Here is a 56704-nt window from a genome sequence, read left to right on the forward strand (position 1 = left end):
GCCGCCCATGATGTCGGTGTCGATGGGGCCCGGGGAGATGGCGTTGACGGTGATGTCGTACTCCCCCAGCTCGCGGGCAGTGGAGCGCGTCAGGCCGATCACGCCGGCCTTGGCCACCGAGTACGGCGTTTTGGAGAAGGTGCCGCCGCCGCGCTGCGCGGACACGGAGGAGATGTTGACGATGCGGCCAATCCGGTTCTTCACCATGGATTCGGCCACGCGGCGGGTGGCGTAGTGGACCCCGTTGAGGTTGATGTTCAGGACGCGGTCCCATTCGGCGGCGTCCAGTTCCAGGTACGGAACCGGCGAGCTGACGCCCGCCACGTTCGCCAGGGCCACGATCTGGGGCAGCTCGGCCTCGATCGAATCGATGGCGCTGCGGACCGACGCTTCGTCGCCGACGTTGGCGCCGACGCCGTGGGCCTGGACGCCGTACTGGGCGGCGAGTTCCTTGGCGGTCGCTTTGCACAGGGCGTCGTCGAGGTCGATGATGCCGATGTTCCAGCCCTGGGCGGCGAGGTAGTTGGCGGTGGCACGGCCAATGCCGCGCTCGGAGACGGCTCCGGTGACGATTGCCGTGCGGTCTGCGGGGAAAATGCTCATGGTTGCTCCTGGATGATGGCGAAGGAGGGTCCTCTGCCCGGCGGTGGCTGCCGGGCAGAGGAGTATTCGGGCGCTAAGGACTCACGGAAGGGGCGAATCCCGGAGGACTCGCGCAGGTAGAAGCGCCTAGTTGATGGGCCTGGTTAGGTTCGCGCCTAGTTGATGGGCGCGGGGCCGAGGTCTTCGATCAGCTTCTGCATGGCCACGTAGGCCTTGTTGCGGTAGGCGATGAGTTCGGGAGTGCGCTCTGCCGGGACGTTGAGGAAGCCTGCGCCGGTCTTGGTGCCCAGCTTCCCGGCGTCCACGAGGTCGCTGAGGATCTTCGGGGTGGCAAACCGTTCCGGGAAGTCGGTCTGGAGGGACTTGTAGCAGAAGTTGTACACGTCCAGCCCGGCCATGTCCGCGATTGCGAAAGGCCCGAAGAACGGCAGCCGGAAGCCGAACGTGGTGCGGACCAGGGTGTCCACGTCGTCCGCGGTCGCGATGCCCTGCTCCACCAGCTGCGCGGCCTCGTGGAACAGCGCGTACTGCAGCCGGTTGAGCACGAAACCGGTGACGTCCTTGACGACTGCGGTCTGCTTGCCGGCGGCGTGCACCAGGACGCGGACAGCGCCGACGGCGCCGGCCGAGGTGCCGGCGTGCGGGATGATCTCGACGCCGGGGATGAACGGCGACGGGTTGGAGAAGTGCACGCCCAGGAAGCGCTCCGGGTTGGTGACCGGCTCGGACAGGTCGGCAATGGAAATCGTGGACGTGTTGGAGCCGATTATGGCGTCCGGCCGGGCCGCTGCGCTGATGCGGGCCAGCGTCTGGTGCTTGATGGCGATGACCTCGGGTACGGCTTCCTCGATGAAGTCGGCGTCCGCGACGGCTTCCTCGATGTCCTTGGCGGCCCAGAGGTTCTGCTTCAGGATTTCGGTGGAACCTGCGGGGAACAGGCCGTCCGCCACGAACTGGTCGGATTCGGCCAGGAGCCGGTCGTAGTTGCTCTGCGCAACTTCGGCGGACACGTCGGCGAGTGCCACGCGGGCCCCGCCGAGGGCCAGGACCTGTGCGATCCCGCCGCCCATGTAGCCGGAGCCGACGACGGCGATCTTCCGGGCGCTGTTTGCCGCGCTGGCGGCCGCGCTGGTGGGGGTGCTTGCTGTTTCGGTCATGATCAGACTGCCTTCGTGTAGTCGGGCTCGTAGGAGCAGATGGCGTCCACCTTGGCGGCGGAGGATGAGGTCTTATCGAAACGGTAGTCGAGCCATTCGACCACCAGCTTCTTGGCCAGTTCCAGGCCGATGACGCGCTGGCCCATGGTGAGGACCTGTGCGTTGTTGCTCAGCACCGAGCGTTCCACGGAGTAGCCGTCGTGGGCGGTGACTGCGCGGATCCCCGGTACCTTGTTGGCCGCGATGGCCACGCCCAGCCCGGTGCCGCAGATCAGCAGCGCACGGTCCGCGTCGCCGTCGGCCACCTTGCGGGCCGCGTCGACGGCGACGTGCGGGTACGCGGTGGAGTCGTTCGCCCCGACGCCCACGTCCACCACGGACGCCACGCGGCTGTCCGCTTCGAGCAGCGCCTTCAGCGCTTCCTTGTACTCGACGCCGGCTTCATCGTTGCCGATGATAATCCGCCATCCTGCCGCAGCGCTCTGGTTTGCGCTCATGCTTGGGCTCCATTTCCGGCCGCGGAGGCCAGTTGTGCATCGTGTGAATCCGTCAGTTCAGAATCGAGGTAGTTCGAGATCCGGGCCGCGATCAGTCCGAAGGAGACAGCACCTGGATCGGGGTGGCCCAGGCTCTTTTCGGCGAGCGGCCGTGCCCTGCCCTTAAGCGGCCGGAGCGAAGCGGTGGCGTCCGCGGCCTCCTGAGCAGCAAACGCTGCGGCGGCGAGGGCGGGGGCCACGGGAGTGCCGCCGTCGAACGCGGCCAGGAAGGTGTCCTTGAACGGATGTAGCGCGTCGACCATGGTCTTGTCCCCGGGTTCGGCCTTGCCGAGGGCGGTGATTGCGTCCACGAAGGCGGCGACGACGGCCGCCGCATCCTCGCCGCGGTACGCGTCCTTGTTGCCGAGCGCGAGGCCGGCGGCGATCACCGCGGATCCCCACAGCGCCCCGGAGGTTCCGCCGGCCCGTTCGCTCCAGGCCTCCCCTGCCGCGGTGAGTACGCGTTCCACCGAGTCCCCGGCCGCCGAGGTTTCCTGCGCTGCCGCGGCTGCCGCGTCCACGCCGCGGCGCATGCCGATGCCGTGGTCGCCGTCGCCCGCGATCGCGTCCAGGTTGCCCAGTTCCTCTTCATGCTCGACGACGACCGCTTGCACCTGGGCGAGCACAGCGGCTGCCAGCCGGCCCAGGCCGGCTGCTGCCGGCGTCGTTTCTTCCGATGCGGAGGCCACTGCGTCTTCCGGTCCCGCCAGCTCGCGGCGTGCCCGCGGGGCGAGGTTGCCCTTGCGGAACGCGGGGGTGTCGGCCGGGGCTGCCCAGAGCTGCTCGAGTTCGTCGTCCAGCCAGAGCAGGGTCAGGGAGAGTCCGGACATGTCCAGGCTGGTGACCAGCTCGCCGCATTCCGGTTCCACCACGGTCAGGCCGGCCGCCGTCAGGAGCTTTTCGATCTTGCCGAACAGGAGGAACAGCTCGTCGTATTTGACCGTGCCCAGGCCGTTGACGATGGCCACCACGCGGTTCCCGGCGTCGTCGGGTTTGTCCCCAAGGAGCCGGGAGACGAGCAGTTCGGCGAGTTCGGAGGCGGTGGGCATGGGGTGTTCGGAGATCCCCGGTTCGCCGTGGATGCCCAGGCCCAGCGACATCTGGCCCGCCGGTACGTGGAACAGCGGTTCCGCGGCGCCCGGGAGGGTGCAGCCGTCGAAGGCCACGCCGAGGGAGCGGGTGCGGTGGTTGGTCCGGATGGCGAGCCGTTCGACGGCGTCGAGGTCAAGTCCCGCTTCGGCTGCTGCGCCGGCGATCTTGAAGACCGTCAGGTCTCCTGCGATACCGCGGCGCTTCTCGATCTGGTCCAGCGGGGCGCTGGCGATGTCGTCTGTGACGACAACAGTGCGGGTTTCGATGCCTTCCGCGTTGAGCCGCAGCTGTGCCTGGCCGAAGTGGAGGACGTCGCCGGCGTAGTTGCCGTAGCTGAGCAGCACGCCGCCGCCGGCGTTGGCGGCTTTGGCCACCCGGTAGACCTGGCCGGCTGCCGGGGACGCGAACATGTTGCCGCAGGCGGAGCCGGTGGCGAGGCCAGGTCCCACCAGGCCGGCGAAGGCCGGATAGTGGCCGGAGCCGCCGCCCACCACCAGTGCCACCTGGCCGGCAGGGACCTCGGTGGAGCGGACGACGCCGCCGTCCACCCGGGCTACGTAACCGCGGTTGGCCGCCACAAAGCCGTCCAGTGCCTCATCCGCGAAGTCAGCGGGGTTGTCGAAGATCTGGGTCATGGTTCCTCATTGAATCCGTGTTGGGAAAGCGGGGCTGGGTTTGGAGGCCGGCTTCAGTCAGACGCCGGATCCGCTTAGACGCCGGCGAGTTCGACGGCGGACGGCTGCTGCCGTCCCTGGGCCACGTGGCTCTGGCCGAGCGCGTAGCCGTCGGTCTTCGGGAGGACGTGGCGGCGCAGGTAGTCCTGGTTGCTGGCCGTCACGCTCAGGCCGTCTCCGCCGTAGTGCTCAGTGCAGAGGATGCCCTGGAAGCCTACGGAAAGCGCCAGTTTGAAGGCTTCGCGGTAGTTGATGAGGCCGCTTTCCATCGGTGCCGGCATGGTGACGTACATGTCGCGGGCTGCGTCCTCGTCGCGGATGTAGTTCTTCATGTGCCAGTAGTTTGAGTACGGCAGGGTCTTGGCCACCATCTCGCGCCAGTCCTCGATGGGCCGGTGGAGCCGGATCAGGTTGCCGAGGTCCGGGTTGAGGCCGACGTTTGAGAGGCCGATGTCCTGGACCAGCTGCACGGACGAATCCGCGGTGCCCAGGTAGGTGTCCTCGTACATTTCGAGCGAAAGCAGGACGCCAACCTCGGCGGCGTGCCGGCCGAGTTCGCGGAGACGCGTGACGGCGTTGCCCCAGGCTTCCTTGTTCCCCACTGGGTCCTTGTGGCCTTCGACCGTCCAGAACCAGAGCTGCTTCTGCTGCTCGGGCGTGATGGCCTGGTGGAGCCCGAAGGAGACAACTTCGCAGCCCAGCTCGGCGGCGGCGTCGATGGTGCGGTGGCTGTAGGCCAGGTTGGCTTCCCAGTTGCCTTCCTCGATGACGCTGCGGCGGATCGCGGAGATCACCGGGACGCCGATGCCGACGGCGTCAGCCGTCTGCCTGAACTCGGCCAGGCGCTCCTTGCTCAGGTCCCCGGGGCGCACCCAGCTGTCCGTGAGGTCCGCGTTAGCGAACCCGGCGTCTTTGACCTCGGTGAGGACGTCGGCCCAGGCGGAAGCGTCGGCGTCGTTGATGGGGGTTCCCTGGGCGTCGGTGCCCGGGAACTGCAGCAGGGCCGCGGTAATGGGCCAGTTCTCAGCTGTGTAAGCCATGATGTTCACTCCTTGTGCGAATCCTGTTTCCTATAGGATTTACTATCAACAAGGAGTTGTCAAGGTCACACTTCGGGTGGTGCCGGCCCAACTAGCTAGCAGTTAACGTCGTCATGAGGCCTCATGACGACGTTAACTGCCAGTCAGTTGGGTGGGGTGCTTCAGCTTTCCGGGGCGTCGGCGATGGCGCGGCCGCGGACCTTCCGGACGTGCTCGGCCATGGCAGCGGCTGCCTTCTCCGGGTCCCCCGTGGATAGCGCGTCCAGGACCGCCTGGTGCTCGGCGATGGCGTTTTCAGCATCAGTGATGCCGACGCCGCCGAACAGCCGGAACCGCTGAACCTGGCCGCCCAGCGCGGCATAGGCGGCCACCATGAACTGGTTTCCGGTCTGCTCGGCGATGAGCCGGTGGAAGCGTTCGTCGGCTTCGAGGTAGTCACGGTATTCAGCGAACGACGGCCCGCGCGGGGCGGTCTTCAGGTCCGTCACTGCCTGTTCCAACTGGGCAAGCCGTTCCGGGGTCAGCCGGGCACAGGCGAGCCGGGCGTTGACGGGCTCAATGGCGAGCCGGGCCTCCATAAGCTCGGCAAAGTCCTCGCGGGTGAAGACCGGCGCCACGCGGTAGCCCTTGAGGGCCACGCGGCGGACCATGCCTGTGTGCTCAAGCCGGGCCAGGGCTTCGCGGACCGGCGTGGGTGAAACATCGAGATCCCGCGCGGTTCCATCAATGCTGACGGTGGCGCCCGGTTCGAGCCGGCCATCCATCAGTGATTCCAGCAGCTCCTCGTAGACGTGGTCGGCCAGCACTTGGCGGCTCACAGGCCTGCCTTTACGGGTGCCGGGACTGTTGATCTGGGACGGACGCTGCATGTTCAGATCCTATAGGGCTGGTACGGAGCTGCTGGCACGAACCCCGGTGAGAACGACAAAGCGGGGTCGCATCCCGGCCAATGGCCTCACGGCATTGGACGCGATGCGACCCCGCTTTTGTTAGGCGGGCTGCCGACCTGCCGGCTAGTTTGAGGACTCCTCGTAGAAGGGGTAGTCGGTGTAGCCTGCCGCGCTGTCGCCATAGAACGTGGCCTGGTCCGGCTCGTTGACCGGCAGGTCCTCGCGCCAGCGGCGGACGAGGTCCGGGTTCGCGATCGCCGGCCGGCCCACGACCACTGCGTCGGCATGGCCATCGGCAACCAGCGAGATGGCTTCGTCGCGGGTTGTTACGACGCCGAAGCCGGTGTTGACGAGGAACGTGCCCTTGAAGCGGGCCTTCAGGTCCTGGACCAGTTCGCTGGCCGGGTCCTTGTGCAGGATGCTCAGGTAGGCCAGGTTGAGCGGCGCGATCGTGTCAACGAGCACCTCGTAGGTGGCGCGGACATCGGCGGGGTCATTCTCCTCGATTCCTTGGACGCCGTGTGCGGGTGAGATCCGGATCCCCACGCGGTTTCCGCCGAGCGCTTCGACTACGGCGTTGACGGTTTCAATGACGAACCGCGCCCGGTTCTCGGGAGACCCCCCATAGCCGTCAGTCCGCACGTTGGTGTCCGGGGCGAGGAATTCGTGCAGCAGGTAACCGTTGGCTGAGTGCAGCTCAACGCCGTCGAACCCTGCCTCGATGGCGTTCCGTGACGCCGTCACGATTTCCTGGATCACCACGGGCACTTCATCGGCAGTGAGCTCGTGCGGCACGGGGTGAGCCTGCTTGCCCTTGTAGGTACGGGTTTCAGCCTCGAGGGCGATGGCGCTCGGTGCGACGACCTGGTGGCCGCCGTTGATGTCCTCGTGGGAGACCCGGCCACCGTGCATGATCTGTGCGAAAATCCGGCCGCCCTCGGCATGGACAGCGTCCGTGACCTTCTTCCAGCCGCCAACCTGTTCGGCCGTGACGATGCCGGGCTGTCCCGGGTAGGAGCGGCCGGCGGGGCTGGGGTAGGTGCCTTCGCTGACGATCAGGCCAAGGGAAGCGCGCTGCCGGTAGTGCTCAACGACGAGCGCACCGGGCACGCCCTCCTCGCCGGAGCGGAGGCGGGTGAGCGGCGCCATTACGAGGCGGTTGGGCAGTTCGAGCTCGCCAAGAGTGATGGGGGAAAACAACATGCGCGGTTCCTTTCGAAGCGGATGGGGTCCACTAAGCTCAACTGGGGCGCGCGTGCAACTATTCCGGGTGAGAGCGGGATCACTAAGGGTGCACGATGATCTTCACTGCCGTGTCGTTGTGGTTGATGAGCGTGTCGAAGCCCTTGTCCACCAGATCCTCGAGGGCAATTCTTCCGGTGATGAAAGGTTTGAGGTCCACTTTCCCCTCCTGGACCAGCTTGATGGCAGCAGCATGGTCGCCGCGGTAGGCAATGGTGCCCCGCAGGTCGATTTCTTTGAGGACGATCTTCTGCATGTCGACGGAGGCCGGGCGGCCCCAAATGGACACATTGACCACCACTCCGGCGGGCTTCACGACGTCGAGCATGGTGTCCAGCACCGCGTTCACGCCGGCGCATTCAAACGCGGCGTCCGCACCGGCTCCCCCGGTCAGCTCCAGCACCCGAGCCTTGACGTCGTCTGCACTGGGGTCGATCACATGGTCCGCGACGCCGGACGACGTCGCCTTCTCCTTGCGGGCGGCGGACAGTTCGGTCACCACGGTGGTGACGCCGAGCCCTTTCAGGACAGCCGCCGTGAGCAGTCCGATGGGCCCTGCACCGCCGACGACGGCGACGTCCCCGGCTTTGAGGTCGCTTCGGCTCACGGCATGATGGGCGACTGCGAGGGGTTCGATGAGCGCGGCTTCGTCGAGCGGAATGTCGCCGACGGGGTGGACCCAGCGTGAGTCGACCACGATCTTTTCACTGAGTCCACCACCGCCGCCGGCCAGCCCGATGAAGCCCAAATTGGTGCACAGGTTGTAGTTGCCCTCCCGGCACGGGGCGCATTCGTCGCAGACGAAGTAGGGTTCCACCACCACGCTGTCTCCGATGTCGAGCCCGGCAACGCCCTCGCCCAGTTCCTCAATGGTGCCGGAGAACTCATGACCCAGGGTGACCGGGGCGGCTTCGTGTGACAGCCCGTGGGGGTGTCCGGGCGGCGGCGTGAAGATGGGCCCCTCCAGGAATTCATGGAGGTCCGTGCCGCAGATCCCGCACCAGGCAACGGCGATCTTCACGGCTCCGCGGCGCAGCTCCGGCTCCGGAACTTCTTCGATCCGGAGATCCTCGCGGGCGTGGAATCGTGCTGCTTTCATGATGTTTTCCTTCGCATTACGGGCCGTGGATGCACCCGTCAGGCGCATCCACGGCATGTCGTTGGTTGCCAGCAGGTGGCCCCACCCCCAGTGTGATTCCCGGGATGGTGATTGTCACCGTCGGTCAGGGTTAGCGAGCGTGGTGTGTGGGCTGGAGTTCGTAGACGGGCGTCGGCAGCCCCTCCATCCGGGCCTTCAGCTGAAGCGCCAGATAGTTGGAGTAGTGGCGGCTCTGGTGCAGGTTGCCGCCATGAATCCAGAGATTCTCAACATTCGTGGGTTTCCACATATTGCGCAGCTCCCCCTCCCACGGGCCCGGATCCTTGGGAGTGTCCGAGCCGTATCCCCAGCACTTGCCGACGGCGTTCGCCACCGCAGGCGAGACCAGGTCCGCCAGCCATCCGTTCATGGAACCGTAGCCAGTTGCATAGATGATGACGTCGGCTTCGAGCTCCGCTCCGCTGTCCATGACCACGGCATTGCCGGTGATCTTGCTGACCTGGCCGTTCGCAAGCTTGACGCGTCCGTCAATGATCAGCTGGGAGGCGCCGACGTCGATGTAATAGCCGGAGCCGCGCCTCAGGTATTTGAGGAACAGCCCGGAACCGTCGACTCCGAAGTCCAGGTCGAAACCGGCGGCCTCAAGCTGGGAGTAGAACCCGGCGTCGCGCTTGGCCATCTCCTGGTAGACGGGGATCTGGGCTTCGGGCAGGATCCGGTACGGCAGGGACGCGAACAGGAGGTCGGCCTTCTCGGTGGTGACGCCGTTGGCCAGCGCCTTCTCCGAGTACAGGTCGCCGAGCGCGAGGTCCATCAGTGACTCGCTCCGGGCGATGTGCGTGGAAGAGCGCTGGACCATGGTGACGTCCGCGCCGTGTTCCCACAGATCGGCGCAGATATCGTGGGCCGAGTTGTTGGACCCGATCACCACGGCTTTCTTGCCCGTCCAGTCTCCACCGCCAGGGTGCTTGGACGAGTGGTACTGCTGCCCCAGGAAGGACTCGGCGCCGTCGAAGGTCGGAACGTTCGGGTAACCGGAGACGCCCAGTGCGAAGACGAGCTGCTTGGGCCGCAGGGTGACTGGTTCGCCGTCGCGCATTACCTGGACGATCCATTCCTGGGCCGCTTCATCGAAATGGGCGTTGGTGCATTCGGTCCTGGACCAGTAATTGAGCTCCATGATCCGGGTGTAGTGCTCAAGCCAGTCGCCGATCTTGTCCTTGGCGGCGAAGACGGGCCAGTCGTCCGGGAACTTCATGTACGGCAGGTGGTCGTACCAGACGGGGTCGTGCAGGTGGAGCGACTTGTACCGGTTCCGCCACGAGTCGCCGGGTTTCTCGTTCTTCTCCACGATGATGGTGGGGACGCCGAGCCTGCGGAGCCGTGCACCAAGTCCGATTCCGCCCTGTCCGCCGCCGATGATCACGGTGTAGGGCTGATCCTCATAACCAAGCTTTGCTGCTTCCTCCTCCTTGAGTTCCAGCCAGGACCTGCGGCCCTTGCTGATCTGGTGCGCCACGCCCTTTTCCCGGTTGGGGCCCTTCTTTTCCTCGAATCCTTTGAGCTCCTGCATGGTGGTGAGCAGGGTCCAGCATTTGCCGTTGCGGAGCCGCAGGTGGGCATAGCCCCGCGCCTGGGCGGTTTCGAAGTTCACCCACGCCTCGGTGTTCGCGGCGTCCCCGGTGGCATCCTCGGCGAGTTCCCAGTTTCCGGGCTGAACATCGGCAAGAGTCGCGTCCAGCATGCGCTGGATTTCCGCCTTGCCCTCCAGTGTTTTGAGGTTCCAGGTGAAGGATACGAAGTCGCGCCAGTACGAATCGTCCTCGAAAAGTTGCAGTGCGGCGTCAGTGTTGGTGCTGCGCAGCGCCTCATCGAACTGCGTCAGCCAGGCCTCCACGATGCCGTTTGGTGTCTCAGGCATGATTCCTCTTTCCGTTGCTTTCGGTGAGCCACTCCCGGTCCGTCTCGTAATGACCGCCCCGTGACCCGCATCACAAGTAAAAGACGCCGAGGGTTACAATCGAGTGACATGGCCCTCTCCCCCTGTTCATTCGAGCTGACTGCCGTAGGAACTGCTGGAGAGCGGCCTCCGGATTATGGCCGGGATCGATTCGATGACGAGTTGGGAGATTGCGGATGCGGACGGGCACCGGCGCGACCAACTATCTTCCTGACCTGAGGTTTACCGCACCGGCGGAGTACGCACGAACGCTGCGCAAGGCCCACGAAGCCACGATTTCGGGCAATCCTGATCCGTTCATTTCGCCAGGCATCGTTAAGTCCTGGCAGCGATCGCTGGCACTCGGCATCGACCCTGACCAACACCGACCTGTTCACCGGCACGACGTATCCGAAGCCCGCTCACTCAGCGCCGGGCACCGGCTGGCCTCCGTGATGCCGGCCCTGTCCCAGCTGCTGGCCGACGAGTCAGCCGCGGGCCGTCACCTCCTCATCGTCACCGACCAGCAGGGCGAGGTGCTGTGGCGGGTCGGCAGCCGGCAGGCGCTGCGGCTGGCCGATTCCCTGGAGTTTGTTGAGGGAGCCGACTGGTCCGAATCCGGTGTCGGGACCAATGCCATCAGCGAGGCCCTGGTGACCGGCGCACCGGCGCAGTTATTCAGCGCCGAACACCTGGTGCGGACGCATCACGACTGGGCCTGCACGGCGGCTCCGATTCGTGATCCGTTCACGGGCGGGGTTGTGGGAGTGCTCGATGTGTCCGGCCCGTTCGAATCAGTAACGCCGGACAGCCTCCGCATGGTGCGCTGCGGCGTTCGGCTGGCGGAGGAGCTGCTGAAGACGGCCGGCGTCCCGGCGGCCGGCCGCCCCACGCGGCAGCCCGCGAGCGCGGTGCGCTCGACACTGATGCTGAGGTTACTGGGTGACACTCCAAGCGCCGAGGTCGACGGCGGTGCCCGGCTCCCGCTGACTCTTCGCCGAGCGGAGATCCTGGCTCTGTTGGCGTCCCGGACCCAAGGGTGGAGCGCCGATGAACTGGCGTACCGGCTTCACGGCGAGGACGGTGCCGCCACGGCCATCAGAACCGAGATGCATCGAATCCGCAGCATCCTGGGCAACGTGGTGGAACCCAACCCGTATCGTTTCGCTTCGGCCATCCGCGTCGTCACGGACGCATCCGTCGTCGCCGGGCACCTGCGCGAAGGCAGGGTGCCGGAGGCGCTGGCGGCCTACCCTGCAAAGCTGCTCAACCGTTCGGCCAACCTGTCCATTGAGCTGATGCGTGACGAGCTCAACGAAGCCGTGGGCGCGTCCGTCCGCGCCAGCGGGAATGCCCAGCTCATGATGGGGTGGTGCGCGAGCGATATGGGTGCATCAGATACCGAGGCAGCTTCGGCCATGGCCAGCCTTGTAGGTCCCGGAGATCCGCGCTATCAGGTGGTTCGGGCGCGCATGGAGCGGGTGGACCGGGAGTTGCAGGCCTAGCTGCTGGTGACGGCGACCTCTACGGAGCCGTTCGACTTACGGAGCCGAGGGCGCAACGCCCGGGCAGCCCTGGCCTTGCGGATTCCTGATGCAGTCGTCCGCGTAGTTTCGGGTGACGGAGCGCCACACGCTGATGGTTTGAGGCGGCGAATTGAACTGCCCTTGCCCCGGGATGGGCAGCGGCGGTCCGTTGTTGACGGAGTACGTCCCCTGGAAGTGGGTTGTGAGCACCACCTGGAAATCGCCGGTCTGTGTGTAGGCGTGGCTTGTGCGGGTCTTCTCGCCCCAGCGATCCTGCGGGAGCGGGCCACCGGCCGAGGACTGCGGTCCCAGCGTTGTCCCGTCGCCGTAGCTCCAGGTGTATTGGGCCGGGGTCGCAACGACGTGCACTTTCTGGGCGAGGACCGTGATGTCGAACTGCTGCTCTGCAGAATCGGCGTAGAAATTAGTCTCGGCTCCTCGCAGGGTGTGCGGACTCGGCTGAGCGGTGACAGTTCCCGCGGCAACGGGAAGTTTCTGGAATTCAGATTGGATCAGCGCCGCGATGCGGGGAAGCAGATCCTCAGGGCGCTCGTCATATAAGCACGACGGCCCACCACCGTTCGGGGTCCAGTCCGACCACGCAGGATCGGCTATTCCCCGCGGCGCCACCTTCCAGATCACGGGGATCCCGGGTTCGCCACCCTCTTCACGGGGCGGGCATTGCTGTTGCCCAGGCAGACACTTCACACTCAGGTTGTTCTCGTCAGTCTGGCACTGCAGATCAGCCTTGTATTGGTTGGGATCTGTGTTGGGAGCACCAGGCTCCCGGGGGACCACCTTGCCCGTGGATGGGTCGACGGTCCACGCATCAACTTCGACACCGTGATTCCCGAACCCCGAATCGACTCCACTATCATCCCCAAACGCGAGGGCTGACGTTGAAGGGACTGTAAATAGCGCGCAGGAGATGACTGCTACAAGAAGAGTCTGCGTTCGCCTGAGCATGCGACTGTTCATCGAATCGGGTGCAACCCGCTGAGATACCAACCGCGGTCCTTGAATTCCACCAACAAAACATTTCCAGTGTCTGAAGGCGGTGTCGGCGACCTGAATTGGCTTCCCCCTGGGGCGAAGTATGAAATAGCTGCCTGCTGCACTTGGACAAGAACTTGGTATGAGCCATCCGATTCTGGAGTGAACGTCGTCGTGATTGAGGGCGTTACGAGTTTTCCGCCAGCGAGCCACCGGTCGCCTTCGTAGTTCGTTGAAAGTGATGTGGTGATATTCGAGCAGAGTTCGCATGCGGGGGATGTGACCGCCCCGAGGCCCGAAATATCCCCCGTTTCATATGCATAGTCCAGCAACTTGAACCAATAATCAGCGAAGGCCTCCAGCCCCTCCTTCGTCTCCGTCTTCGCTGCCTCAGGCAACACCGGAACCGGCACGTTCTGCGCTTTGCCCTTGGCGTCGGCCGGCTTGTAGGCGGCGGACGGCGTGGGCGTCGGGGTAACTGAAGCCGACTCCGATGCAGAAGCCGAGGCGGAAGTCGGGTCAGTGCCCGGCGGATTGCCGCCTCCATTGCATGCCGCTAGGGCCAGCGCGGAAGCAGCCATGAATGCAGCCACGGAATAGCGCAACCGAGTGAGGGACGAAGTGCGAGATGTCATGGGCAGCTATTCCCCCGATAGTTTTCAAGACGTCCGAGCCGCCCGCCAATAAATCCGGACGATTGTTAAAGGGTAACCGAGGTCACACTTCAAGGCTCAAAGTTATCCACAGCCAATGCCTCCGGTTCTACCACTCAGCACGCACGATAGGAAGACACAAATGGCTCGGGCGGGAGCTCAGAAGCCGGACGACGCACATTCGGAAACGGCAACACAATCGGCTAAAGCGCTGCGCCGGATTTGCCGATTAATGCGGAACTGATCAATCGCTCCATGCCCGGGATTCCTTCCAGCCGGATCATGGTGCGGCGCATCAAAGCGGCGTACCGTGTGGCGGGCACGAACCATTGTGCTGCAGAAACACCCGCCTCCTGGCTCGCCGAGACCGAGGGCCTGATGCGTGTTTCGAATGTATCGAGCGCCTGCCGGAGGTCTGCCCCTGTCATCAGTTCGTCTGCCAACACAAAAGCCGCCGCCATTCCCAAAGACGCTCCCTGACCGGCGAGCAGGGACACCGCGGCGGCGGCGTCGCCCAGTAGAACCACACGGTTGGTGTGCCAGCGTTCCATCCTGATCTGCGCGACCTGGTCATAGTAGAAATCCTTCGGGCACTGGCGGAGGGCCGCCGGACAGATCCAGCCGAGGTTTCGGTATCTGGAGCGGAGCATGGCCTGTTGGTCCTCAGGAAGGGCCGCGTCATCCGAACGGTGCACGGCCATCGCCGTGATCCGTCCGTCGCGTAACCGGTAGAAGAACATAGCCTCGTTGCGGGTATCGGTGACGGCAAACCTGTCACCTATCTGGGCGGCGACGTCCCAGTCCCTGAATGAATAGGCGCCCACTTGGAAGCCTAGGTAGTGGAAGAACTCTTCCTCCGGCCCGAAGACAAGCTCTCTGACCACTGAGTGGATGCCGTCCGCGCCGATGAGCAAATCCGCCTCCAACACGGCATTGTCGTCAAGGGTGGCAGTCACGGAGGCGCGGCCCTGTCCGACGGCAACAACAGTGCGGCCATAGCGCAGATCCACCCTGTGCGGCAAGGCTTCGCGGATGGCTAATTCCAGGTCAGGACGCAGGATACTGACGAACTCACCCTTTGCGATGCGACTCAATTTGGCCAAGGACAGGGTGGCCCGTGCATTACCCCGGCTGTCGACATATTCCAGCCGCTCTACCCGGTAGCCCAGCTCCCGAATCCGGTGGACGATGCCCAAGGCGTTTGCAGCCTGCCAGCCCGGACCAAAGAAATCGATCATGTAACCCTGCGGCCGCGGCCCATCAGCCTGTTCCACCACCACCACGTCCCACCCGGCACGGTCCAGGAACGCCGCAGCGGACAGCCCGCTGATCCCCGCCCCACAAATGATCGCCTTCATGGGAACACCCTCCCGGTTCAGCCGGACTCGTCGGGTGAGTTGAATCTTCGTAACCGGCAATACCAACGCTACGCCCGACGTCGGACGTTCGCCGCCGCGGCGGCGCGCCCCGCTGCGGCGAACGCGACGCCAGGGAGGACCGCTGTGCCCAGAATGCGTCCATAGGACACTGGCCATCGGGCGCTGCCGGCGGAACAATGAGCCCATGATGTTCACACACGCAGACGGCAACCCCATTTTGAATCTGGACGATGACCAGTCGTGGATGCTTCTCGAGGGCACAAAACACGGCCGGCTGGTCGTAACCGTGGCCGGCGAACCGGACATTTTCCCGGTCAACTACGCAGTGGGCGGCCGGAAGCTCTACCTCCGGACGGCCCCCGGGAACAAGCTTGCGGAACTGACGATCAACTCGAACGTCCTCTTTGAGGCGGACGGCATCATGTCCGACGAGGCATGGTCCGTGGTGCTTCGCGGAACAGCCCGTGTCCTGGATCAATCCGCGGACATCGCAGCGGCAGACGCCCTGGGTTTGAAGTCATGGGTGCCGACGTTGAAGGACTTCTACGTTGAGATCGAGCCTGTCTCAGTCAGCGGCCGCCATTTCCAGTTCGGCGAGCAGCCGGAGCGTGACGTCTAGGCATTCCAGCCCCCAGGCCCCTCGAATGTGGGCCGCCTAGACTTGAACTATGGTTGACCGGCTGACTCCAGAACAGCGCAGCTGGAACATGTCCAGGATCCGGGGCAAGAACACCAAACCGGAATTGCTGGTTCGGAGCCTGTTGCACGCGAAAGGCTACCGCTACCGGCTGCATGGCAGCGCGAAGGGCGGGAAACTCCCTGGCAACCCTGATTTGGTGTTCTCCGGACGGCATAAGGTCATCTTCGTCAACGGCTGTTTTTGGCATTTCCACGACTGCAGGGCGGGGCAGCACTCCCCCACTGCGAACGCAGAATTCTGGGAAAGCAAACGAACGCGCACAAGGAGTCGCGACGCCGAACAGCGACGGCTGCTTGAGGCCTCCGGTTGGCAGGTACTCACCGTCTGGGAATGCGAACTGAAGGACATTTCCGCTTTGGAAATGCAGCTGGAGCAGTTCCTCGCTTGAGCGACCACTAGGACGCCCGGCGAGCCGCTAACGCAGTATTGAACGCGGCCGCCGAGGCGTCGGTGCTGTTGATGCGCCAGTCCGTTTCCTTCTGAAGAGGAACCAGACGAAGCCCTGGACATCGGGCTGGGCTGCGAGATAGGTGACCAGCTCGGTGTTCCAGGCCGCTTTGGAGCCGCCTGCCTCACTCGATGCCGTCTCCGCAATAAGGATGGGAGCACCGGGTGCCAGTGTCCGCAGCTGTGCAATCCCCGGAGCGAAGAGGTCCTGCGGGGAAATCCAGCCGCTCCACGACGCCGAGGTTCCCCAGTTGTATCCGTCGAGGGCCACGATGTCCACGTAGCCGGCGCCCGGGAACAGCCTGATGGGCGGTGCCTGGAGGAAGTCCTTGTAGAAGAGCACGCTGGAGGGCCTCTCCCCTGCCAGCTGTGACACTTCATCCAGTTCAGTGCCGGCCAGCGGCCCGCCGGCGGTGGCCACTCCAAAGCGCAGGGCCGCCGTGCTGACCGGCGGGATGGTGGGACCAGGAGCAGCAACCTTGAACACGGACGAGGCCTTGACGGAGGAGGTTTTGGCCGTGATGGTCAGTGACCCTGTGGCTGTGGCGGGGATCGTGATGGTAGTGCTGAAGGCACCGGAGGACGCCGTCTTAAAGGCAAAGGTGGAGGACCCGGCTATGCCGGTGCCCGTAGTGGAAACCTTGAAACCTGTTCCGCTGACTGTCGCCGCGGACCCTGCCGGTCCTGTACTCGGATTGAGTGAAATCTGGGCTGTCGCCGGCGCTGCCTGCACTGGCTGGATGGCCGCCAAGGTCAATCCCAGCCCCACAAAAATGCCAGTAACAAGTGTCTTCACGGTCCTGAACAAGGTGATCCCCGCACTCGGCTGGTGGCATCGACGGCCACAGGTCAGTTCGGTGCCGGCAAGCACGTGTCCCGATCCCAAAGCGCAAGCGGGCCAGTCCGATCAAGATTGGCGCAAATTTTTCTGGAAATCGCATTCCGCAGCCGCGGGAGCCCTACTGTAAAAGAGGCAAGGTTTATGTCCGCACCCGCTATCCCAGCTGTGCGAGGCAAAGGGAAGGGGTGTCCAATGGACGGACAGGATGGCGCCAGCCAACCGTACGTTGACCCCGCTGTGCTGCAAACACTTCGCTGCGAACTTGAGCCGGACCCGGACTACTGCATCGTGTTCGTCAACAGCTACATCCAGCAATTGCCCCGACGCCTGGACCGGCTCCGGCACGCCGTGGAAGCCATGGATCTGGACGCGGCCATGGACGCCGTGCTGAGCGTCAAAACGTCCAGCCGAATGGTTGGCGCGGCGTATCTGGGGATGCTCGCTGACGAACTCGAGACCATCCTCAGGCATTTGGAGACCCACCCGGGGAATCCCCGCGAACAACCTGCCCTGCTCCAGATGGCCCTGCTGGAGAGCATGGATGCCTGCACAGGCCAAACGGTGGCCGGGCTCTCCGCCGCCGTAGCGGCCTGAACCCGGCTTCCTGAAGGCTGCCCGGACCGTAGCCCCAGGTCCAAACCTCCGTGGTCAGCGTTCAGCCGGGGCCAACCTGTAGCCAACACCGCGGACAGTCTGGAGCCAGCGCGGGTTCTGCGGGCTGTCGCCCAGCTTCTTGCGGAGGTTTCCCATGTGCACTTCGACGGACCGCTCGTCTGCCTCGGAGATGTAGCCACCGACGTCGTACGGCTCGTCCCGCAGCCGCCTCACCAGTTCCGACTTGGTGCGCACCATCCGGCCTGCCTCAAGTAGGGCATGCAGCAGGTCGAATTCAGTGCGCGTCAGGTGCAGTTCGCGCCCGTCCACACTCACGGTCCGCGCCTCGTAGCTGAATTCAAGGCCGTTGTGCGTGAGCGTCCGGCCGGTGCCGCCCGCTGCGGCAGGTGCCGTTTCGGCGGCGGCGGAGTCCGACGTCGAACGCGGACGCCGCATCATGGCGGCGACGCGTGCGCGCAGTTCCCGGGGACGGAAGGGCTTTGTCAGGTAATCGTCCGCTCCTGATTCCAGGCCGATGAGCGTATCCAGTTCCTCGGCGCGCGCCGTCAGCATGACGATGTAGGCGTCGGAAAACTCCCGGATCTGGCGTGCGACTTCGAAGCCGTCGATGTCCGGGAGCCCCAGGTCCAGGGTGATGACTGCGGGCTTGAGCTCCTTGGCCGCCACGACACCGGCCGCCCCGCTGCTTGCCACCTGGACATCGAACCCGGCCTGGACCAGCACTACCCGCACCAGTTCACGGATGTCGTGATCATCCTCGATTACCAGACCCACACGTGATTCACTCATCGCAGCCCCCTCAGTCCGCTCGATACCGTCAGAAGTATAGCGGTCGACAGATATCGTGGTGGTATGCGTCTTGTAAACGGCACGTCTTTGTTCACCCGGCCATGAGCGGCAACCTCACCTGGGACATCGCTTCAGGCCGGATAATGTTCTTTCGCCGGCCGTTCCACGAGTACTCGCTGCGGGGGCGTGTAGTGCTGAGTCAAATGCCGTTGTCCATCACGGCAGGGCTCACCGCCGTCCTGATGCTGTTGTTTTTTCCCGGCACCCTGACCAATGCCCTCTTCATCGCGTTCCTGGTGACCCAGGTCCTCATACTGGCGCTGTGCTACCTAACGCCGTGGGACCGGCTGCCGTACCCCAGCTTCCTGGTGATCCCGTTCCTTGATTTCGTTTCGATCGCACTGGGGCGGGAGGGTGGACAGGAAAGCCTCACGGGCATCAGTCTCCTGGCAGTCTTTCCCGTTATCTGGCTGTGCGCTTCGGGGATATTTCCGCGCACCGCCCTGCTGCTGTCATTCCTCGCTCCCCTGGGCATCATCTGGTTGCCACTGTTTGTCCGCGGCGACGTCACGGGGCAGGATCTGGCGAAGTCCCTGCTACTGCCGGTCATGATGCTGGGCATCGGAGTGTCCGTCAGCGTGTTGACGCTCAGCATGGTCCGCCAGCAGCGCGACTTGGAGGAGAAGGATGCGCAGCTGCGCATCGCGCTCAAGGACAGCAAACGGCAGGAAGGGCTGCTCAATTCGGTACTGGAAACGGTGCACCTGGGCGTCCTGGCAGTGGACGCGGACGGGCACGACATCCTCATGAACCGGAAACAGCGGCAGCACCACCGGCTCGCCACGCCGCCGGGAAACAACGACCCGAACGAGTCCCAGCTCCTGGTGTTCCAGCCGGACCGGACCACCAAGGTGCCGGTGGAACAGCGCCCTGTCCGCCGCGCGGTGATGGGCGAAAATTTCACGGACAACCTGGTGTGGCTTGGCAGCGGCAGTGACCAGCGCGCCATAACCACCAGCGCCCGCGCCATGCGGGACCACGACGGCGCCTTCGCCGGCTCCGTCATCGTGTTCAGCGACGTCACCGACCTGGTGAACGCACTGGCGGCCAAAGACGACTTTGTGGCCAACGTGTCCCACGAGTTCCGGACCCCGCTGACCTCCATCCTGGGTTATGTGGAGCTGCTGCTGGACGACGGAGACGTACTGCCGGATTCCCACCGTGAACCGCTGAACATCATCCGCCGGAACTCCGAGCGCCTGCTGGGGCTTGTCTCGGACCTGCTCGCCAGCCGCAAAGGGCAGCTCATCGTCAGCCCGCAGGCCGTCAACGTGGCCGACCTTGTGCGGGCCAGCGTCAGCGCCGCACTCCCCCGCGCAGCGGCAGCCAACGTGCGGCTCCGCGCGGAAGCCCCCGAGCGGCTGGACGCCCATGTGGATTCCGCGCGCGTGTCACAGGTACTGGACAACCTGGTCTCAAACGCCATCAAGTACTCGCCCAACGGCGGCGACGTCGTGGTGTCCCTGGCGTCGGAAGGATCAGAGCTGGTGTGTCATGTCAGCGACACCGGCATGGGCATGAGCGAACAGGACCAGGCCGACGTGTTTAAGAAGTTCTTCCGGACCGGCAACGTGCGGAACACGGCCATCCCGGGAGTGGGGCTTGGACTGTCCATCAGCAAGGCCATCGTTGAAGCACACGGCGGAAGCATCCAGCTGCGGAGCGCGCTGGGAGAAGGCACCACCTTCACAGTCAAGGTGCCGGTCTAGGGACGTGGCCGGTAATCCTCGATGAGCATCCGGGCCATACGCTGCGCACGCTTGGAGGCGTCCAGGTCACCCTCCGTGGCGGAAATAATGGACCCCTTCATCAGGATGTGCCATGAGCGGGAGAAGTCCTCGGCGTCCCGGAGCCCCGCCTCCTCCGCGAGCTGCTGGACGTGGCCGCGGATCTTGGCGAGGTAGTCAATGCTCGCACGTCCCAGCGGATGATTGGCACCCATTTCCAGCAGGATGTTGATGAAGGAGCAAGCCTCAAAATCGTCGCGGCGGAACCAGTCCCCGAAGACGTCGAAGATCGCCAGCAGCTGCTCAGTGGGTGTGCCAGCCCGGCCCCGCGCATCGGCAACGATCAGGTCCACGGTCCACACCCGGTCGCGTTGCTCCAGGAAGGCGAGTACCAGTTCATCCTTGGATGCAAAGTGACGGTAGAACGTTGCCTTCGCCACGCCGGCACTGCTGATCAGCTCATTCACTCCCACATCGCGAATGCCACGGCGCGCGAAAAGCTGGTACGCCGTATCAACAATCCTCTGCCTCGCGGCGGCAGGACTCATCGCAACCTCGCCTTGCGGCGCAGGCTGCATTGCTACTGAGTCTGGCGTGGGGGTCATTACAATTAGTCTAACGCAAAGGGCAGACAGACTTGTCTGTCTGAGATAGGATTCCTATATTCCGGTCGGTCGAATTCCCAGGCGTTTGAGCCAGAGCGCTTGTGCCACAGGAGGGTGAGATGCCGAAGAGAATGTTGTCAGCCGTTGGGTCCCATCAGGGCGATTCGTGGCAGGCGCGGTCCGGGATCCATGCGGTTGGGGGGCCCGTCCGCGGGCGTGTGAAGCTTGAGCCGATTCGTCACCAATCATGGGAAATCATCAACGCTATCCTGACGGACACCGATCCGGAGGGATCTGAGATCCGCAATCAGTTGCGCCGTTGCCTCAACAAGAGCGAAGGCAACCCTGAGAGGGCATTGCTCATGCACCTCATGTCAATGCCGGGCCGCTCCGAGCCCGCGATCCTTGATTAAGTCCTGCCTGCCGCACCACTTCGCCCCAGGACTGTTGTGCCAGGTCAGCAACAGCTGCCAGGATCTCCGACGGCGGCAGGGAAAGATCAAGCGGGTACTCCACCACGTCGATGTCGGTATTGAGGATGCGGCGGAGCTTCATTTCCCCCGCGCCTGCGTACACCAGCCACGCGGTGGGAACCCGTAGGGCCGTGCAGAACGCGAGCATCTGAAAATGGTCCCCGGACAGTGACGCGCCCTGGTCCGTGGCTGCCCGGTATTTGGTGTCGTAGACCACCACAGGACGGCCGCCCAGGAGGTGCACTGCGTCCGGGCTCACCGTGAGCCGGTCTGAGTCGCGCACGGCCTCGTTCAGCAGGGCGTTGTACTGCAGCCGCATCTCGCCCGGGTAGGCCGCCATGGCTTCGCGGAGCGCCGTCCCCACGAAATCCTCGAACACCTGACCCATGTCCACCACGAACGACGCCGTCTGCTGCTTTCCGTCGCCGGCTTCGGCCGAGGCGTTGCGCAGGATCACCTCGGACAGGCGGAGCACCGCGTGATACCGCGCGTTCATCCTGGTGGGCCGCCACGGCGGCAGCGGCGCTCCGGACTGAAGGCGGGTGACGGCGTCGAGCTTGCCTTTAAGCTGCCGGAGGCGGCTCTGGACGTCGGGCCGCACGCGGGGCACCTGCGCCATGCGCTCGAGGGCGGCCCGCAGGATGCGGTTCTCGGCAATGTCCTCGGTGAATTCGTCGTACGACACTTCCAAGGGCACGAGCATTCCCGGCCGGCGGGAAATCTGGTCCGAAATGCGGATCCTGCCTTTGACCGTCCGCAACGATTCATCAACGGTGAGGTAGCCCTGCAGGACACCGCGGCTCAAGGCCCGGTCCGCCAGTTGCGCCAGCGATTCAGCCAGCGCGCTCCACAGGTCCGAGTCCTCCACCGCGGCCACCGGATCCTCGCGAAAGCCCTGGTTCCCTGCATAGCTGAGGAGGAACAACAGCCGGCTGAGGCCCAGGCGGTCCTTCGGCCGGACTTCCAGCTGCACTGTGGGCGTGCGTACGGACCCCACCATGCCCACCGGCTCGATCCTGAACAGGCCCATGCCCATCGGGGACGCCTTGGCAAGGCCGCTGGCGTTCAGGAACGCGGCACTGGCTGCGTCAAGCTTGTCCACCACGCCGCCGGACAGCTCATCGAGGACGATGTGGCGGACCGCTTTGGCGGAGCTGGAGGGTTTCCGTGCCGGCAGCGGCGGAACAGCGACCTGCAGTCCGTTAGCGGGACGCAAGGCGGCCCAGCAGTTGCTCAAGCCCGAAGCGCTCTTGCAGCTGGGCCCGGTTCAGCTGCCCGTGGTAGTGCTCCTCGAGCAGGGGCATCAGCTCGTATTTCCAGATCCGGCGCAGGCCGGAAGGGGTCTGGGCCGCCTTCTTCATGAAGTAGGACGGCCCGATCATGAGGTCGCGGTCCCATTCGTCGATGGCGTCATTGAGTGCATCAAGCAGGAGGGCCGGGGTGGTGTCAAGGTCCCGGGCCTGCAGGAAGCGGAGCAGGGAACCCTTCACTGGTTCGGTCTTGGGATGCAGTTCAATGAAGGAGAAGCGCCGGCGGATGGCGGCATCCATCATGGCGATCGAGCGGTCCGCCGTGTTCATGGTGCCGATGATGTACAGGTTGTCCGGGAGCGTGAACGGTTCATTGGGGCTGTACTGAAGGTAGATCCGGTCGTCGCGGTACTCCAGCAGGAAGTACAGCTCGCCGAAAACCTTGGCCAGGTTGGCACGGTTCATCTCATCGATGATCAGGAAGTACGGCTTCTTTTCATTGCCGGGCTTGGCAGCTTCCTCCGCCAAACGCCGCAGCGGGCCAGCCACGAGCTTGAAGGACACCTGTCCTTCGTCGGTCTTGTCCGGGCGGAAGCCCTCGAAAAAGTCCTCGTAGGCATACGAGGGGTGGAACTGCACCAGCTTGACGCGTTCGTCCGTGCTGTCGCCGGCAAGCTCGGCCGCCAGGTGCTTGGCGAGGTAGGTTTTGCCGGTTCCGGGCGGGCCGTACAGCACGAGCTGCCGGTTCTCCTCCAGGAGCTCAGCGATTTCCTGCAGCGGTTCCAGGTCCATGTGCAGGGAGGCCGCGAACTCCTCCGTTAGCGGACGGAACCCTTCCGGGACGGGTTCGACGACGGCGGCCGGCGCGGCGGCGTCGTCGGCCTCCGCTTCCGCTTCGGCGGGCAACAGTGCCTGCAGGGCCTGCACCACCCTGGTGACGTCCACGATGATCCCCGGTGTGGCCAGCTGGCGCTGGACGTGGCGGGGCAGGTCCGTCATGCTGTGGGCTTCGTCGAACCAGCGCACCTTGCGCCGCATCCTGCGGTTGTCCTCGTTGTGCTCCGGCTCGCCCAGGACGACGCCAAGCCGGACAGAGCCGGCGTGCTGGTACAGGACGAGGTCGCCCGGTTTCATGACAGTGAGGAACGCGAAGACGGCGGTCTTGTTGTCCTCGCGCTCCACGTAGCCAAGATGTTTGTAGTCCTCGTCCACGGCGTGCTGGACCAGTCCTGCAGTGACACCGGGGCCCAGGAGCCGCAGGTGCTCGACGTCGAGTGTCACCTTCTCTTCCCCGTGCCACGCCGACAGCAGGTCCTTGACGTCGTGGTGGGTGCGCAGCAGCCACGCACGGCGGCCCGGATCCCCCACCTTGCGCCACTGGCTCACCAGCTGGCGGGCGTACCAGTCGATGCGCTGGCCCGCCTGCTTGTCGAGGTACAGGCGGATGCGGTGGATGTCAGCGGTGATTTCCTCGTCGCTGTCGCCCTTTGCGCCGCCCACCAGGGAAGCGAAAGCGTCCCGGATTTCCTGCCGCTCGACGTCAGCCACTACGGGCTCGAAGTAGCTGGGCCAGGCCAGGTATTCGATGCTGCGGCGGATTGCGGGCTGGTCATCCGGTGTCCCGGCCGCGAGCAGGTGGAAGGCCTGGGGATCCTTCAACGCCTTGGCCATCGCGGCCGCGGACTGCCGGTCCACGTGCTGTACAAAACGGCACAGCCACCTCAGGTGGTCCCAGATGGTCCAGTTGAACTCGGCAGTGCGGTCGCGGATAACGCCGTGGTCAGTCATGCCCTGGTAAAGCTCGCCCGGCAGTTCAAGCGGCGGCTCGAGCCAAGAGGCAGCTTCTGCCACCCTGGCGCGCTTGACCTTGAGCGATTTCACTTCATGGGCCAGCGGTAGCGACTGCAGGAAGAGCAGCTCAACGGCAAGCTGCTTGGCTCCGCGGGAGGCGTCCGTCAGGTTCTGGCGCAGGTTGGTCATCATGGGCGCCTTGGGGTCCGCAACGCCCCGTTCCAGGCGTTCCAGCAGCTCTGTGGCGGCACTTGCCGTCCACGTGGCAGTCCGCCCGTCCAGCGCCGACGGCCTGCGCTGAAGACCGGCCCCCAGAACAAACCACGCCGCGTCCTCGATCTCCTTGGAGATACCGGGGGCGCGGGTCATGGCAGGCTTCGCGGTGGGGGTCATGCCTTCAAATTTACAGGCTTAACCTGAACGCAAACACCAAGGACCTCTGCACGCTACTGTTCGGTAGGTGTTGGACGGTGATGGATGTTTACTTGGCCGCCGGACTGGCTTCCCAGCTATTTTCGGGCTCCTGGGCCTGCGCCCGACGGGGCCGGCCGGCTACTTTCCGACAGCGGGCAGGTTCTTGCGCCCGAACGCAAAATAGCTTCCCGGGCCCACGAAATTGATCAGCGTGACCATCCGCCAGACCGCCTTACTGCCACGGATCTGCTCTGCGGGCCGACGGGAAATGTCCCGCTGGGCTGCGATCAGGAGCGAGAGCTGCACTGCAGCTGCCACCAAGGTTCCGAATCGCGCCAACGGCGGCATTTCCTTCCAGGACTTCTTCTTTTTCTTCGTGGCCATGGCCAATGCTCCTTGTTCCGGTTATTGGTGCAGGTAGTTGGTTGGTGCGTTGACTGTTGGTTCCGTGGACGGTTGCCGGGCGGATCATCGTAGTGACGATCATAGGGACGCGGACCCGCCTGAAGGTAGGGGCTTTAGGCTCAGGCCGTGAACGGGGCGAGCCGCTCCTTCTGCTCCGGAGTCAGGCGAAGCACCCGGCCGGTGGCCTCATCCACGAAAGCCAGGTGGGTGGTGGCCTTGACGCAGTCCTCCCGGGTGACCGGGTCCTGCAAAAGGTAGTGGATGTCGAAGCTGGCGCCTTTCACGGCGCCGATCCACAAGTGAACCACTGCCGGCACGTTCCGGTATTCGAGGGTCCTGACGTAGCGGATCTTGTGTTCCACCACCAAAGCCATGGTGCCCTCCTCAACATCGTTGAAGAGGGACACCTGCGGCTCTGTGCCGGGTAGCCCTGCACCGCGTGGCGGCCCGAAGGCCGCGATGCGGGCCTCCTCCAGCATCCGAACGATCTGCACATTGTTGATGTGGCCGTAGGCATCCATGTCGCCCCACCGCATGGGTACGAGGACCTCGATGCGCCGGCCGGCGGCGCTCAGCTGTGCACCGCCGTCGCATCATCCGTGGAGTCCTCGAAGATCGCGTCTGCGTCCTCGCCCGCGAACTGGGACATGTAGAGGCGGTAGTAAGCGCCTTTGAGTTCCAGCAGGTCGTGGTGGTTGCCCTGCTCCACGATCCGCCCGGCTTCCATCACCAGGATGGTGTCGGCGTCGCGGATGGTGGACAGCCGGTGGGCAATGACGAAGCTTGTGCGGTCCGTCCGCAGGGCCGCCATGGCCTTCTGGACCAGGACTTCCGTGCGTGTGTCCACCGAACTGGTTGCCTCATCGAGGATGAGCAGGGACGGGTTGGCCACAAAGGCACGTGCGATGGTGATGAGCTGCTTCTCGCCGGCGCTGACGTTGTTGCCTTCTTCATCGATGACCGTGTTGTAGCCGTCCGGGAGTGCCCGGACGAACCTGTCCACAAACGTGGCCCGCGCCGCCTCCATGATCTGGTCGTCGGTGGCGTTGACGTTTCCGTACTTGATGTTGTCGTAAATGCTGCCGCCGAACAGCCAGGCGTCCTGCAGCACCATGCCCACCTTCGCCCGCAGTTCGGAGCGGCTCAGGTGCGTGATGTCCACGCCGTCCAGCGTGATGCTTCCCGAATTGAGCTCGTAAAAGCGCATCACCAGGTTGACCAGGGTGGTCTTGCCCGCGCCGGTGGGGCCGACGATGGCCACGGTGTGCCCCGGTTCGGCGTTGAAGGAAAGGTCCTCGATCAGGGACTTGTCCTCCGAGTAGCTGAAGGTCACGTGCTTGAATTCGACATGGCCGTCGGTCTTGGCAGGCAGGTGCTCGGTGGCAGTTTCGGCATCCTGTTCGTCGGCATCCAGGAATTCGAAGACGCGCTCAGCCGAGGCAACGCCGGACTGGAGCATGTTTGCCATGCCGGCCATCTGTCCCAGCGGCTGCGTGAACTCGCGCGAGTACTGGATGAAGGCGGTGGCGTCGCCGAGGCTCATGCCGCCGGAAGCCACCCTCAGCCCGCCGACCACCGCGATGCCAACGTAGCTGAGGTAGGAGACAAACTGCATGACCGGCATGATCATGCCGGAGACGAACTGGGCTCCGAAGCTGGCCTTGTACAGGGCTTCGTTCCGCTCGTCGAAGCTTTCCAGGATGTCGGCGTCGCGGCCGAAGACACGCACCAGGTCGTGTCCGGAGAACGACTCCTCGATCTGGCCGTTGAGCTGGCCGGTGTTCTTCCATTGAGCTGCAAACAGCTTCTGGCTTCGCGAGCCGATGATGCCCGCTGCCACACCGGACAGCGGCAGGGCGACCAGCGCGATAAGGGCCAGCTGCCACGACACGATGAACATCATGATCACGATGCCGATCACCGTCAGCGCGGAACTGACCAGTTGCGCGAAGGCCTGCTGCAGGGCCTGCTGGATGTTGTCGACGTCGTTGGTGACGCGGGACAGGGTGTCACCACGCTGACGCGTGTCGAAGTAGTTCAACGGCAGCCGGTTGAGCTTTTTCTCGGTGTCGTCGCGCAGCTTGCGGACCACGCGCATGACCAGCACATTCAGGACGTAGCCCTGCAGCCAGGTGAAGATGTTGGCCACGAAGTACATCACCAGCACAACACTTATCAGGAATGACAGCTTCTGGAAGTCGATTCCCACGCCCGGGATCAGTTCCATCTTGGCGATCATGTCGGCGAAGTTGTTTTCGCCCTGGGCACGAAGCCCGTCGACGAACTGGTCCTTGCTGACTCCGGCGGGCAGTTGCTTACCCACCACTCCCCCGAAGATGACATCCATTGCCTGGCCCAGGATCTTGGGGGCAACGACGTTGAGGACCACGGCCACCGTGACCATGGCGAGTACCAGGGCGATGCCGGCGGACTCGGGTTTCAGCAGGCCCATCAGGCGCTTGGCGGACGGCCAGAAATGCTCGGCCTTCTTGGCCGGAGTGCCGCCGAACATGTCGCCGTCGGCCTCGGTGGGCTTGTATTCCTCCTCGTAGAAGTCGTCGTCTTCCACGGGGGTTGTTTCCTGGCCTGCGGGGAGTTTCTCGTTGGTGCTCATGCCACTTCCTCCGCGGTCAGCTGGGACTCGACGATTTCCTGGTAGGTGGTGGAACTTAGCAGCAGTTCATCGTGCGTGCCCCGGTCCACGATCCGGCCGTTGTCCAGCACCAGGATCTGGTCGGCGTCGGCGATGGTGGACACGCGCTGGCCCACGATGATCACCGTGGCATCCGCAGTTTTTGCCTTGAGCGCATGACGAAGCCGGGCGTCCGTAGCGACGTCGAGGGCCGAGAAGGAGTCATCGAACAAGTACACCTTGGGCTGGGTCACCAATGCCCTGGCGATGCATAGACGCTGGCGCTGGCCGCCCGAGACGTTGGTGCCGCCCTGGGCGATCCTGGAACCGAGACCGTTCTTCTTGTCCCGAACGAAGTCCGCGGCCTGGGCCACCGTGAGCGCGTCCCACAGCTCCTCGTCCGTGGCCTCTGTCTTACCGAAGCGCAGGTTGTGCTCGATGGTCCCCGAGAAAAGATAGGGCCGCTGCGGCACCATGGCCACCCGGCCGGTGATCTCGGAACGCTCAAGGTTCGTGATGGGGACGCCGTCGAGCAGCACCTCCCCGGAGGCGACGTCGTAAAGCCGCGGCAGCAGGGACAGCAGGCTGGTCTTGCCGGCGCCGGTTGACCCGACAATGGCCACGGTCTGGCCGGGCTCGGCGGTGAAGCTGATGTTGCTCAGGACGGGTTCTTCGGCCCCGGGGTACGCGAACGAGACGTTGCGGTACTCCACGCGTCCGGTCCGGTGGGTGGGCGCCACCGGCTCCACCGGCTCATGGATGGAGGGCTCGACGTCGAGCACCTCGCCGATGCGGTCCGCGCAGACCGACGCGCGCGGAATCATCATGGCCATGAAGGTGCCCATCATGACCGCCATCAGGATCTGCAGGAGGTACTGGAGGAAGGCCGTCAGGGAACCGACCTGCATCTCCCCGGCATCCACCCGTTGGCCGCCGAACCACAGCACGGCGGCGGTGGAGACATGGAGGATCATGCCGATGGCCGGGAACATCAGGACGAACAGGGCGCCGATTTTCAGCGAGACGTCGGTGAGTTCGCGGTTGGCCTCACCAAAACGCTCGGTCTCGTGCGGTTCCCGGACGAAGGCGCGGACCACTCGGATGCCAATGATCTGCTCGCGGAGAATGCCGTTGATGCGGTCGATTTTTGTCTGCATGGAGCGGAATAGCGGCATGAGGCGGACCACTAGGTACCCCACCACCGCAATCAGCACCGGAACGGACACCCAAACCAGCCAGGACAGGCTCAGGTCCTCGCGCAGGGCCATGATGATGCCGCCGATGCACATGATGGGCGTGGCCACCATGAAGTTCAGCCCCATGAGAACCAGCATCTGAACCTGCTGGACATCGTTGGTGCCGCGGGTAATCAGGGTTGGGGCGCCGAAGACATTGACATCCTTGGCCGAGAAGCTTGTCACCTTCCGGAAGACGCCCCGCCGCAGGTCCCGGCCGAAGGCCATGGCCGCCTTCGAGCCGAAGTAAACGCCGGCGATGGCGGTGGCAACCTGGATCAGCGCCACGCCGAGCATGACCCCGCCCGTTCGCCAGATGTAGTCAGTGTCCCCTCGGGAGACACCCTCATCGATGATCTGGGCGTTCAGGCTGGGAAGGTAGAGGGCAGCGATGGTGGACGCCAACTGGAAAACAATGACTGCCGCGATATACGGCAAATACGGCTTGGAGTAGCGCCGTACGAGGGTGACAAGCATGCCCGGTAATCCTTTGGAAGAGCGCGAAGTGAATAGAAGAAGTAATACCAGCCGGGGCTGACACTCTTAGCCTTCCAACAATACGAAATCCGTTGCCTATGCAAAACAACAGGCCGCAAATATCATCCGAAGGGCGTATCCGCACCAGGGTGCCGGCAGAGCCCCACGTGCGTCCTGTGACGAGTGAAACGGGTGTTATCCCCCGGTCCCGAGGGAACGGTTGTGAAAATCGGGTACCCAGTCAAGTAGCGGCTACTCGCGACTACGCCAGTGCCTGGAGCTTAGCGTGAAGTGGTCAGTTAATTGACAACTCTGCAGGAGAGTCGCAGGCGAACTGGGCACCTACGGCCAACGGCCGGCTCCGCCATGGGGCCTCCTACTCCCGCAGTCTGGTCAGTGCAAATGATCCAGATGGAGAATCCCATGAAAAAAATTCTCGCAACCGCCGGCATTGCGGGCATTGCGTTAATAGGCGTTACAGCCCCGGCAAATGCCGGCGACAACAACAAAGTCAACATTTGCCACGCAACGGGCTCGGAATCGAACCCCTACGTGAGCATCACGGTCAGCGAAAACGCGGTGAACGGAAATGGTGGCCATGGCTCGCACCATGGTGACCTGATTCCAGCGCCGGCGGGCGGCTGCCCTGGCGGGTCAAAGGGTGACCATGACCACAAGGACGATGACGGGGGCCACGGCTCGAAGAAGCTCACCATTTGCCACGCGACGGGATCCGAGAAGAACCCTTACGTCGTGATCACTATTCCCGAAAAGGCGTGGTGGAACGGCCACAAGGACGGACACAACGGCAGGGCCGACATCTACCCGGTCCCTGCGGGCGGTTGCGTCGACAAGGACCACGAGAAGCCGCCGCACGAGAAGCCCCCGGTCGAGAAGCCGCCGGTCGAGAAGCCCCCTGTTGAGAAGCCGCCGGTCGTGGTCCCGCCCGTCGTGGTCCCGCCCGTCGTGGTCCCGCCCGTCGTGGTCCCGCCGGTCGTGGCACCGCCTGCTGTCACTCCGCCGGTTGTTGTCGCAGTGCCGGCCGGAGCCGCAGCTGCCCCGGTAGTCAACCGCGGGTTCAACGCCCAGACTGCTGCCGGAACCCAGACAGACCCCGGTAATCCCGCCTGGTTCGGAGGCCTTGCGGCATTGCTTGGGGCAACGGGGCTGGTTGCCCTGCGGCACAGGGCACGTCTGCAGGACTTCCAGAAGTAAGGCCGATCCTGTGGTCAGGACGGGCATCCGCCGTCACGGCGGATGCCCGTCCACACCTATCCCTACGGAGGAGTTCCGATGTCCTTCCCCGACGGCCGTCCCGTAGACAGCCCGCCCGACCCTCCGGAGGACGGGGTTCCAGAGGACGGGATTCCGGAGGACGGGGCAACCCAGAACGGGGCCCACTATCAACGGGCGTTGGAACAGTGGCGCAGTGACCTTTTGCGACTGAACCGGTTGCTGCCGGAAAACCTGTCGTCGAAGGTCAAAGCCCTCGGCGACTGGTCGCTACACGGCTGGTCTTCCAACCGCCTCTCGCTGAACCGCATCCCATTGAAAAACCTGTCGCTGAACCGCGGCGATCTGCTGCTGCTCCTTGCTGGCGTCGTGGCTTTCCTTATGTTGACGTTCCTCCCAGGCATCGTCGCTCCGGGAAACACGGGCGGCAGGGCCGGGTCCGATCCGGCGACCGCCCCGTATTCACGGTCGGCCGACCTTGCTATGCCTGGTTATGCCGTCCCGCCGGATACCTTCCCCTGGAGCGGCAAAGGGTCCCCGACTACTGCACCCGCGGCGCAGGAACCGCCGCCGATCCTACCCAACTATCCCCCGGCCGCAGCCCCGACCAGGATCGTGTATCCGGCAGCCGGGCTGGACGTCGTGATTCATCCGCTGACCCCGACGCGCGAGGAGCTGGAGTCCCAGGCGATCGTGCCCCCCATCACCGTGGACGGCTATTGGGTATCTGACTTCGGAATGCCCGGGGCCGGGTCCACCAACACGACGTACATCCTTGGCCACAGTTGGGAAGGCCGCGATGCTCCCTTCAACCGGCTTAGCGCGGCAAGCGCCCCTGGTGACATCTTCGAAGCCACCACCGCATCGGGAACCATGCGGTACAGGGTGGACTCCGTGGACACCTACGTGAAGGCAAGCCTCAAGGACAGTCCCATCTGGACTGCCGTTCCCAACCGACTTGTCCTGATCAGCTGCTATACGGAAGACCCCTGGGGGAAGAACGTGGTGGTCGTTGCGTCCCCGGTGCCGAACCCCTGACAACAGCGACCCTGACGGTGGCGACGGCGGCAGTCAGCCGCCGTCGCCGTCGTCCGGTGTTGTTGGCGACTATCCGGTGCGGTGACGCCCGTGCGTTGCGATGTAGTCCGCCGCCGCGCGCTGCAGTTTCCGTTCCTTGGCGAGCTGCCGCCGGAGGGTGGTGAGCTCCCCGCTGATGCGCGCCTGTTCCGCAGCGATCTCGCGCTGCTCCGCCGTCTGTTCGTGCACGGCGCGCAGCGCCTCTGCCAAGTGGAGCTGCTGTTCGGCCAGCAGCTGCTGCGTCTGCAGCAGCAGGGGCACGACGTCGGCGGCTTCTGGCTGCGGATCGGCCACCAGGGTCCGGGAGCGCGCCCGGGAACCATCCGCGGCCGCAGACGTGGCGTCGCCGTCGAGGTGTCCGCGGCCGTCGCGGGGGGTGCTCCGATCCTGGCGTGCCGCGTCCGGAAAGCGGGTCTCCTGCGCGCGCTGCCTGCTCAGGACCTCGATGAACTCCCGGTCGAGGTCCACGATGCCGGCGTCGGAAGGCGCGGGCGGGGCGGAATTGACTGGAGGGCCGGCGTGGTTCCCGGGGGGCGCGGCAGCGTTCCCGGTGGCGGCAGTTGCCGGGACGATGTCCACGGTGCGGCGCAGGGGCTGTTCCTTGATGCAAAGCACCGCCGCGAGGGCGATGATGCCGATCATCGCGGAAATCAGGAAGATTTCCGCCGTTGCGTCACCGTAGGCGGCCCGCATGATGGCCCGGATCGGGGCGGGCATGTCCTGGAGGTCCATGCTGGCTCCCGCGGGTCCGCCGGTGGAAGGGATCCCGGCTGCGGCCAGGCCGTCAGTGGCCAGTTCCTTGACGCGGTTGGCCAGGACGGCGCCCAGCACGGACACGCCGATCGCGCCGCCCACGGAGCGGAAGAACGCCACGGAGGCACTGGCGGTGCCGATGTCTGTGGCCCGGACCGTGTTCTGCACAGCCAGCACGAGGTTCTGCATCAGCAGGCCGAGGCCAAGCCCCAGGACTGCGGTGTAGAGGCCGGTCAGCCAAAGTTCGGTGGTGTGGTCGATGGTACCGGCCAGCCCCAGGCCGCCGATCAGCAGGATGGAGCCGGCTACCAGGTAGCGCTTCCATTTGCCGGTCCGGCTGATGAGCTGGCCCGACAGGACCGAGCCGATGAGGTTGCCGGCGATCATGGGCAGCGTCAGCAGCCCGGCTTCGGTGGGAGTGGCACCGCGGGCCACCTGGAAATACTGTCCCAGGAAGGCGGAGGAGCCGAACATGCCGACGCCGACAGCCACGGAGGCGAGGATGGCCAGCGCCGTGGTGCGTTCGCTGATGATCTTGAGCGGGATGATGGGCTGCTCCACCTTGGACTCCACCACGACCAGGAGGGCCAGGAGCAGCACGCCGCCGCCCACCATGGCCGCTGTCTGCCAGGACCACCAGTCGTAGTATTCCGGGTTGCCGGCGAAGGAGACCCAGATCAGCAGCAGGCTGACGCCGGAGGTGAGCAGGATGGAACCGAGCCAGTCGATCTTCGCGTGGCGCTTGACGTGGGGAAGCTTAAGGGTGATCTGAAGCAGGATGAGGGCGATGACGGCCAGCGGGACACAGACGAAGAAGGTCCAGCGCCAGCCCAGCGGGCTGTCCACGATAAATCCGCCGAGCAGCGGGCCGCCGGCCGTGCCCACAGCCATGACGCCGCCCATGTAGCCGGAGTACTTACCGCGGTCCCGGGGCGGGATGATGGAGCCGATGATGGCCTGCGCCAACGCGGTGAGGCCGCCCATGGCGACGCCCTGGATAACGCGTGCGGTCAGCAGCAGGGGTATCGTCTCGGACAGGCCCGCCATGACGGAACCGGCCACGAAGATCACGATGCTCAGCTGGACGAGCACCTTTTTGTCGAAGAGGTCGGCGAGCTTGCCCCAGATCGGGGTGGTGGCGGCGTTGGCGAGCAGGGCGGCCGTGATGACCCAGGCGAAGTCCGTCTGGGTGCCCTTGAGCTCGGACATGATGGTGGGCAGCGCGTTGGCCACGATGGTGCTGCTGATGATCGCCGTGAAGAACGCCGCGAGCAGCCCGGTGAGGGCTTCCATGATCTGGCGGTGGGTCATTGCAGGCTGCGGTGTGGACGTGGTTGGCTGCGGCGATGACCGCTGTGGTGTCGTGGACAGGGCCCGGGACGGACCGGTGGCTGTAGCGTGGCTTGCCATGTGCAGCTCCTAAGCGGTTGGAATGTTTTCGGTGGATCCGGCCGTCTTTGCCCGGGCTGAATCCCTGAGGGATTCGGCAAGTTTCTTCAGGATTTTCGCGGTCTCTTCGGCGTCGTTCTCGCTCCAGTCCTGCAGGTAGCCCTGGAGCGTCGCAGTTCGCTGTTGCTCTATCTCGCGCAGCTTTCCCGCTCCGGCCTCGGACAGCGCCACCAGCTGGGCCCGTCCGTCTTCCGGATCAGGCCTGCGGACCACGAGGCCCTGCTCCTCCAAATCGGCAATATGCCGGCTCAGGACGGGAGCGCTGACTCCGAGCCTCGCGGCGAGGTGGGTGGCCCGGGACTCCCCCTCCCCCACGAACCGCAGGACGCCCTGGAGCGCCACTCCGGTATCCTGCCCGCGCAGGCTTGAGACCGCTACGCAGCGGACCGCGCGCTGGAGGTCGAAGATCTGGTAGACGAGATCGGCCGCGGTGTCCGGTGCAACTGCCATGCTGGATATCCCCTTTTGCTTGCCTAAGGCAACTATACCGGGGAAATAGTTGCTTTGGGAAACTAATCGCATGGCGGCACCTTAAAGCAATAGCGCGAACGGACAGTTGAGGCCCCAATTCCGGCTGGAAAAGGGGCCTCAACTGTCCGTTCGCGCTAGGTGGCGGCGGGGTGTTGCGGTTGTGGACTGCTTAGGTGCGCCTGCTTGGGTGGAGTGTTCAGACGCCCAGGTGGGTGGGGCCGAACATCTTGAGCAGGGTTTCGACGACGACGACGTTCGGTCCGTCCGCCGCGAAGCCCGACTTCAGTGCGTCCCCGACATTCTCCGGGGCAACCCGTACGGCCGGGACGCCGAACGCTTCGGCGAGTTTGACGAAGTCGGGGCGGGCGAGTTCGGTGGCGGTGGCCTGGCCGAAGGCGCCCACCATGTATTCGCGCAGGATGCCGTAGCCGCCGTCGTCCACGATCAGCCAGGTGACCGGGACGTTGTGCTGCTTGGCCGTGGCCAGCTCTGAGATGGAATACATGGCCGAACCGTCACCGGAGACTGCGAGGACCCGTCCGGGCTTGCCCGTGGTTTCCAGCCCCACTGCCCCGCCGATGGCCGAGGGGAAGCCGAAGCCCAGCCCGCCGGCACCCTGGGCCGAGTGGAACTGTCCCTCGCGGGCGTCCCAGCAGCTCCAGCCCCAGTACGCGGAGATGGTCATGTCCCAGAAGGTCTGCATCTCCGCGGGTACGGCTTCGCGGATGTCGGCCATGAACTTCAGCTCCTTGCCGAGGTCCTGGGACTCGAGCCGGGCCTTGACCTTGGCCAGGGACTCCTTGACTAGCGCCTCCGGCGAGATGCCGTGCCAGTCGGCCCGCTCACCGTGCGGTTCGGTGAGTGCAGCATCGAGCGCAGCGAGGGCCTGGCCGGCGTCGGCACGGATGCCCAGTCCGGGCCGGTTGGACTCCAGGACCCGGGGTTCGGCGTCGATCTGGATAATCCGGCCGCGCGGCTCGAACGTGAAGTAGTTGGATGTGACCTCGCCCAGCGAGGAGCCGATGACGATCAGCACGTCCGCGTCCTCGAGCAGGTCCGTCATGTGCCGGTCCTCGATCCAGGACTGCAGCGACAGTTCGTGGTTCCAGGGGAACGCGCCGTTGCCGCCGGGGGTGCAGATCACCGGTGCGCGCAGCTTCTCCGCGATGGACAGCAGGGACTTCTCGGCCCGGCCGCGGCGCGTGCCGCCGCCGGCGATGATCGCCGGACGTTCCGCCGTCGACAGCCATTTGACTGCTTCACGGACGAGTTCGACGCGCGGCGGGTTGTCCGCCGCTTCGGCGAGCGCGTCCTCCACCGGCGGGACCATGATGGGATCCAGCAGGACGTTCTGCGGGATCTCCAGCCAGACGGGGCCCTGCGGGGAGGAAATCGCCTCGGTCCAGGCGTCCTGGATGGCCGAAGGGATTCCGGAGGCGTGCTGGATCAGCCGCTGGCTTTTGGTGACGTTCGCGGCCGAGGCCTTCTGGTCATCGAGCTGGTGCAGCATGCCCTTGCGGCGGGCGCCAAGCCCGTCCAGCGGTATCTGGCTGGCCACCACCACCATGGGCACACCGGTGGCGTACGCTTCCTGCAGCCCGGCCAGCGACGTCAGCGCACCCGGGCCGGTGGACAGGAACAGGACACCGACCTCGCCCGTGGCCCGCGAATACCCGTCGGCCGCGAACGCGGAATTGTTCTCCACCCTCGACGACACGAAGTGCAGGTTTCCCCGGCCCATCGCGTCGAACAGGCCGAGCGCGTGCTGGCCCGGAATGCCAAAGACCGTCTTCGCGCCCAGCGCCTCAAGGGTCTCGACGACGAGATCCCCGCCGTTGCGGACGCTGGTACCTTTTGTCGGAGCTGCCGCGCCCGGATCGAAATCGATCACTTGGAGAACTCCTCGACGGTTGGACGGATGATTCCTGCGGACTGGGCAGCGGCGGCAGCAAAGCCCGCCTGGTGCCGCTTCTCCTGCCCCAGCGCCTGCGCGGCGTAGCCGTTGGCGCTGCCGAACCTGTTGCCTTCAACGGCGGAGTCCGCCATAAGGGTGACGAGTTCGTAGGCAACGTGGCTGGCCGCGACGCCGGTGATTTCGGCGTGGTCGTAGGCCGGAGCAACCTCAACGATGTCAGCGCCCACCAGGTTCATGCCGCGGAAGCCGCGGATGATCTCCAGCAGCTCCCGGCTGGTGATGCCGCCGGCTTCCGGCGTCCCGGTGCCCGGCGCGTGCGCGGGATCGAGGACGTCGATGTCAACGGAGATATACAGCGGACGGTTGCCGATGCGGTCCCGGACCTTGGCCACTGTTTCCAGGACGCCCTGATAGTAGACATCGGCCGACGTGACGATGCCGAACCCAAAGCGGTGGTCGTCGTCGAGGTCCTTCTTGCCGTACAGGGGGCCGCGGGTTCCGATGTGGCTGATGGCCTCGGTGTCCAGGATGCCTTCCTCGACTGCGCGGCGGAACGGCGTGCCGTGGGTGTATTCGGCCCCGAAGTACGTGTCCCAGGTGTCCAGGTGCGCATCAAAGTGCAGCATGGCAACAGGCTCGCCGGCGCGCTCGGCGGCGGCCCGGAGGAGCGGCAGGGCAATGGTGTGGTCCCCGCCAAGGGTAACCAGCTTGCTGCCGCCGGCCGTCAGGTCCAGGGCGTTCTGCTGGATCGTCTCGATGGCCTCGTTGATGTTGAACGGGTTCACGGCCATGTCGCCGGCATCTGCCACCTGGACGTTTTCGAACGGGCTGACGTCCCACGCCGGGTTATAGGGGCGCAGCAGCCGGCTGGCCTCACGGACGTGGTTGGCACCGAAGCGGGCGCCCGGGCGGTAGGAGACGCCGGAGTCGAAGGGCACTCCCACCACCGTGATGTCGGCCTTGGCCACCTGGTCCAGGCGGGGCAGCCGGGCGTAGGTAGCAGCCCCGGCGTAGCGGGGGATACGGGATGAATCGATAGGGCCAAGGTTGCCGTTGGCCTCGATGCGCAGCTCTTCCAAAGGAACGCCTCTCCTTCGAGGATGGATCGGTAGTGTGACACCCATCATACACTCAAGTTTCCCGTTGTGCATCAAGTGTTTACCAATCACGCAGCGGCATTCCGCTCAGTCGATGGCGGACGACCCCCGCTCCCCCGTCCTGACCCGGACGGCGTCGCAGACGGAAACGGTCCAGATCTTCCCATCCCCGAACCGCCCGGTGCTGGCACCGGATTCGATGGCCGCCATCACGCCGTCCATGGCCTCCTCCGTCACGAGCACCTCCACGCGGGCTTTCGGCAGGAGGTCGGAGTTGTATTCGGTTCCGCGGTATACCTCGACGTGGCCCCGCTGCTGGCCGTAGCCGCTGGCCTGGCTCACTGTCAGGCCGCTGACGCCGAATCCTTCCAAAGCCGCCCTGACGGTCTCAACCTTTTCCGGACGGACGATGGCGGTGATGAGTTTCATGTCCGCACCTTGCTGTTCTCTGCCTGACGGCCTGTCTGGCGGTCCACCTGGCCCTGCGCCGTCACTTCCGAAGGGGTTTCCGCGGAAGCAGCAGCAGGATGGTCCGCCTTCCCCTCCGCGGGTACGGTCTTGCCGTGGTGTTCGCCGGGATGGAACGTGCCGCCAACCATCAGCAGCTCATAGGCGGTTTCCGCGTGTTCGGTGACGTCGATACCGGACCGCTCGTTGGCTTCGGATACCCGCATGCCCATCGTCTTGTGGATGGCTAATCCGATCAGCGTGGTCATAATGGCACTCCAGGCGGTGACGATCAGCGCGGTGAGGGCCTGGGGCCAGAACTGCGTCAGGCCGCCGCCGTAGAAGAGTCCGCCCTCGGTCTTGACGGAGGGGACGGCGAAGAATCCCAGTGAGAGCGTCCCCCACAGGCCGCCGACGAAGTGCACGGCCACCACGTCCAGCGAGTCGTCGAGGCCGATCTTGAATTTGAGTCCGACCGCGAGCGCACAGATTGCCCCGGCCACGGCTCCGATCAGGATGGCGCCTACGGGGTCCACGAACCCGCAGGCCGGCGTGACCGCGACCAGGCCAGCCACGGCTCCCGACGCGGCACCAAGGGAAGTGGCATGGCCGTCCCGGAGCCTTTCGATCAGCAGCCAGCCCAGGAGTGCTGCACTCGTGGCCAGCAGGGTGTTGGTCCAGGCCAGGCCGGCGGTGGCATCGGCTGCGAGTTCAGAGCCGGCATTGAAGCCAAACCAGCCGAACCACAGGAGTCCTGCGCCGAGCATCACGAAAGGCAGGTTGTGCGGACGGATGTTGGGATCCTTCATGAATCCAAGGCGTTTTCCAAGAACGACGGCGAGCATGAGTCCCGCTATGCCGGCGTTCATATGCACCACGGTTCCACCGGCGAAGTCGAGTGCGGAGATCTTGCTGCCTACGATGCCCGTGGGGCCGAACAATCCGCCGCCCCAGACCCAGTGGGCGATGGGGGCGTAGACGAGCGTGACCCACAGCGCGGCGAAAAGCAGCCACGGCCCGAACCTCACGCGTTCAGCCACGGCTCCGCTGATCAGCGCCACGGTGATGATGGCGAAAGTGGCCTGGAAGCCGATGAACACCATGTCCGGGAGCCCGGGAGCCTTGCCCCCGATGGTGCTCGTCAGCCCGCTCAGTCCGGGGTTCGCGAAGGGGTCTCCGACGAGTCCGGCCATGGTGTCAGGCCCGAACGCCAATCCGTAGCCCCACAGCGCCCAGACCACGGCAACGACGCCCATGGCGCCAAAGCTCATCATCATGATGTTCAGGACGGATTTCATCCGGACAAGGCCCCCGTAGAAGAACGCCAGGCCGGGGGTCATCAGCAGGACGAGCGCGGACGCTGCGAGCATCCAGGCCGTGGCGCCGGGATCGAGCACCGCGGGATCCACTGCCATTCCCACATTGAGTGTAGAGATGTTCATTTTGGGAGCCTTCCTCAAGAAGTGGCGCTCCTGGGCGCCGGCTACGGCGAGACCATTCAAAACGACGATGCAGCTACGAGTTCCCCGAATCCGACGCTACAACCGCGGTGTTTCGGCCATAGCCCCGAAGTTTTTCCGGGACGTTAAACAGCCCGGCCGGGCATGAATCCTGGGTTACCGGCAGGTTTCCAAAATGTGACGTACATCTCACCATGGATGCCCAGGGCCCACGTCCGTGCGCCAAGCCCGCAGGCGTGGCGCCTCCACGCGGAAAGTGATGGCGGTCACAGGGGGCGTAAAGGTTTCGTTAAGGCCGGCATCCTGCACACTTTCCCGGGCCTACGCTCCAATCAGGAGCAGCACCATGGGCCGAACACGGCCGGAGGCACGCTGCCTGAAAGGACACCGTGACCACGCTCACCCGGCCGCCCGCCGACCCCTCGGACAGGTACAACCGCAAGCCCCATCAGCTAAGGGGCTGGCTGCTGGAGGGCATGCCTGAAGGATCCGGCAAACGGCAGGGGCCCCACGGCCAGCCGCAGGCGAACCACACACCGCAGCCCTGGTGGAAGGTCATGTGCCTCACTGGCGTTGACTACTTCTCCACCCTCGGCTATCAGCCGGCCATTGCCGCGCTTGCCGCAGGAATGGTCTCCCCCTTGGCCACTGTGGTCCTGGTGGCCGTTACGCTCCTCGGCGCCCTCCCGGTGTACCGCCGGGTCGCCTCGGAAAGTCCCCGCGGGGAAGGTTCCATCGCAATGCTTGAACGACTCCTTCCGCGGTGGGGCGGCAAGCTGTTCGTCCTGGCGCTTTTGGGGTTCGCGGCCACGGACTTCATGATCACCATCACGCTCTCGGCCGCGGATGCCAGTGCGCACGCCATCGAGAACCCGTTCGCGCCCGACTTTCTGCACGGCCAGGAAGTGGCCATAACGCTGGGGCTGATCGCAGGTCTCGGAATCGTCTTCCTCCGCGGCTTCAAGGAAGCCATCAACGTGGCTGTAGTCTTGGTGGCCGTGTTCCTCCTGCTGAATGCTGTGGTGGTGCTGGTAGGCCTCGCGCATGTGTACAGCGAAGCCCACGTGGTCACGGACTGGTGGGCCGCCCTCAACCAGCAGCACGGGAACCCGCTCGTGATGATCGGCATCGCCCTGCTGGTCTTCCCCAAACTTGCCCTGGGGCTCTCCGGTTTCGAAACGGGTGTGGCCGTCATGCCGCAGATCCAGGGCAGCCCGGACGACACCGAGGAGAAGCCGGCCGGCCGGATCCGCGGCGCGCACAAGCTCCTGACCACAGCCGCCCTGATCATGAGCGCGTTCCTCATCGCGTCCAGTTTCATCACCACGTTCCTGATCCCGGCAGCCGAGTTCGAACCGGGCGGCAAGGCCAATGGCCGGGCGCTGGCCTTCCTGGCCCACCAGTACCTGGGCGACGGCTTCGGAACCGTCTACGACCTGAGCACCATCGCCATTCTCTGGTTCGCCGGCGCCTCCGCCATGGCAGGGCTCCTCAACCTGGTGCCCCGCTACCTCCCGCGCTTCGGCATGGCGCCCGCCTGGACCCGGGCCGTGCGGCCCCTGGTGCTGGTGTTCACCGCCGTCGCCTTCCTCATCACGGTGGTCTTCGAGGCCGACGTCGAAGCGCAGGGCGGCGCGTATGCCACCGGCGTCCTGGTCCTGATGACGTCAGCTTCCATCGCCGTCACGTTGTCCGCCCGGCGCAAGCAGCAACGCGGCCGGACGGTCGCCTTCGGGGCGATCGCCGTCGTCTTCCTCTACACAACTGTGGCGAACGTGGTGGAACGCCCCGACGGCCTGAAGATCGCAGCGATGTTCATCCTCGGCATCGTGGTGGTGAGCTTCGCTTCACGCGTCAGGCGTTCCTTCGAGCTGCGCGCCACCCACATCAGGCTGGACGAACGGGCGTTGGAGTTCATGGCTGCCAGCGAAGAGGGGCCCATCCGGCTAATCGCCCACGAGCCCAAACGCCTCAGCGCCGCGCGGTACCGGGCCAAACTTGAGCACGCAGAACTTGCCAACCACCTGCCGGGGGACAGCGACGCGATCTTCATCGAGATCCTTGTTGACGACAGCTCGGACTTCGAACAGGAACTCCTGGTCACCGGGAAGGTCCGGCACGGCTTCCGCATCCTTGAAATCCACAGCAATAACGTGCCCAACACGCTGGCGGCCGTGCTGCTGCACCTCCGGGATGTCACGGGCCTGATGCCGCACATCTATTTCCGCTGGACCGAGGGGAACCCGCTGACCAACCTGACGCGGTTCCTGCTGTTCGGCGAGGGTGAGATCGCCCCCGTTACCCGGGAAGTGCTGCGCGAGGCGGAGCCGGACGTCACCCGCCGGCCCTGGGTCCACGTGGGCTAGTCAACCCGGCTTTACCAAGCCCGGGCCGCGTCAGCGGCTGGCCGCCGGGTCAGCGACTGGCGGCCGGGACCAGCACCCAGAGCACCTCGACGGCATCGTCCGTGGGGTTGATCCAGGTGTGCGGCTCCCTGCCGGGGAACGTCACAGTGTCGCCGGTGCTGAGCTCGTATTCCTCGTTCGTGAGGATCAGCCGGATCCGGCCGTTGATCACGTGGAGGACGTCAACGTCGCAGTCCACGGCATAGAGTTCGGATTCGCCGCGGCCGCGGGGCTCGATCACGGCCTGGATGATCTGGACGCGCCGTTCCGAGCGCGCCGTCAGGAGGCGCTCGATGATGCCCTCTCCGCCCAGTGAAATGCGCGGCCCCTCGTCCTTTTTGGTGAGATGGGTCTCCGGCGCGGCAAACAAGTCGCCGATGGAGATGGACAGCACCTGGCACAGCGTCACCAGGGAGGCGACCGACGGGGAGGTGAGGTCGCGTTCAACCCGGCTGAGGAATCCTTTGGTGAGACCGGTGGCGTCTGCCACCTGCTCGATGGTGAGCCGCTGGGACTGGCGGGCAGCACGGATGCGCGAACCGATGGCAACTGGAATGTTGCTCGGTTCAACTGGTAGAGCCTTCATTAACGAACCTTTCGCAGCCGGCCGCACGGCCCCATCGCTGGAGCCATACTAGCTGGAGAGCCACCTTGTGACGCGGGAACGGGCCGTGGATGTCAAATGCCCTTGACTGTTACCACCGTCACAACATACCCTTTTAGGCAACAGGTGTTGTCTATTAGGCAATCACCTACACTCACCGAAACACCTACAGGGATCTCCCCCTGCATCAACCGCAACATAGCAGCGGACTTCCGGCACTGCGCTGACGCTCCCGCGAATTCCCGCCCTGCTGCCAATCAGCTCCAAGGAGCCTTTTCATGGACGCAAATTTCGTCAACATCGCCATTGTGGTGGTGTACCTGGTCGCCATGCTGGCCTTCGGCTGGTGGGGCAAGTCCCGCACTAAGAACAACAGCGACTTCCTGGTGGCTGGCCGCAGGCTTGGCCCGTTCCTTTACACCGGCACCATGGCCGCCGTGGTTCTCGGCGGCGCCTCAACAGTGGGCGGCGTGGGCCTCGGCTACAAGTTCGGCATCTCCGGCATGTGGCTGGTGGTGGCCATCGGCGCCGGCGTACTGCTGCTGAGCCTCCTGTTTGCCGGCACCATCCAGAAGCTGAAGATCTACACGGTGTCCCAGATGCTGACGCTCCGCTACGGCAGCCGGGCCACGCAGACCTCCGGCATCGTGATGCTGGCCTACACGCTGATGCTTTGCGCCACCTCCACCGGCGCCTACGCCACGATCTTCGTGGTCCTGTTCGGCTGGGACCGCGCCCTGGCCATCGCCATCGGCGGCGCAATCGTCCTGGTCTACTCGACCATCGGCGGCATGTGGTCCATCACCCTTGCGGACCAGGTCCAGTTCGTCATCAAGACCGTGGGAATCTTCTTCCTGATGCTGCCCTTCACGCTCAACGCAGCGGGCGGCCTGGACGGCATCCGCAGCCGCGTCGAGGACAGCTTCTTCCAGATTGACGGCATCGGCGCCCAGACCATCCTCACGTATTTCGTGGTCTACACCTTGGGCCTGCTGATCGGCCAGGACATCTGGCAGCGCGTCTTCACCGCCAAGACCCCCACTGTTGCCCGCTGGGGCGGCGCCACTGCAGGCGTCTACTGCATCCTTTACGGCGCTGCCGGCGCCCTGATCGGCCTGGGTGCACGGGTTGCCCTGCCGGAGATCGATGTCGCTACGGAGGGCAAGGACGTTGTCTACGCCGAGGTGGCGCAGACCCTGCTGCCCATCGGCATCGGCGGCCTGGTGCTCGCAGCAGCCGTTGCCGCCATGATGTCCACCGCCTCCGGTGCCCTCATCGCAGCCGCAACGGTGGCACGCGCCGACGTCCTTCCGTTCGTGGCGAGCTGGTTTGGCAAGGACATCAACACAGATGACACCGACAACCCGGAGCACGACGTCAAGGCCAACCGCATGTGGGTTCTTGGCCTGGGTATCGTGGCCATCCTTATTGCCATCATCACCCGGGACGTCATCGTGGCACTGACCATCGCCTACGACATCCTGGTGGGCGGCCTGCTGGTGGCGATCCTGGGCGGACTGGTCTGGAAGCGTGGCACCGGCATCGCTGCAGCCTGGTCCATGGCAGTCGGATCGGTGGTTACTCTTGCCCTGCTGACGCTTTACGCAACCGGGGTTCTTCCCAGCGCTGACGGTATCTATGCCAACGAGCCGATCTATTACGGCCTCGGCTCTGCACTGGTGGTCTATGTAGCACTTTCCTTCGCGACCAAGCCGACGGATCCGGCGGTTATGGCCAACTGGCGCCGGCGCGTTGCCGGCAACGCTTCCGAAGAAGAGACTGCTCCGGTCCTCACCAAGCACTAAACCAGAACGGCGCACGACGGCGGCGCCTCCCTCGGGTTCACCATCGGGAGGCACCGCCGTCGTTCGTTAATATCGGGGGCGGCGCTTACGGACGCAGTGAATCACTCGTCTTCCCGGGGCTCAGGGAACTCTTCCAGCGGCACCACGGGTTTCTCGTCGCCGAGGAAATCCTCCTCGCCCAAGGGAACCAGCCGATCGGCCTCCTGGAGCAGTTCCTCTTCCTCGGTCTCCGCTGTGTCATCGATGGGCGCGTCCTCGGCAAAGTCATAGGCGGGATCGGATTCGATGGTGTCGCGTTCCGGCTGGATGGGGCGTGATCCGGTGGTATCCATGGTGCAAACCTCCGTGTCTGGTTGTGCGGCCAGGGGCCGGGCCGTGGGAGCACCTGCCCTGGCAATCATCACAGCACCGGCATTCCGCGCGGTCAAGAGCCGGAGCTTTGCACCCCGCAAAAGCCCGTCCACCACAGCGGTTTTTGAGGTCCGCCTAAACTTCCTGGTGAGGACCACCGGCCGAAAATCGGCGTGAATCCGGGGTAGGCTGGACCTGCAATGGGGCCGAACCATGCCCTATCAAGCCCAGGAGTGTTCGTGTCTCAGCACGCTAAATCTGACCGGAACCAGCCCCGTCCCGCCGACACCCCGGCCGCGCAAACCCCGCAAGCCAACACCGCCGCAACGCCGGCCACAGCCCCCGGCCCCGGCGACATCAAGCGTTGGCGCCAGTACCTTGCCGACGAACGCGCCGAGGCCGCGGTCTACCGCGACCTGGCCCAGAACCGCCGCGGCGAGGAGCGGGATATCCTGCTGGCCCTTGCCGAAGCAGAGGGCCGCCACGAGGCGCACTGGCTCCGGCTCCTCGGCGATCACGCGGGGAAGCCCCGCCCGGCATCCCTCCGCAGCCAGCTGCTGGGATTCCTGGCCCGCCATTTCGGTTCCGTATTCGTCCTGGCGCTGGCCCAGCGCGCCGAGGGCCGCTCCCCCTACTCCTCGGACCCATTCGCCACGCCCGCAATGGTTGCCGACGAACAGATCCATGAAGAAGTTGTCCGCGGACTCGCCACCCGCGGCAGGAACCGGCTGGCCGGCACCTTCAGGGCCGCCGTGTTCGGCGCCAATGACGGCCTGGTCAGCAACCTTTCGCTGGTCATGGGCATGGCCGCGTCCGGCGTCGGAAGCCAAGTGGTACTCCTGAGCGGCGTGGCCGGGCTGCTCGCCGGGGCACTGTCCATGGGCGCCGGCGAATTCATCTCCGTCCGCTCCCAGCGCGAGCTGCTGGCGGCAACGCGGCCCACCCAGATCACCCTTTCCGCCGCCCCGCGGCTGGACATCGAGCACAACGAGCTGCTGCTGGTTTACCTGGCCCGCGGGATGTCCCGGGAAGCCGCCGAACACCGTGTGGCGGAGCGGATGGGACTGTTGAGCTGCGACTGCGACCCCAGCCTGTCGCTCCAGCCGGAACTCCCCGAGGCCGAGGACCAGCACGAAGCGGTGGGCACTGCCTGGAGCGCGGCGGCGTCGAGCTTCTGCTTCTTCGCCTCCGGGGCGATCATTCCGATCATCCCGTTCCTGCTGGGCATGACGGGCGTCGCGGCGCTGGTGGTTTCCGCCGTGCTGGTGGGCCTGGCGCTCCTGGTGACGGGCGGTGTCGTCGGACTGCTGTCCGGGACCTCCCCGACGAGCCGCGGATTCCGGCAACTGGCCATCGGCATGGGCGCGGCGGGCGTCACCTACCTGCTCGGCCTGGCATTCGGCGCGGTGGTCGCCTAGTGGACAGTCCACCGTCCGGCCGACGGAATCCGCGGCATTCCAGCCGGATGGGTATGGCCCGAATCCTGCGCAACGTTGCCCTCACCGCCCTGATCGCAGTAGCGGCTTTTACGGCTGCCGGACTGTTCTACGGCGATCCCCGGTTCGTGGGGCTCTTCGAATTTCGGAACAGCACAGTTCCCAACGGACAGGCCGCGGCCCAGCAGCCGGGAACGGCTGCGGAAGCCGTCGGTTCCGACGCACCTCCACCGGGTCTGGAGGAAGAGGACTCACCGCTGGGAACAGCGGAGAAGCCGCCCGTGCCGAGCGATTCCTTCAAATTCCTGGCGACTAACGACGACGGCACGCCCGTGGGCTATTCGCCCTGCCGCCCGCTGCATTACGTGGTCAATGCCGGCCTGGCACCGGCGGGCGCGGAGAACCTGGTGGAGGAAGCCGTCAGCACCATTGCCCGCGCCACGGGTATCCGCTTCATCAACGACGGCCCGTCCACCGAAGCGCCGTCGGAGGACCGCGATCCCTACCAGCCGGAGACTTACGGCGAGCGGTGGGCGCCGCTGCTCATTTCGTGGACTACCCCGGAGGTCTCCCCCGAGCTCAAGGGGCAGGTCATCGGAACCGGGGGTAGCACGCACTACAGCTTTGACGGCGGCTCGAAGACTTTCGTCACCGGCAGCCTGGACCTTGACGCACCGCAGATCGCCGGCGAACTCGAACGGCCGGAAGGCTCCGCCTACGCCACCGCCGTGATCCTGCACGAGCTGTCCCACGTCATGGGGCTGGAACACGTGGACGACCCCCTGCAGCTGATGTACCCGGAAATCGGAACCCCGGACGGCCTCGCCGCCGGCGACCTCAACGGCCTGTACCAGCTGGGCCGGGCCGCCTGCCGCAAGGACCTTTAACCGGCCACTGCTGGCCGGACCCTGCTAGTCGTACCCTGCTAACGAGCCACTGCGTCGAGGGCTTCCTCCACCGTGTCCACCAGGAAGATCCTGTCGGCCATTGACTTGCCCGCTGCCAGGCTCTGCAGCAAAGGCCACGCCGGATACCGCCGCTTCCAGTGGTCGCTGCCGACGAGCACCATGGGCCTGATGGTTTCGGAGGCTCCGTAGTAGTTCTCGCACGCATCCTGGAAGATTTCCTGCAGGGTGCCGGCGGACCCCGGCAGGAAGATCACACCACCGTCGCAAAGCTCCAGCAGGATCGCCTCGCGGATGGCGTTGGCGAAATACTTCGCGATGTGGGTGGCGAAGTAGTTGGGCGGCTCGTGGCCATAGAACCAGGTGGGAATCCCCAGCGACGGCGTCCCGTCCGGATAGCGTTCGACGACGGCGGCCGCCGTCCGCGCCCACGCGGACACAGAGGGCCGGAACCCTGGAACGGCTGCCACCTGGGCAAGCGCAGCGTGGAAGTCCGCGTCCGGCAGTCCGCTGAGGTACGCGCCCATATTGGCGGCCTCCATGGCACCGGGGCCGCCGCCGGTGGCCACCACCCGGCCGCTCCTGGCGAGGAGCCGGCCGGCGACGGCGGCCTCCATGAAGGCCGGCGTTCCGCGCCTCGCGGTGTGGCCGCCCATCACCCCCACCATCGAGCGGCCGCCCAGCTCGGAGCGCACCAGTTCATCCAGGGCGTCGCCGATCGAATGGTCATGCAGCGCCGCGGCCAGCGTGGCATCCAGCCGGTGCCGCTGCCCGGGCCGGATGCTCCAGTGGTAGATCCGGGCGTCCAGTGTGGTTTCGTAGGGCGCATCGGGCGGACCGGAGTAGAGCTCCTGGGGTGAGTAGAGCTGCCCGCGGTACGGGTTGAACGGCACGGATTCCAGCCGGGGGAAGATCAGCGCCCCGCGGTCGCGCAGCGAATCCTCCACGCCGTCGTCGAAGGTGCAGCCTAGGAAGATCGCGCCCTGCGCGTCCATGGCCTGCAGCGAAGCGGCGCGGCCGCGCAGGTCCAATGACTGCGCATGCCAGCCGTGCATGCTGCGGATGCCCGCCTTCACCAGCCGGTCGAAGCTGTCCAGGCTCTCAACCTCTAGGGTCCTGGGGCTGGGGCTCAGGCTGCCGGCGGCGTTCATGAAGTCAGCCTAGTCCGCAGCGGGCGCAGCAGAAGCGCCCCGGCGGAGATCCGCGGGGCGCTTCTGTGCCCACCTTCAGGTGCGGGCTGGGTTAATGTTCGGGAGGCGTTCAGGTGCGGGCAGGGCCGCGCCGGATCAAGAGACCTGGAGCCCGCCGTTGATGTCGTACGTGGCGGCAGTGATGTAACCCGAGTCCTGGCCGAGCAGGAAGGAGATCAGGGCGGCGACTTCCTCGCGGGTGCCCACCCGTCCCATCATGATGCCCTCTGACATCTGGGCCTTGCGCTCCTCGCTCAGGGTGCCGCCCATGATGTCGGTGTCGATGGGGCCCGGTGCGATTGCGTTGACCGTAACCCCAAACTCCCCCACTTCGCGGGCAAGGGCGCGGGTGAAGCCGATGATTCCGGCCTTCGATGCGCTGTAGGCAACCTTGGAATACGTGCCGCCGCCGCGCTGGGCGGAAATCGACGAGATGCTCACGATGCGTCCGAGCTTGCGCTCGATCATTCCCTTGAGCACACGCTGGGACACGATGAAAGTTCCACGCATGTTGATGGCGAAGACCTTGTCCCACTCCTCCACCGTGGTCTCCATGAACGTCGTCGGCGAGCTGATGCCCGCAAGGTTCGCGAGGGCCACGATGGGCGGCAGGGATTCTTCGATCTCGGTGATAGCCCGGTCCACAGAGGCGGCATCGGAAACGTCGGCGCCCACACCAATGGCCTTCACGGCGCGGTTGGAGCCGATCTCGGCAGCTGCTGCCTTGGCGTCCTCGGCGTTGATGTCCAGGATGGCGATGGACCAGCCCTCGCTGGCCATCCGGTCAGCGGCTGTACGGCCGATGCCGCGGGCGGAGGCGGCTCCGGTCAGTACAACGGTGCGTTCTGCGGGGAATGAAGTGGTTGTCATAGCGATATTTCTTTCGTCGAAAATGGAAATCAGGAGACTTTGGTGGTGTTCACGGCGGCTGTGTTTACGGCCGCCGTGGCCTTAACTGCGGGATCCAGCGCGGCAACTGCGGGATCCAGCGCGGCGTCGCCTTCAGGGCGCTTCCGTGCGTAGAGGTACGTGGCCACGGCAGTGACGCACAGGCAGAAGGACAGGAACAGCAGTCCGCTCTGGTTGTTCCCCGTGGCGTCCTTCAACAGGCCAACGGCGTACGGTGCCACGAAACCGCCGAGGTTGCCCAGCGAGTTGACCAGGGCCAGACCGGAGGCAGCTGCTGCTCCGGTGAGCGCGGCGGACGGCATCGAAAGGAACGGGGCGATGGCGCCGTAGATGCCCATGGCCGAGGCCGTCAGGGCGATCAGCGCCAGGACGGGGTTGACCGGGAGCAGGTAACCGGCTGCCAGCAAGCCCATGCCTGCCAGCACCATGCTGACTGCGGTGTGCCAGGCGCGCTTGCCAGTCCGGTCCGCACGCTTGCTCCAGAAGTACACAAAGACCGCGGCGATGGCGTAGGGAATGAGGACAATGAAGCCCACTTCGGCGGTGGAGAACTTTCCCAGCGCGGCAACGATCGTGGGCATCCAGAGACCAAGGCCGTAGATGCCGCAGACCAGGCCGAAGTACAGGGCCGAGTAGACCAGCGTGCGCTTGTCCTTCAGGCCGGCCAGGAAGTTGTGGTTTCCACCCTTGGACTTGGCGGCCAGTTCGGCCTCCATGGTGGTGGCAAGCCATTCGCGCTCGTCAGTGTTGAGCCACTTGGCGTCCCGCGGGCGGTCGGTCATCAGGATCGGGGTCAGCAGGCCCAGCAGGATTGCAGGGATGCCTTCGATGACGTAGAGCCACTGCCAGCCGTGCAGGCCCAGGATGCCGTCCATCTGCAGCAGCAGTCCGGACACCGGGGCGCCCAGGGCGTTGGACAGGGGCTGGGCAAGGATGAAGATGCCCAGGACCGTGACGCGCTGCGCGGCGGGGAACCAGAGCGTCAGGTAGAAGAGGATCGCCGGGAAGAACCCGGCCTCGGCCGCACCCAGCAGGAACCGGATGATGTAGTACGTGCTTTCACCGTTGACCAGGGCCATGGCCGTGGCGAAGATTCCCCACGTGATCAGGATCCGGGCAAGCCACTTGCGGGCACCGAACCGGTACATTCCGGCGTTGCTCGGAACCTCCAGGAGCGCGTAGCCGAGGAAGAAGATGCCGGCGCCCAGGCCATAGGCGGCGGCGCTGAGGCCGATGTCCTCGCTCATGGTGAGCTTCGCGAAGCCGACGTTGTTGCGGTCAAGGTACGCAACAAAGTAGAGCAGGACAATCAGCGGCATGATGCGGCGGCGAACCTTGCGAAGCGTGCGTTCGCCGAGCTCGCCGAGTCCTGCGGACTGCATGGAGAGTGAAGTCATCGTCGACCTTCTATCTGTCGGATCCTGCACCTGGACGGCGGCGGGATCCGAGGGGGATGTTGAGGGGGTTCCGTCGGCTTGCTAGCTAAGTCTGATGTCTGACATCTGACGGAAGAACATGAGAAAGATCATAGGAGGGTGATCTCGGTTACGTCAAGCCTTGGTGATTGGGCGGGCGCGCCTTGGTCGACCGGGCACCGATTCGGGTGCGCCCGCGGGGGGCGTCAGGGCTCGGTGTGGTGGACGTAGCGCTCGTAGTCCTGGTACGTCTGGTCCATGTGTTCGTCCATGGTGCGCCGGGACACTTCGGCGTCGCCGCTCAGAATGCCGTCCAGCACCTTCTGGTGGTACTCAATGGCGTGTAGCTGGATCTCGGGCACGGCCGACGTCTCCCGCCGGGTCATGTAGAGCAGCTGCCCCAGTTGCGCGAACAGCGCCCGGACAAACGGATTGCCCGAAGCCTTCAGCACGGCGTCATGGAAAGCGATGTCGGCCTCCACAAAGCGGTCCAGGTCCCCGGACTCATGGAAGCGCTTCATGTCCGCGATGCACTCCCGCATCTGCTCGGCGTGCTCGGGAGTGTGCCGCTTGGCGGCAAGGGCGGCGGCCCCGGTTTCCACCATGCGCCGCATCTCGATCAGCCCCACAGAGACCTGGTCCGCGCCGTTTCCGTGGGACGCAGCCTTGAAGATCGCGTCCAGCCCGGTCCAGTTGTCCGAGGGATTGACGAACGTTCCCCGCCCGGCCTTGACGTAAAGGATGTTCTGCGCCCTCAGCGCCTTGAGGGCTTCCCGCACAGTGAGCCTGCTGACGTCATAGGCCTTGGCGATGTCGGCTTCGGGCGGGATGGCATCGTGCGGCTTCAGTTTGCCGTCGAGGATGTCGTCAAGCAGGCCGTCGACAAGGTCGTCAACGAGTGTCCTGCGGCCCATCCTGGCTCCTGCCTTCGGTTTAGCGCTCTGTTGCGGGTTGCTTTCCACATTACTGTCGAATGCGGCCCGGATCAGCATCGCGGCCCGAACCGCATCGGGCTGTTGCAGAATGAATCATGCGCACTCCTCCCCTGCCCTGTCAGGCCGGCCGCGGATCGGAATCCCGGTCCGCCTCAGCAGCTCCCTGGACCCGGACCCGCGGGTCGGTGAAGCCAATGAGCTGTTCAATTTCATCGCCGACCTGGTCCACGACGGCGGTGGGGCACCGGTGCTGCTTACCGCAGGTTCCGGCGACGGCCGGCTGGCCGAAACGCTCAGGCGGCTCGACGGCGTCGTACTCCCCGGCGGGGGCGACCTGGACCCGCGCCTCTACGGCGAGGAGCAGGGTGCCGCGTGCTACGACGTGAACCGCGCGCAGGACACACTCGACCTGGCAGTTGCCCGCGGGGCCATCGATCAGGGGCTGCCGCTGCTCGGGATCTGCCGCGGACACCAGCTCCTCAACATCCTGTACGGCGGCACCCTTGTCCAGGACATGGCCGTCAGCGCGGTGACGCACCATGAACCCGCAGCTGCGGGCGCCGCAGAACCCAACGGTCCCGATGGAGCCGGCACGGGCCCCTGGGCCTGGCACGACGTGGACATCGTCCCGGGCTCCAAACTGGCAGGGCTATACGGCCCGCCGGACCGGACGGAAGGCCTCACGGTCAAGATTGCCTCCGGCCATCACCAGGCCGTGGCGCGGGTTGCGGACGGGCTGGTGGTGACGGCCGTTGCCGGCGACGGCACCGTGGAAGCACTCGAGGACCCGGAACGCTGGGTGGCGTCCGTTCAATGGCATCCCGAGGCGCGCGAGCTCCCGGCGGAGGAACGCGTTGCCCCGTTCCGGGCGTTTGTGGAGGTATGCCGCACCCGGCAGCAGGCCTAGCCGGCGGGGGCCGGCCGTTAGCGCGCGGGGCCCGCAACTTCGGACGGCATCCGGTTGCCGGTCCTTGGCGCCTCCAAACCAGCCTGCTATTATCGTCAAAAAGGCAGTATGTCCTATCAAGAGAACATACGCTGACATACGCGGGTTCCCCGGCACCATCGGGACCCGCGGAGCACAAGGGAGCGCTCAGTGGCGAATCAATTTAATCTCAGCATCGACCGCTCTTCACCGGTGCCCCTCTACCACCAGGTGGTCCAGGGCATCGAGTCCGCCATCCACACCGGACTACTCCCCCCGGGCAGCCGGCTCGACAACGAAATCGACCTTGCAGCCCAGCTCAACCTGTCCCGCCCCACCATGCGCAAAGCCATGGACGAGTTGGTGCGTTCCGGCCTCCTGGTGCGCAAGCGCGGCGTAGGAACGCAGGTGGTCTCCAGCCAGGTCCGGAGGCCGCTGGAACTGTCCAGCCTGTTTGACGACCTTACGAATAACGGGAGCAAGCCCACCACTGAGGTGCTCAGCTTCTCGCACATCGAGGCCGACGCACCGACCCGTGAAGCCCTCCAGCTTCCCGCCGGTGCAAAGGTCTACCACTTCACCAGGCTGCGCAAGGTGGGCGGCAAGCCGCTGGCGCTGATGGAAAACTGGGTCCGCGACGACATCACGCCCATCGACGAAGCCCAGCTGGGCGCCCAGGGCCTGTACGCGATCCTGCGCAACGGCGGGGTGAACTTCCGGCTGGCCTCGCAGCGCATCGGTGCGATGGTCGCCAACGACTACCAGGCGCCCCTGCTGGACACGCAGCCCGGTTCGGCACTGGTGACCATGGAACGAACCGCGGTGGATGACACCGGGCGAATGGTGGAAACCGGGCACCACGTCTACCGGGGTGACTCCTACAGCTTTGAAATGACCCTCGTCCAGCGCTAGCGATAGCGCTAGCGATAGCGATAGCGATAGCGATAGCGATAGCGCTAGCGATAGCGATAGCGATAGCGCTACGCGCTGCAGCTGCACGCTGCCATTAAGCACGCACGTATACGAAAGAGTAGATCTATGGCCAACTGGGTATATCCGCTGGGTTCCGCTGCCGACGGCAGCTGGGACGTCTCGCTGGGAACGTCGGACTCCGCCTTGGAGGTGGACGGCTGGGCCCACACGGGACTCAAGGTCGCCACGCTGGCAGCCGGCGCCGCCGTCGAACTCCCCGCGGCCGGCGAGGAACGCATCGTGGTTCCGCTCAACGGGTCCTTCACCGCCGCTGTCGACGGCGAGGACTTCCGGCTTGCCGGCCGGTCCAGCGTATTCAACGGCCCCAGTGACGTGCTCTACACCGGCACCGGGAAGGCCGTCACCATCAGTTCGGCAGACGGCGGCCGGGTGGCGGTCGCCACGGCTCCCGCGAAAACTTCCTACCCGACCCGGCTCGTGACTGCCGCCGAGACACCCGTGGAGCTGCGGGGCGCCGGCAACTGCTCCCGGCAGGTCCACAACTTTGGCACTCCGGCAGCACTGGAAGCGGACCGCTTCATCGTCTGCGAAGTCATCACCCCCGCCGGCAACTGGTCCTCGTATCCCCCGCACAAGCACGACGAGGAAAAGGACGGCGAAACCAGTCTCGAGGAGATCTACTACTTCGAGACCCGGGTGGCGCCGGTCGGTCCGGCCGCACCCGCTTCGCAGGGGGACGCCATCGGCTACCAGCGCGTGTATGCCTCGGACGAGCGGCCCATTGACGTCTCGGCAGAGGTCCGGACCGGTGACGTGGTCCTGGTTCCCTACGGCTGGCACGGGCCGGCGATGGCTGCCCCGGGTTACGACCTGTATTACCTGAACGTCATGGCCGGTCCCGGCCCCGTCCGCGAATGGCTCATCAGCGACGACCCGCACCACGGCTGGATCAGGCAGACGTGGGAAGGCCAGGACGTGGACCCGCGGTTGCCGTTCACCGCTTAGGCGTCGAAACAACTGATGCCCCTCACCGCAGTCGGTGTGGGGCATCAGCCTTGCTTGACCAGGCTAACGGGCCACTTTCTGGGCCACGCGGACCGGAACCCCGGTTGCCAGCGATTCCTGGGCGGCATCGGCAACCCGGGATGCAGCCACGGCATCTTCGGGGGTGCACGGATTCTCCCGCCGGCCCAGGATCAGCTCCACGAACGCTTCCATTTCGGAGCGGTACGCCTGGTCGAACCGTTCGGCGAACGTCTTGTGGGGCTCCCCGGCCGGAAACCCGACACCGGCTTCGGCCGAGGCCATCGCCGTTGTGTCATCCAATCCCACCATCAGTGAACGGCGCGAACCCTGGATTTCCAGGCGGACGTCATGGCCCGCGCCGTTGTACCGGGTGGCAGAGACAGTTCCGACCGTCCCGTCGTCGAACGTCACCAGCGCCAAGGCGGTGTCCACGTCGCCCACTTCCCCGATGGCCGGGTCGCCGTTGTTGGAGCCCTTGGCATACACCTCCACGATTTCCCGGCCGGTCAGCCACCGCAGGATGTCGAAGTCGTGAACGGAGCAGTCCCGGAAGAGGCCGCCGGAGCTGGCCAGGAACTCCACAGGGGGCGGTGCCATGTCGCACGTGACGGCCCGCAGCGAGTGGATCCAGCCCAGTTCGCCCTCCTGGTAGGCCCGCCTGGCTTCCAGGTATCCGGCGTCAAAGCGGCGCTGATGGCCGATCTGCACCACGCCCCGCCTGTCCCTGACGTAATCCAGCACCGGCAGTGCATCCGCCACGTTCATGGCAACCGGCTTCTCGCAGAAAACCGGCACCCCGGCATCTACTCCTGCCTTGATCAGCTCGGGGTGTGTTGCCGTCCCCGTCGCAATGACCAGGCCGTCTATCCCGGAAGCTATGAGGGCCTCCACGGAAGGAAGGAATTCGGCGCCGAGCCCGGCCGCGACCGTCCGGGCGTGGTCTGCGGCCACGTCAGTGAGCCGGAGCCTGACGTTGATGCCCTCCGGGTTGAGGACCGCGTTCAGCGCGGCGATGTTGTTGGCGTGCATCACGCCGATCCGCCCCACTCCGACCAGGCCAAGAATGACGTCCTTCATGATTTCTCCTCCGCATAAACAGTAAACGCAGCCCGGAACGCATCCAGCGCCGCGGCGCTGTCACCCTTCGCCCAGGCTTCCATGCCCACAGTGCCCCCGTAGCCGGCGTCGGCGAGCGCCCTCGCGACAGCCGCATAGTTGATTTCCCCGGTCCCGGGTTCGCAGCGGCCCGGGACGTCCGCCACCTGGATCTCGCCGATGTGCGGCAGGGCCGACCGCACCAGCTCAATGAGGTTACCCTCCCCCAGCTGTGCGTGGTACAGATCCAGCATCAGTTTGGCGTTGGGGTGCCCGGCGGCCTCCACCAGCGCCAGCGTGTCCTTGGCCCGTGCCAGCGGGATGCCCGGATGATCCAGCACCGTGTTGAGGTTCTCGAGGCAGAACGTCACTCCGTATTTCCCGCCGAGCTTGCCAAGACGCTCCAAGGTCCTGGCACCGGTGCTCCACATCTGGCCGGTGGAACGGAAGACGGGACGCGCGGCGTGGCCGTCAATGAGTTCCGCCGGGTGCACCACCATGCGGCTGACACCCAGCTCAAGCGCAGTCGGGATCAGCGACGCGGCCGTTTTCACCACATCATCGGCCGTGTCCGGGTCCACCAGGCTGCCTGACGTGTACCCGGTCATGGAGGAAAACACCGCACCCGTTGCCTTGAGCGCGCTGATGTCCTTCGTGCGCGAATCCCACAGCTCCACGTCGAAGCCGGCCTCGTGGATCCGACGAACGCGTTCCACAAAAGGCAGGTCCGTGAAGACCATCTCTGCGCAAACTGCCAGCCGCATCAGACTCCGGCCTTGTTGCTGAGCCCGGATGCTGCGGCCAGCCCTGCCACCGCCACCGGAGCGCCTTGCTTGACCGACTCGATGCAGGCCAGCGCCATGGCCAACGCGCGCCTGGCGTCGGCGGCACCCGGCGTGAGGGTGATTCCGGACGACGACGACGGCGGCACGCCGTCGCGCTCTGAACGCACCGCAGCCGCAAAATCGGCCAGTTCCTCCGTGTACGCCTGCCGGAAGAGTTCAACGTTGAGCCTCGGCGTGGAAGCGGACATTCCCTCGGCCGTGTACCGGCGCGCTGCCGTCTCCGTGGCACGGCCGGCCTGGACCATACCCTTCGAACCGAAGACCTCTCCGCGGATGTCGTAGCCATAGAGCGCGCTGAAGTTTGCCTCCGCCACGGCCACGGCACGATTGCTGTAGCGGATGGTCACCACTGCGGTGTCCAGGAATCCCTGGTCACGCAGCCCGGGCTCCACGAGTGCGTCCGCAACGGCGTAGACCTCCACTGGCTCGGCACCTTCGTTGAACCAGTTGAGGGTGTCAAAGTCGTGGATCAGCGTCTCCAGGAAGATGGTCCATGCCGGGACCCTTGCCGCATTCGGGATGCTTCCGTTCCCGGGGTCGCGGGTCAGCGAGCGCAGGAGCTGCGGTGTCCCGGCCACCCCGGCGGCGAGGTCCTTCTTGGCGGCCTGGAAATCGTCCGCGTACCGCCGGTTGAAGCCGACTTGGAAGTGCACGCCGGCCGCGTCCACCGCGGCCAGGGCCGCATCGAGCTCGTCGAGCCCCTGTCCGGCAGGCTTCTCGCAGAAAACGTGCTTTCCTG

50 protein-coding genes (2 of these 50 only partly in view) are annotated in these 56704 nt (G+C 65.3%); 14 read left to right on the top strand and 36 right to left on the bottom strand.

Features of this window, described 5'->3' with window-relative positions; translation table 11 throughout:
- From J2S97_RS10530 to J2S97_RS10570, 9 genes are all read right to left on the bottom strand, one after another.
- On the bottom strand, positions 1 to 603 hold the 5' portion of the coding sequence (locus tag J2S97_RS10530; protein ID WP_307049103.1) for an SDR family NAD(P)-dependent oxidoreductase. It extends 165 nt beyond the left edge of the window; only the first 603 of its 768 coding nucleotides appear in the window; its start codon is at positions 601 to 603; its stop codon lies off the left edge, out of view.
- 155 nt (positions 604 to 758) lie between these two features.
- Positions 759 to 1760: a 3-hydroxyacyl-CoA dehydrogenase family protein gene (locus J2S97_RS10535; RefSeq protein WP_307049105.1), complete on the bottom strand. Its 1002-nt coding sequence runs from the start codon at positions 1758 to 1760 to the stop codon at positions 759 to 761.
- 2 nt (positions 1761 to 1762) lie between these two features.
- Entirely contained in the window at positions 1763 to 2257 is a 495-nt protein-coding gene (locus J2S97_RS10540) for a ribose-5-phosphate isomerase (RefSeq protein ID WP_307049107.1), read from the bottom strand.
- Positions 2254 to 4023 carry a dihydroxyacetone kinase subunit DhaL gene (dhaL, locus tag J2S97_RS10545; RefSeq protein WP_307049109.1) on the bottom strand — a complete coding sequence of 590 codons (1770 nt, stop codon included), beginning with the start codon at positions 4021 to 4023 and terminating at the stop codon, positions 2254 to 2256. Before dhaL ends, J2S97_RS10540 begins: the two co-directional genes overlap by 4 nt.
- 74 nt (positions 4024 to 4097) lie before the next feature.
- On the bottom strand, positions 4098 to 5102 hold the full coding sequence (locus J2S97_RS10550) for a sugar phosphate isomerase/epimerase family protein (protein WP_307049111.1): 1005 nt from the start codon (positions 5100 to 5102) through the stop codon (positions 4098 to 4100).
- Between the two features lie 161 nt (positions 5103 to 5263).
- On the bottom strand, positions 5264 to 5971 hold the full coding sequence (locus tag J2S97_RS10555) for a GntR family transcriptional regulator (protein WP_307049114.1): 708 nt from the start codon (positions 5969 to 5971) through the stop codon (positions 5264 to 5266).
- 144 nt (positions 5972 to 6115) lie between these two features.
- Positions 6116 to 7195 carry an alkene reductase gene (locus tag J2S97_RS10560; RefSeq protein WP_307049116.1) on the bottom strand — a complete coding sequence of 360 codons (1080 nt, stop codon included), beginning with the start codon at positions 7193 to 7195 and terminating at the stop codon, positions 6116 to 6118.
- Positions 7196 to 7277: 82 nt separating this feature from the next.
- Positions 7278 to 8333, bottom strand: a complete 1056-nt coding sequence (locus tag J2S97_RS10565; protein WP_307049118.1) for a 2,3-butanediol dehydrogenase — start codon at positions 8331 to 8333, stop codon at positions 7278 to 7280.
- 130 nt (positions 8334 to 8463) lie between these two features.
- Positions 8464 to 10254 carry an NAD(P)/FAD-dependent oxidoreductase gene (locus tag J2S97_RS10570; protein WP_307049119.1) on the bottom strand — a complete coding sequence of 597 codons (1791 nt, stop codon included), beginning with the start codon at positions 10252 to 10254 and terminating at the stop codon, positions 8464 to 8466.
- A 215-nt stretch (positions 10255 to 10469) separates the two neighbouring features.
- Between J2S97_RS10570 and J2S97_RS10575 the strand changes: the two genes are divergently transcribed.
- Positions 10470 to 11777: a helix-turn-helix domain-containing protein gene (locus J2S97_RS10575; RefSeq protein WP_307049121.1), complete on the top strand. Its 1308-nt coding sequence runs from the start codon at positions 10470 to 10472 to the stop codon at positions 11775 to 11777.
- A gap of 36 nt (positions 11778 to 11813) precedes the next feature.
- On the opposite strand, the gene J2S97_RS10580 is transcribed toward J2S97_RS10575, so the two are convergent.
- The 3 genes from J2S97_RS10580 to J2S97_RS10590 form a co-directional block, all read right to left on the bottom strand.
- Positions 11814 to 12440: a hypothetical protein gene (locus J2S97_RS10580; RefSeq protein WP_307049122.1), complete on the bottom strand. Its 627-nt coding sequence runs from the start codon at positions 12438 to 12440 to the stop codon at positions 11814 to 11816.
- A gap of 332 nt (positions 12441 to 12772) precedes the next feature.
- On the bottom strand, positions 12773 to 13372 hold the full coding sequence (locus J2S97_RS10585) for a DUF6318 family protein (protein WP_307049124.1): 600 nt from the start codon (positions 13370 to 13372) through the stop codon (positions 12773 to 12775).
- Between the two features lie 275 nt (positions 13373 to 13647).
- Complete coding sequence (locus J2S97_RS10590; RefSeq protein ID WP_307049126.1) at positions 13648 to 14802, bottom strand: FAD-dependent oxidoreductase; 1155 nt, start codon at positions 14800 to 14802, stop codon at positions 13648 to 13650.
- Between the two features lie 205 nt (positions 14803 to 15007).
- On the opposite strand from J2S97_RS10590, the gene J2S97_RS10595 reads away from it, so the two are divergent.
- Positions 15008 to 15442 (top strand): pyridoxamine 5'-phosphate oxidase family protein, encoded by a 435-nt coding sequence (locus J2S97_RS10595; protein WP_307049128.1) that lies wholly within the window; start codon positions 15008 to 15010, stop codon positions 15440 to 15442.
- Between the two features lie 49 nt (positions 15443 to 15491).
- Positions 15492 to 15911: a very short patch repair endonuclease gene (locus J2S97_RS10600; RefSeq protein WP_307049130.1), complete on the top strand. Its 420-nt coding sequence runs from the start codon at positions 15492 to 15494 to the stop codon at positions 15909 to 15911.
- Positions 15912 to 15938: 27 nt separating this feature from the next.
- On the opposite strand, the gene J2S97_RS10605 is transcribed toward J2S97_RS10600, so the two are convergent.
- Complete coding sequence (locus J2S97_RS10605) at positions 15939 to 16766, bottom strand: hypothetical protein (RefSeq protein WP_307049132.1); 828 nt, start codon at positions 16764 to 16766, stop codon at positions 15939 to 15941.
- Positions 16767 to 17003: 237 nt separating this feature from the next.
- Between J2S97_RS10605 and J2S97_RS10610 the strand changes: the two genes are divergently transcribed.
- The gene (locus J2S97_RS10610) at positions 17004 to 17405 is read left to right on the top strand and encodes an Hpt domain-containing protein (protein ID WP_307049134.1); all 402 of its coding nucleotides are present in this window, start codon (positions 17004 to 17006) and stop codon (positions 17403 to 17405) included.
- A gap of 54 nt (positions 17406 to 17459) precedes the next feature.
- Here the strand turns inward: J2S97_RS10610 and J2S97_RS10615 are convergent, their stop codons facing one another.
- Positions 17460 to 18215 carry a response regulator transcription factor gene (locus tag J2S97_RS10615; RefSeq protein ID WP_307049135.1) on the bottom strand — a complete coding sequence of 252 codons (756 nt, stop codon included), beginning with the start codon at positions 18213 to 18215 and terminating at the stop codon, positions 17460 to 17462.
- Positions 18216 to 18316: 101 nt separating this feature from the next.
- Here J2S97_RS10615 and J2S97_RS10620 point away from each other — a divergent pair, with 101 nt between their 5' ends.
- Positions 18317 to 19984 carry a sensor histidine kinase gene (locus J2S97_RS10620; protein WP_307049137.1) on the top strand — a complete coding sequence of 556 codons (1668 nt, stop codon included), beginning with the start codon at positions 18317 to 18319 and terminating at the stop codon, positions 19982 to 19984.
- Here J2S97_RS10620 and J2S97_RS10625 read toward each other — a convergent pair.
- From J2S97_RS10625 to J2S97_RS10655, 7 genes are all read right to left on the bottom strand, one after another.
- On the bottom strand, positions 19981 to 20550 hold the full coding sequence (locus tag J2S97_RS10625; protein ID WP_373460543.1) for a TetR/AcrR family transcriptional regulator: 570 nt from the start codon (positions 20548 to 20550) through the stop codon (positions 19981 to 19983). The genes J2S97_RS10620 and J2S97_RS10625 overlap by 4 nt on opposite strands.
- Positions 20551 to 20976: 426 nt before the next feature.
- A complete protein-coding gene (locus J2S97_RS10630; protein WP_373460544.1) occupies positions 20977 to 22257 on the bottom strand; it encodes an McrC family protein in 1281 nt (426 codons plus the stop codon).
- A 25-nt stretch (positions 22258 to 22282) separates the two neighbouring features.
- Positions 22283 to 24514: an McrB family protein gene (locus tag J2S97_RS10635; RefSeq protein ID WP_307049141.1), complete on the bottom strand. Its 2232-nt coding sequence runs from the start codon at positions 24512 to 24514 to the stop codon at positions 22283 to 22285.
- Positions 24515 to 24673: 159 nt separating this feature from the next.
- Positions 24674 to 24919, bottom strand: a complete 246-nt coding sequence (locus J2S97_RS10640; RefSeq protein WP_307049144.1) for a PLDc N-terminal domain-containing protein — start codon at positions 24917 to 24919, stop codon at positions 24674 to 24676.
- Positions 24920 to 25059: 140 nt separating this feature from the next.
- A complete protein-coding gene (locus tag J2S97_RS10645; protein ID WP_307049146.1) occupies positions 25060 to 25476 on the bottom strand; it encodes an acyl-CoA thioesterase in 417 nt (138 codons plus the stop codon).
- A gap of 35 nt (positions 25477 to 25511) precedes the next feature.
- Positions 25512 to 27554 (bottom strand): ABC transporter ATP-binding protein, encoded by a 2043-nt coding sequence (locus tag J2S97_RS10650; protein WP_307049147.1) that lies wholly within the window; start codon positions 27552 to 27554, stop codon positions 25512 to 25514.
- Positions 27551 to 29284 (bottom strand): ABC transporter ATP-binding protein, encoded by a 1734-nt coding sequence (locus J2S97_RS10655; RefSeq protein ID WP_307049149.1) that lies wholly within the window; start codon positions 29282 to 29284, stop codon positions 27551 to 27553. Before J2S97_RS10655 ends, J2S97_RS10650 begins: the two co-directional genes overlap by 4 nt.
- Positions 29285 to 29707: 423 nt before the next feature.
- Here J2S97_RS10655 and J2S97_RS10660 point away from each other — a divergent pair, with 423 nt between their 5' ends.
- A complete protein-coding gene (locus J2S97_RS10660; protein WP_307049150.1) occupies positions 29708 to 30499 on the top strand; it encodes a hypothetical protein in 792 nt (263 codons plus the stop codon).
- A 78-nt stretch (positions 30500 to 30577) separates the two neighbouring features.
- Complete coding sequence (locus J2S97_RS10665; protein WP_307049152.1) at positions 30578 to 31555, top strand: class F sortase; 978 nt, start codon at positions 30578 to 30580, stop codon at positions 31553 to 31555.
- Positions 31556 to 31624: 69 nt separating this feature from the next.
- Here J2S97_RS10665 and J2S97_RS10670 read toward each other — a convergent pair whose 3' ends face one another.
- From J2S97_RS10670 to J2S97_RS10695, 6 genes are all read right to left on the bottom strand, one after another.
- Positions 31625 to 33658 (bottom strand): MFS transporter, encoded by a 2034-nt coding sequence (locus J2S97_RS10670; RefSeq protein WP_307049369.1) that lies wholly within the window; start codon positions 33656 to 33658, stop codon positions 31625 to 31627.
- A gap of 108 nt (positions 33659 to 33766) precedes the next feature.
- Positions 33767 to 34246 carry a MarR family winged helix-turn-helix transcriptional regulator gene (locus tag J2S97_RS10675; RefSeq protein ID WP_307049155.1) on the bottom strand — a complete coding sequence of 160 codons (480 nt, stop codon included), beginning with the start codon at positions 34244 to 34246 and terminating at the stop codon, positions 33767 to 33769.
- Between the two features lie 217 nt (positions 34247 to 34463).
- Complete coding sequence (locus tag J2S97_RS10680; protein ID WP_307049156.1) at positions 34464 to 36158, bottom strand: thiamine pyrophosphate-binding protein; 1695 nt, start codon at positions 36156 to 36158, stop codon at positions 34464 to 34466.
- Complete coding sequence (gene speB, locus J2S97_RS10685) at positions 36155 to 37261, bottom strand: agmatinase (protein ID WP_307049159.1); 1107 nt, start codon at positions 37259 to 37261, stop codon at positions 36155 to 36157. Before speB ends, J2S97_RS10680 begins: the two co-directional genes overlap by 4 nt.
- Positions 37262 to 37366: 105 nt before the next feature.
- Complete coding sequence (locus tag J2S97_RS10690; protein ID WP_307049161.1) at positions 37367 to 37708, bottom strand: P-II family nitrogen regulator; 342 nt, start codon at positions 37706 to 37708, stop codon at positions 37367 to 37369.
- A complete protein-coding gene (locus tag J2S97_RS10695; RefSeq protein WP_307049163.1) occupies positions 37705 to 39168 on the bottom strand; it encodes an ammonium transporter in 1464 nt (487 codons plus the stop codon). The genes J2S97_RS10690 and J2S97_RS10695 overlap by 4 nt, the downstream gene beginning before the upstream one ends.
- Positions 39169 to 39575: 407 nt before the next feature.
- Between J2S97_RS10695 and J2S97_RS10700 the strand changes: the two genes are divergently transcribed.
- Entirely contained in the window at positions 39576 to 41552 is a 1977-nt protein-coding gene (locus tag J2S97_RS10700; protein WP_307049165.1) for an amino acid transporter, read from the top strand.
- 49 nt (positions 41553 to 41601) lie between these two features.
- Here the strand turns inward: J2S97_RS10700 and J2S97_RS10705 are convergent, their stop codons facing one another.
- Positions 41602 to 42177, bottom strand: coding sequence for a helix-turn-helix domain-containing protein (locus J2S97_RS10705; protein WP_307049167.1), 576 nt, complete (start codon positions 42175 to 42177; stop codon positions 41602 to 41604).
- A gap of 296 nt (positions 42178 to 42473) precedes the next feature.
- Here J2S97_RS10705 and J2S97_RS10710 point away from each other — a divergent pair, with 296 nt between their 5' ends.
- Entirely contained in the window at positions 42474 to 44000 is a 1527-nt protein-coding gene (locus J2S97_RS10710) for a sodium:solute symporter (RefSeq protein WP_307049169.1), read from the top strand.
- A 101-nt stretch (positions 44001 to 44101) separates the two neighbouring features.
- Here J2S97_RS10710 and J2S97_RS10715 read toward each other — a convergent pair whose 3' ends face one another.
- Complete coding sequence (locus J2S97_RS10715) at positions 44102 to 44332, bottom strand: hypothetical protein (protein ID WP_307049171.1); 231 nt, start codon at positions 44330 to 44332, stop codon at positions 44102 to 44104.
- 258 nt (positions 44333 to 44590) lie between these two features.
- Between J2S97_RS10715 and J2S97_RS10720 the strand changes: the two genes are divergently transcribed.
- Positions 44591 to 45769 carry a VIT1/CCC1 transporter family protein gene (locus J2S97_RS10720; RefSeq protein WP_307049173.1) on the top strand — a complete coding sequence of 393 codons (1179 nt, stop codon included), beginning with the start codon at positions 44591 to 44593 and terminating at the stop codon, positions 45767 to 45769.
- 53 nt (positions 45770 to 45822) lie between these two features.
- Complete coding sequence (locus J2S97_RS10725) at positions 45823 to 46674, top strand: matrixin family metalloprotease (protein ID WP_307049175.1); 852 nt, start codon at positions 45823 to 45825, stop codon at positions 46672 to 46674.
- 38 nt (positions 46675 to 46712) lie between these two features.
- Here J2S97_RS10725 and J2S97_RS10730 read toward each other — a convergent pair whose 3' ends face one another.
- The 4 genes from J2S97_RS10730 to J2S97_RS10745 all read right to left on the bottom strand — a co-directional run bounded on the left by J2S97_RS10730 (position 46713) and on the right by J2S97_RS10745 (position 51120).
- Entirely contained in the window at positions 46713 to 47843 is a 1131-nt protein-coding gene (locus J2S97_RS10730) for an LOG family protein (protein ID WP_307049177.1), read from the bottom strand.
- Between the two features lie 135 nt (positions 47844 to 47978).
- On the bottom strand, positions 47979 to 48752 hold the full coding sequence (locus J2S97_RS10735) for an SDR family NAD(P)-dependent oxidoreductase (RefSeq protein ID WP_307049179.1): 774 nt from the start codon (positions 48750 to 48752) through the stop codon (positions 47979 to 47981).
- A gap of 29 nt (positions 48753 to 48781) precedes the next feature.
- Positions 48782 to 50188 carry an MFS transporter gene (locus J2S97_RS10740; protein ID WP_307049181.1) on the bottom strand — a complete coding sequence of 469 codons (1407 nt, stop codon included), beginning with the start codon at positions 50186 to 50188 and terminating at the stop codon, positions 48782 to 48784.
- Positions 50189 to 50412: 224 nt separating this feature from the next.
- The gene (locus J2S97_RS10745; protein ID WP_307049183.1) at positions 50413 to 51120 is read right to left on the bottom strand and encodes a FadR/GntR family transcriptional regulator; all 708 of its coding nucleotides are present in this window, start codon (positions 51118 to 51120) and stop codon (positions 50413 to 50415) included.
- 109 nt (positions 51121 to 51229) lie between these two features.
- On the opposite strand from J2S97_RS10745, the gene J2S97_RS10750 reads away from it, so the two are divergent.
- The 3 genes from J2S97_RS10750 to iolB all read left to right on the top strand — a co-directional run bounded on the left by J2S97_RS10750 (position 51230) and on the right by iolB (position 54004).
- Positions 51230 to 52048: a gamma-glutamyl-gamma-aminobutyrate hydrolase family protein gene (locus tag J2S97_RS10750; protein ID WP_307049185.1), complete on the top strand. Its 819-nt coding sequence runs from the start codon at positions 51230 to 51232 to the stop codon at positions 52046 to 52048.
- A 189-nt stretch (positions 52049 to 52237) separates the two neighbouring features.
- The gene (locus J2S97_RS10755) at positions 52238 to 52978 is read left to right on the top strand and encodes a GntR family transcriptional regulator (RefSeq protein WP_307049187.1); all 741 of its coding nucleotides are present in this window, start codon (positions 52238 to 52240) and stop codon (positions 52976 to 52978) included.
- Between the two features lie 126 nt (positions 52979 to 53104).
- Positions 53105 to 54004: a 5-deoxy-glucuronate isomerase gene (iolB, locus tag J2S97_RS10760; RefSeq protein ID WP_307049189.1), complete on the top strand. Its 900-nt coding sequence runs from the start codon at positions 53105 to 53107 to the stop codon at positions 54002 to 54004.
- Between the two features lie 63 nt (positions 54005 to 54067).
- Here iolB and J2S97_RS10765 read toward each other — a convergent pair whose 3' ends face one another.
- The 3 genes in view from J2S97_RS10765 to J2S97_RS10775 are tightly spaced (each overlapping or abutting the next) and all read right to left on the bottom strand, a layout consistent with a single transcriptional unit that may run on beyond the window.
- Positions 54068 to 55102 (bottom strand): Gfo/Idh/MocA family protein, encoded by a 1035-nt coding sequence (locus J2S97_RS10765; protein WP_307049190.1) that lies wholly within the window; start codon positions 55100 to 55102, stop codon positions 54068 to 54070.
- Positions 55099 to 55884 carry a TIM barrel protein gene (locus J2S97_RS10770; RefSeq protein ID WP_307049192.1) on the bottom strand — a complete coding sequence of 262 codons (786 nt, stop codon included), beginning with the start codon at positions 55882 to 55884 and terminating at the stop codon, positions 55099 to 55101. The genes J2S97_RS10765 and J2S97_RS10770 overlap by 4 nt, the downstream gene beginning before the upstream one ends.
- A protein-coding gene (locus tag J2S97_RS10775) for a Gfo/Idh/MocA family oxidoreductase (RefSeq protein WP_307049194.1) crosses the window boundary here: on the bottom strand, positions 55884 to 56704 show its 3' portion. 298 nt of this gene lie beyond the right edge of the window; only the last 821 of its 1119 coding nucleotides appear in the window; its start codon lies beyond the right edge, outside the window; its stop codon occupies positions 55884 to 55886. The genes J2S97_RS10770 and J2S97_RS10775 overlap by 1 nt, the downstream gene beginning before the upstream one ends.

The sequence above is a fragment of the Arthrobacter oryzae genome (genome assembly GCF_030812315.1).
Lineage (GTDB): Bacteria > Actinomycetota > Actinomycetes > Actinomycetales > Micrococcaceae > Arthrobacter > Arthrobacter oryzae_B.

Excerpts from the sequence above, each read along its gene's own strand:
- J2S97_RS10535 (WP_307049105.1), bottom strand. The coding sequence starts at position 1,760 with ATGACCGAAACAGCAAGCACCCCCACCAGCGCGGCCGCCAGCGCGGCA.
- J2S97_RS10540 (WP_307049107.1), bottom strand. The coding sequence starts at position 2,257 with ATGAGCGCAAACCAGAGCGCTGCGGCAGGATGGCGGATTATCATCGGC.
- dhaL (WP_307049109.1), bottom strand. The coding sequence starts at position 4,023 with ATGACCCAGATCTTCGACAACCCCGCTGACTTCGCGGATGAGGCACTG.
- J2S97_RS10550 (WP_307049111.1), bottom strand. The coding sequence starts at position 5,102 with ATGGCTTACACAGCTGAGAACTGGCCCATTACCGCGGCCCTGCTGCAG.
- J2S97_RS10555 (WP_307049114.1), bottom strand. The coding sequence starts at position 5,971 with ATGCAGCGTCCGTCCCAGATCAACAGTCCCGGCACCCGTAAAGGCAGG.
- J2S97_RS10560 (WP_307049116.1), bottom strand. The coding sequence starts at position 7,195 with ATGTTGTTTTCCCCCATCACTCTTGGCGAGCTCGAACTGCCCAACCGC.
- J2S97_RS10565 (WP_307049118.1), bottom strand. The coding sequence starts at position 8,333 with ATGAAAGCAGCACGATTCCACGCCCGCGAGGATCTCCGGATCGAAGAA.
- J2S97_RS10570 (WP_307049119.1), bottom strand. The coding sequence starts at position 10,254 with ATGCCTGAGACACCAAACGGCATCGTGGAGGCCTGGCTGACGCAGTTC.
- J2S97_RS10575 (WP_307049121.1), top strand. The coding sequence starts at position 10,470 with ATGCGGACGGGCACCGGCGCGACCAACTATCTTCCTGACCTGAGGTTT.
- J2S97_RS10585 (WP_307049124.1), bottom strand. The coding sequence starts at position 13,372 with ATGGCTGCTTCCGCGCTGGCCCTAGCGGCATGCAATGGAGGCGGCAAT.
- J2S97_RS10590 (WP_307049126.1), bottom strand. The coding sequence starts at position 14,802 with ATGAAGGCGATCATTTGTGGGGCGGGGATCAGCGGGCTGTCCGCTGCG.
- J2S97_RS10595 (WP_307049128.1), top strand. The coding sequence starts at position 15,008 with ATGATGTTCACACACGCAGACGGCAACCCCATTTTGAATCTGGACGAT.
- J2S97_RS10600 (WP_307049130.1), top strand. The coding sequence starts at position 15,492 with ATGGTTGACCGGCTGACTCCAGAACAGCGCAGCTGGAACATGTCCAGG.
- J2S97_RS10610 (WP_307049134.1), top strand. The coding sequence starts at position 17,004 with ATGGACGGACAGGATGGCGCCAGCCAACCGTACGTTGACCCCGCTGTG.
- J2S97_RS10615 (WP_307049135.1), bottom strand. The coding sequence starts at position 18,215 with ATGAGTGAATCACGTGTGGGTCTGGTAATCGAGGATGATCACGACATC.
- J2S97_RS10620 (WP_307049137.1), top strand. The coding sequence starts at position 18,317 with ATGAGCGGCAACCTCACCTGGGACATCGCTTCAGGCCGGATAATGTTC.
- J2S97_RS10625 (WP_373460543.1), bottom strand. The coding sequence starts at position 20,550 with ATGAGTCCTGCCGCCGCGAGGCAGAGGATTGTTGATACGGCGTACCAG.
- J2S97_RS10635 (WP_307049141.1), bottom strand. The coding sequence starts at position 24,514 with ATGACCCCCACCGCGAAGCCTGCCATGACCCGCGCCCCCGGTATCTCC.
- J2S97_RS10640 (WP_307049144.1), bottom strand. The coding sequence starts at position 24,919 with ATGGCCACGAAGAAAAAGAAGAAGTCCTGGAAGGAAATGCCGCCGTTG.
- J2S97_RS10645 (WP_307049146.1), bottom strand. The coding sequence starts at position 25,476 with ATGCGGTGGGGCGACATGGATGCCTACGGCCACATCAACAATGTGCAG.
- J2S97_RS10650 (WP_307049147.1), bottom strand. The coding sequence starts at position 27,554 with ATGAGCACCAACGAGAAACTCCCCGCAGGCCAGGAAACAACCCCCGTG.
- J2S97_RS10655 (WP_307049149.1), bottom strand. The coding sequence starts at position 29,284 with ATGCTTGTCACCCTCGTACGGCGCTACTCCAAGCCGTATTTGCCGTAT.
- J2S97_RS10660 (WP_307049150.1), top strand. The coding sequence starts at position 29,708 with ATGAAAAAAATTCTCGCAACCGCCGGCATTGCGGGCATTGCGTTAATA.
- J2S97_RS10665 (WP_307049152.1), top strand. The coding sequence starts at position 30,578 with ATGTCCTTCCCCGACGGCCGTCCCGTAGACAGCCCGCCCGACCCTCCG.
- J2S97_RS10670 (WP_307049369.1), bottom strand. The coding sequence starts at position 33,658 with ATGACCCACCGCCAGATCATGGAAGCCCTCACCGGGCTGCTCGCGGCG.
- J2S97_RS10675 (WP_307049155.1), bottom strand. The coding sequence starts at position 34,246 with ATGGCAGTTGCACCGGACACCGCGGCCGATCTCGTCTACCAGATCTTC.
- J2S97_RS10690 (WP_307049161.1), bottom strand. The coding sequence starts at position 37,708 with ATGAAACTCATCACCGCCATCGTCCGTCCGGAAAAGGTTGAGACCGTC.
- J2S97_RS10695 (WP_307049163.1), bottom strand. The coding sequence starts at position 39,168 with ATGAACATCTCTACACTCAATGTGGGAATGGCAGTGGATCCCGCGGTG.
- J2S97_RS10705 (WP_307049167.1), bottom strand. The coding sequence starts at position 42,177 with ATGAAGGCTCTACCAGTTGAACCGAGCAACATTCCAGTTGCCATCGGT.
- J2S97_RS10710 (WP_307049169.1), top strand. The coding sequence starts at position 42,474 with ATGGACGCAAATTTCGTCAACATCGCCATTGTGGTGGTGTACCTGGTC.
- J2S97_RS10715 (WP_307049171.1), bottom strand. The coding sequence starts at position 44,332 with ATGGATACCACCGGATCACGCCCCATCCAGCCGGAACGCGACACCATC.
- J2S97_RS10725 (WP_307049175.1), top strand. The coding sequence starts at position 45,823 with ATGGCCCGAATCCTGCGCAACGTTGCCCTCACCGCCCTGATCGCAGTA.
- J2S97_RS10730 (WP_307049177.1), bottom strand. The coding sequence starts at position 47,843 with ATGAACGCCGCCGGCAGCCTGAGCCCCAGCCCCAGGACCCTAGAGGTT.
- J2S97_RS10735 (WP_307049179.1), bottom strand. The coding sequence starts at position 48,752 with ATGACAACCACTTCATTCCCCGCAGAACGCACCGTTGTACTGACCGGA.
- J2S97_RS10740 (WP_307049181.1), bottom strand. The coding sequence starts at position 50,188 with ATGACTTCACTCTCCATGCAGTCCGCAGGACTCGGCGAGCTCGGCGAA.
- J2S97_RS10745 (WP_307049183.1), bottom strand. The coding sequence starts at position 51,120 with ATGGGCCGCAGGACACTCGTTGACGACCTTGTCGACGGCCTGCTTGAC.
- J2S97_RS10750 (WP_307049185.1), top strand. The coding sequence starts at position 51,230 with ATGAATCATGCGCACTCCTCCCCTGCCCTGTCAGGCCGGCCGCGGATC.
- iolB (WP_307049189.1), top strand. The coding sequence starts at position 53,105 with ATGGCCAACTGGGTATATCCGCTGGGTTCCGCTGCCGACGGCAGCTGG.
- J2S97_RS10765 (WP_307049190.1), bottom strand. The coding sequence starts at position 55,102 with ATGAAGGACGTCATTCTTGGCCTGGTCGGAGTGGGGCGGATCGGCGTG.
- J2S97_RS10770 (WP_307049192.1), bottom strand. The coding sequence starts at position 55,884 with ATGCGGCTGGCAGTTTGCGCAGAGATGGTCTTCACGGACCTGCCTTTT.